Genomic DNA, 57,671 nt, shown 5'->3' on the forward strand with positions numbered 1-57,671 from the left:
GCGCAGCATGTCCTTCTCTTTTTTGCTTACGGCGCTGGCTGTAAAGACTTTCTGCATCATGTTCTGCAGGCGTGTTTCCAGTGTCCTGAGTGACTCTGTGGCAAAAGAGATGAAAGCCCCTTCCTTTTGCACCTGATTCATCAGGGTCATGGCGTGATCAGCCTGCAGGGCGCGTTTTTCAGCCCGGAAGGCTTTATCGGCAAGGGTGAGGAGTTCTTCCTGCTCTCTGATGATTTTGCCCTGTTCGGTCAGCATGGCAATGAGCTCCTCACGTGACAGGCTGGTTTCCATCGTCTTTGCCTTCTCAAAAAGTGCGCCGGTGCGAGCGTAAAGGGCTGCTGCCCGTTCACGGGCTACCAGCTTACTCTGAGTTTGCAGCGAGAGAGAAATTTCGGTTCGGCCCAGTCGGGCCTGAACGGCAACGGGCACAGCCCGGCGGAAGTGGTAGTGAGAGCCGATAAGGCGAAGCATGATGAGTTCCCGGTCCGGGAAGACAAACGGGAAAATCCCGCAGACCCGTCAGATTCTCATTTTACTGTTATATTTCAATTGGTTAGTGGTGCGAACTGCGGGACTTGAACCCGCACGCCCTTACGGACTGGAGATTTTAAGTCTCCTGCGTCTACCATTCCGCCAAGCTCACACATAGAGTTAAGAGCGAATCATTAACCGCTCTTAAGAGGTAGCATTAATCTGTGGTCAGGGTTTTAGCACGTTTGGCCCGCACAGCAAGAGAAAAATTACCCTGCAGCCATCAGAGCTGCACCATAGTGCTTTAGCCAGGCTTCAGCTTCTTTCCTGTGGGGGGTTAGTGTGTCCGTCAGGTGCCAGAATGCAGAGCTGTGATTCATGTGTTTCAGGTGTGAAAGCTCATGGGCCATCAGATAATGGCGTACTATGGCAGGTGTAAGCACCAGGCGCCATGAGAGCATGATACGTCCCTGGCTGTTACAGCTTCCCCAGCGGCTTTTTGTATCGCGAATATCCAGGCGACTGGGCTGCATGTTCTGGCTGTGGCTGAGCGCCTGAAGCTCGAGAGTCAGAGCTTTACGGGCATAATTTTTAAGAAAATCAGTAATACGTCTGCCAGTAAATTCAGGCTGACCGGTAACAACCAGAGTGGTGTCAGTAAGCCATGCCCCCCCCTGTGCCTCAGGGTCGTGAATGATAGTATAGGGCATATCACATAAGGTAATAACCTGCCCTGGTGTTAATAAGACCGGAAAATAACTTAGTTTTTCAAAGTGCTCAAGTATCCAGTCTTTTTGTTGTTTAAGAAATAAAAGAGCTTTTGTTCTGGGGTAAGAGGGGGGGTGAGTGACAAGCAGAGCACGCTGCCTTGGGTCGATACGGGCTGAAAGACGCCGTGTGCGTTGTGAGCTGCGCCATATTACAGGCACCTCTGTCTGATCGAAAACAACAGTATTGTCATCAGTGTGCAGCACAGCTTTATATTCTTTCTTTATGATTTATTTTTATCTAATCTATATATTATCTTACCATAAATAAATAATATGAGTATATAATAGTTAACAGGACTTCAGACGTCGAATAAGTACAGGCGGTATTTTTACTGGTTGTGATGGCCATTCAACCAGATAGTCTTCAAGATCACGGGCACGACGTTCACTGATGCAGCGCCCGGCAGCAGACGCACCAGATTCTATAACGGTATCCCGGTTACCACTGCGCAACGGATGCCACTCGGGCAGAGATCTGCCCTCAGAGAGACGGCGGTAAGCGCAGTCAGGAGGTAACCAGTCGAGGGTAGGTATCATCTCTGGTGTCAGAGTGATGCAGTCTGGTACCTTGCGGTGTCTCTTAGTATAATCTGTGCAGGCACAGGTTTTTACATCAAGAAGACGGCAGGCAACTGACGTATAATATACACTATTTGTCTCTTCGTCACGTAATTTATGCAGGCAGCATCGCCCGCAGCCATCACAAAGAGATTCCCATTCATCAGAGTTCATCTCTGCCAGGGTTTTGCTTTCCCAGAAAGGGGGAGGAGAATCAGTCATGTCAGAGTATCTGCAGAAATATATGTTTCATGATGAAGATATTTTTAAAAGAGCCATTGCACCAAGAAAACCAAGCAATGTTGCTGTAATAAGGCTTAGCAGTAAAGGCGGGCTGAGCAGGGGCAGCCACAGAAGTCTGAGCCGCCCGGATTTAGTTAATCCCAGTTCCTGTGCCGTTGTGTGCCATGAAGAGGGCACGCTTTTCAGGCGCAAAAGAGGCGCCAGGCAGATAAGAGGCCCCGTCAGGATACCCTGTAGTGCAGACAGAGCCAGTAGCCTGATGTGTAAATAAGGCAGGGCAAAAGGCAGCAGAAGAGAGGCCAGCGTCGAGGGGACCACGACCAGAAGCAGCAGAATGAAGAGTTTTTGCCCCTGCTCGGTGATCAGCGCCAGATAAACCACTGCTGTTGCCAGCACCATGCCGGTCAGAGCCGTGCTGAGCCCGTGTATCAGTAAAAACAGAGAAGCTGGCATTTTATCTTAGTTATCCCAGAGTTTCTGTCCGTTTACCCAGCGCTCAAAGCGTATGCTGATGTCCGCCAGATGCTCCGTCCAGAAGGTGTCATTGACATGCACCGGCGCTGGCGTGTGTAAATCGGGGAGCGAGCCGGCATCGGCTGTCCATGCAGCGGTAAATGCACTTTGCTGCTCAGGCAGTTCCAGCCAGGAAACAAGGTTGAGTGCCGTAGTGTCAGATTTAAGCGTAGCCGGTATGCCCCAGGCATAGGTGACAGACAGGCGCTGAGGCCAGAAAATACCAAAATGCTGACGTTCCTGCTGTGGCAGGCTGAGCATGCTTGCCACCGGGACGATGCCCATCAGAGCGCCATTGGTTTTCATAATATCTGTTGCTTCGGCCGGGGTGTTCCACCAGACGATATAAGGGCGGATCTGGTCGAGCTTGCGAAAAGCACGCTCCAGCCCTGCGCGGCTGCTCAGAACAGCATAGAGCCCGCCTGGGGGCACGCCATCGGCCAGCAGCGCGATCTCAAGCGTTGTGCGCGGGTCGCGGCGCAGGCTGCGTTGCCCGGGGTGACGGGCAACATCCCAGAAATCAGTCCAGTCAGGAGCAGAGTCAAAATAAGACATCTCCCACGCCATAGCAAAATCAATGCTGGTTATGGGTTCGCCACAGCTGTTGCTCGAGTTATCAGCCGGGTCACGCACCAGAAGGTTAAGAGAACAGCCGAGGCGCAGTGAGCTGGTTTCCATCATCACAGCCGACCAGCGATCAGGTGTTTTGTTTTCCTGTCCTGCCAGTTCCTCCAGGCTGCCATTCCATGCCGATGCCACAATATTCAGGTTTTCTTTTTTTGCATAAGGCTCAAAAAGAGCTTTTTCCTGAGCTGCTTTGATGGCGCCGTCAAAGGTCAGAACGCGCAGAACAGGCCTGGTCACTTTGCGAGTCTGCGTATGAGCTGGTGCAGTGCGGGCCTGAGCATCTGTTGTGCCGGGCAGCATAGCCCAGGCTGTCAGAAAGATTGCGCTTCTGCGGGGTAATGCCAGCAGGGCAGTGCCATTCTGGCAGAGTGCCATAGCTGTGCGAAGGCAGAAATGAAGGGGGGGGCAAGGCAAAAGAAAGGTGACCTGATATAAAAAGGGTTGTAGCCTGAAGGTGGTAGTTTAGCTGCTGAGAGGCCTCTGGTCCATCGGGAAGGCAGTGGCAGAGGAAGTTTGCCATGCGAGGAAGGCCTCGCGGCCAGCCTGTAACTCCCGCGGCTGATGCACCGGAGGGCGGCAGACTGTTATTTCTGTTCCGTCACGAAGGCGAAAGCGCATATGAATAGCGTTGCCTGTGTGGCGTGCCGACACCAGGGTGCTGACCAGCAGGTCAGGCTCCTCGGCCGGGGCACCGGCTGTACGCGGAAATATAACCGATAGTCGTTCTGGCAGAATGCAGATGGTTGCCAGGTCATCTGCCGCAAGGTCAGGTGCGCTCATGGCTTCAACGGTTTCTCCCGATGGCAGGCGCAGTATCGCATAATCATCTTCAATGCTCAGCACTTTCCCTGTGAGTGTATTGGCGTCGCCCAGTGCTGTGAGGACGTTCTCATGCGCCGGGCGCGACAGCAATGTTTCAGCCGTGCCGGTCTGTAGCAAGGTGCCATCTTTAATGATTCCAATAGTATCAGCTGCCATAACGGCTTCAGTACGGCTTTGCGTCAATAGCAGAATACTCAGCCCGATGGCACGCTGAAGTTTTTCAAGGAGGCTGAGCAGCCGCATAGCTGTGGCCTGATCCATGTGCATAAAAGGGTTGTTAAGCACAATGGCCCCGGGGTTCAGAACGAGCAGCCGTGCGAGGCAGACCCTGAAAGTCAGCTCAGCCATCAGAGCTGAGGGCGACTGATCCTGCACCGCGTCGAGGCCAAGCAGGGCGATTGCCTGCGTTGTCCGGTGCTGTATTTCTGACGGGCTGAGAGAGAGGTCGGCTTTAAGGGGAAGGGCTATATTTTCCCTCACTTTCAGGTGAGAGAACAGGGGAGTATTGTGGCTGAGTGTGCCAAGGCGCCGCTTGCCCGGGGGCGCCTGTGTTACGTCCTCAGCGCTGACAGTCAGTGTGCCCCCCAGTGAGGGAATATGCCCTGCAAGCGTTTGTGTTAACGTGTCGAAATAGCTGGTTTCCTGACCGATGCCCAAAAGCGCCATGCATGTACCCTGCGGCACGCTCAGCGTCAGACTCGCTGCTTTGTGTTGAGTTTGGAAGCCTGAGAGTGCTATCGAGAAAGCACCATGCGTGTTGCGCATGAGACGGTATCCTGGTTGGTATGTTTCAAAGAGAGGGTGTCGTCGTCTTATAAAAACAGAACGGGATTAAGTGAAATGTCTGCTGAAAAAATTAAAGAAGTAAAAGCTGCGGTTCAGGAAAATGCTGAGAATGCTGCAGATTCAGCCCGTGATGAATTTGACGCTGTGCGTTTGCATCTTGAGCGTCTTGTCAGTCACCACCTTATCCCTGCGCTGAGCAATGCAGGTGTGAAAGCGGAAGTTTTGAAAGATCAGGCGGTTGCCAAGGCCTCTGAAGTAGCCAATCATGTCCAGACCGATTTTTCTGTGCCGGCGCGCGGACGTTCGCCTTTGCTGACAATTGCCATCTCAGGCGTTGTGGGCTTTATTCTCGGGCGACTGTCGCGCTAAGGGACTATCGTGATCTGAACGAAGGATAGTGTTGGGGTCCATGCGTATTTTTGAATTTGGCAGATCAGCTCTGCAGGCTCAGGCTGATCTTATGCAGCATATGGCCATTCGTCTTGGCCGTCAGGCTGCCTTTCTCGTGCTTGCAGCATTGTTTGGTTTTTTTGCCCTCATCTCAGGGCATGGGCTCCTGTGGGCGTTTTTTCTTTGTGTGTTTCACTGGGGGCCGTTCGCATCGGCCGGAGCTGTTTTCGGGTGCGATTTGCTTGTCGCTCTGTTCTTCCTGTTACTTGGCCGGCGCTCTTACCTGACAACGGCTGAGGTCAATGCGCGCATTGCGCGTAACCGGGCAGTAACACAAATGCGCGATTCTGCGACGATGGCAGCCGTGGCTGCAACAGTTGCAGGCTCACTGGGCCGTCATGGCACACGCAAAGTGTGGGACGTCGTAAGGCGTAAATAGCACTTAATTTATCTTTATTTCCGCAGCATCGTCTTTGCCCATAGGTTCTATGCTAATTTTGCAATGGCGGTGCTGCTTTTTTTCTGAAATTTATAGTCCGGTTACCTGACAGTGCATGCATCAGTGTGCCTTCATTTGTCAGGGGAGGGCTTTTAGCGTGCAATTTTCTTTTGCTTGTCAGTACAGTGTAAGGCTTACTTGTTTTTCTTGCCGGTATAGAATTTATACTGGTGGAAAAAGGTGCTGACGGGCATATGAGATTCCTTCTGATAAAAGTTTACTCTTTCCTGACTGCTTTTCCCTGTTTCAGGCAGGTCATGCATGTGGATGTCAGGGCTGCCGCAGAGGCGATGCTGCGGACGATGTGTGTCATGAGTGAGGCAGATGGGGCATGCTGACAGAATTTAATTTATTTGGTGTTTTTATAGCGCCGCTGGCTGTTTATGCGCTCGCTGCCCTGCCACTGACGATGGTTGTGCGTTCTGCCCTGTGGTGGACGGGCCTTCAGAACTGGTTCTGGCATGTCGCTTTATTCGAAGTCTCTCTTTACGTTTGTATTCTGTGTTTACTGGTTCTTTACGTCTGACCTCTTTTTTAGGGTGCTGAGCTCCTGCAATGCCACTTTTGCGCACGTTGATTCGCGTTATCCTGACCCTGGCTGTTCTCGCAATGGCCATCGTGCTTGGTGTAACACTCTGGAAAGTTTACATGATTGCGCCCTGGACGCGAGATGGACGGGTGCGGGTCTATGTTGTTGATATCGCCCCTGAGATTCCCGGCACGGTTGTACAGGTGCCGGTGGTTGATAACCAGTTCGTGCATAAGGGTGACCCGCTGATCGTGCTTGATCCGGTGCGGTTTCGTCTTGCTATCCGTGAGGCGCAGGCCAGACTTGATGGCGCCCTTGAAGACTTAAAGCTGAAACGTAACGATGCGCGCCGGCGTATGGGCCTGGGCGGTATTGTTTCGCAGGAAGAGCAGGAAGTTTTTAACTCTAACGTTGCGACACAGATTGCGGCAGTTGATGCGGCCCGTGCTGCTCTCGACCTTGCCCGGCTGAATTTGCAACGCTCTGTGATTTACTCTCCGGTTAATGGTTATGTAACCAACCTTAACCTGCGTGTGGGTGATTACGTGGCAGCCGGTCAGCCTCGTATGGCCGTTATTGATGCGGATTCTTACTGGGTTTATGGCTATTTTGAAGAAACAAAGATGTGGGGCGTTCATGTTGGTGACCAGGCCCGCGTTAAGCTGATGGGTTATAAACCTATTCTGCAGGGGCATGTTGTCAGTATCGCCCGTGGTATTAACGATACAAATGGTGTGGCTGATAAGCTGGGCCTGCAGGATGTTAACCCGATATTCACCTGGGTGCGTCTGGCACAGCGTATTCCTGTGCGTATTCATATTGATCATGTTCCTGACAGCGTGATGCTGGCTGCGGGTATGACGGCAACAGTCAGTGTCGGGCCTGAACCCAGGGGGCCACGCGGCAGGCTGACCACCTGGTTGCAGGACCACCTCTGAGCACAGCGGGAAACAGGGCGATGAAGATGCGTAGTTTCTCCTGTGTGCTGATGGCCACGACACTGCTGTTTTCAGCATGCACTGTCGGGCCAAACTACCAGCGTGATGGTATGAAAGTGCCCGCCGCTTTTAAAGAGGTGGCGGAGGAGCACCCGGCGACCCCGGCTGAGATAGAGCGCACGAATAAAGAGATGACAGAGTGGTGGTCGTTGTTTAACGACCCCGTTCTGACGGATCTTGTAAAGCAGGCTATAGCCGGTAACTACGATCTGCAGATTGCGGGAACGCACATTATGGCAGAGCGCGCAGTGCGTGACCGCTCAGCCTCACAATGGTACCCACAGGTTGATGCGAATATGGGTGCAGGTGATGTGCGGTATTCTATCAACATTGATAACTGGCCAATTCGTCCGGGCAACCCGTCTAACCGTCCGGGTGCGTCTATCATGACCTACGGCGCATCAGCCTCGTGGGAGCTTGATGTTTTTGGTCGTATTCGCCGGGATGTTGAGGCCCATGAACGTGAGGTTGAGGCCACAATCGAAGGGCGCCGTGCCCTGCTTATGGCATTGCTGTCAGAGCTGGCCTCAGACTATATGCTGCTGCGTGTTACTCAGCTGCAGATAGGAATTGCGACCAAAAATATTCGTGTCGCCCAGGATGCATTGTCACTTGCCGAGAAGCTCTATCTCGAAGGTGTCGGTAATACGTTGCAGACAGCACAGGCACAGGCTGAGCTTGATGCGCAGATAGCCGCACGTGAACCGCTGAAAACCCGTGTCTCGCAGGTAACGCATGCGATTGCTGTGCTTTTGGGTAAAATGCCCGGTGAGCTTGAGGACCAGCTGAAAGTGCCCCGTGCGCTGCCGGTTGTTCCTGCGTTTCCTGCAACGATGCCCTCCATTGTTATGGCTAATCGTCCTGATATTCGTATGGCTGAGCGGAAATATGCTGTTGCGACAGCCCAGATCGGTGTTGCCGTGGCCAGTCTTTACCCGCATTTTGTCATACCACTGACATTTAACCCTAATGCATCAGCAATGTATCAGCTGTTTCAGGTGAATAGCATGAGCTGGAGCTTTCTGCTTATGGCCAGTATGCCGCTTATGCACGGAGGTAAACTGACGGCCGAGGTCAGAGCGGCTCAGGCTAATGCAGAGGCCGCCCGACTGACTTATCGCCAGTCAGTGCTCAATGCTTTTAAAGAGGTTGAGGATGCGATGGCTGCCTGGCATGATGATATTGAATATGCTGAGCAGCTGCATAAAGCTGCTGAAGACAGCTCTCTTGCCAGTGAGCGGGCACGTAAACTTTATGGTGCCGGGCTTGTTGGTTTTCTTGAGGTGCTGACTACAGAGCGGACCACCCTTAAGGCGCAGAACATGGAGGCACTTGCTAAACTTGAGCGCCTGCGTGATGCCGTTAACCTGTACACTGCACTTGGCGCAGGCTGGAAGGGTGTGGCATTGACGAACTCATCACTTCCTGTTTCTGTTGATAATCAGAACATATTAGCAAGGGCCTTCAGTCAATAATACTGAAGGATGGGTTCGTATGAGAGAGTACACCATTCGCCTGTACTGGATAGCCGCCTGCCTTGTAGGCGGTTTTACGATTTTATGTGTCAGCGGCTGGTTCCTGGTGATTGATGGCTCAGCCTATGATTCTATCCTGGTGACAACACTACGCTGGCTGCCTGTGCTTACAGGAGCTTTTCTGGTGTTCTTTGGGTTTTATCTTATAAGAAAACCAATACCTGAAAGCCCTGAAGAGTTTTTTTATGACCCGGACCCCGGAGACCAGTAAGCTGTTTGCCTGCTGGTTCCGGGTATGCTTCGGGCTGAAAAATTAATGTGTTTTTGCAGCTGTGCTTTTAGGTGTCGGGCGTACGGCAGTCGCTTCAATTTCGACCAGCTGACCAGGGTTTGCCAGCTGCTGCACGCCAAGAATTGACTGTACAGGCAGATTGGGCTGCTTTGCTGTGCCAAAAAATTGTGAGTAGGCAGTCATAACACTGTCAAAATCGTGCTGCTGAGTGGTCGGGCTGGCAACAACATAAATCTGCAGGCGTACAACATCGCCAAGAGACAGATGCAGCTTTTGCAGCATAGCTTCAAGCTGTTTGATTGCACCGGTTGTCTGAGTTTGTGTGTCACCATAGGCAGCGATGCTGCGGGGCGGGGCGGTTTTATCCTGTACCGGTGCGCCGGTGCTGCTCAGATATACAAGGCTTGAACCACCAGGGACTTCAACAGCTGTCGCAACCGGCTGGTCAGAAATAGCCGGATAGCGCACAGTCGCATCTGAAGAGGGCGCGGCATGTGCTGACAGGCCTGAGCAGGCCAGAAGAGTAAAGGAAAAAACGAGGGGCTTCAGCAGCCGCATGACAGATAATCTCCGGTCACAAAAAGGATGATATAAGAGGTATGACCGGAGTTATAAAGATTTTGGCCGGATTGTCAGCAGGTCTCTGGTTATTTCAGGCTGGTTTATTGTGCAAGCAGGCGGTGTCGTAGTGTGTTTTGCAGCCCGCGCCAGTTTGTATTTGCTGTTGTGGTAACGGTATCGAACGTCGCCATCGGGCCTGCACTGGTCAGGATCGCATCGAGCCAGAGCATGGCATCCTGCTCCCGGTCTGAAAGATTTTTCTGGCAGGCCATAGCATCAAGTGCTTGCCTGCACCGCTCTATATCTGAGTTTTTCCAGTTATAGATAACCCATGGTGGGGTCAGAGCAGGGTATAATAAAAGCAAAGGAATCGTTTGTTGCGTTACACCGGCTTTCTGGCTCAGTGGTGTCAGAACGTCCATAACCGTTCTGAGGCTGGATGAGATAATATCTTTCTCAAGCATGGCTCGCCAGAGCAAGGGAGCCTGAGCATGACCAACCAGATTAAGCGGGATATAGGCTGTCCAGGCTTTAGCCGGAATATTGTTAGCTTGGAAGACCTCAGCATGGTAATCTCTGATAGTAATCCATTTTAGAAAGCATAGCTCTCTTTTCGCACGGTACTGGGTTTTTCTGGCATCAAAAGCAGCAGCCATAAGCTCTTCGCTTATTTTTAACCATAATTTGTTATTGATGATAACACCTGTTTGTCGGGCGATACATTCGGCAAAGCGATGGGCAACACGGCCTGAAAAAAGAGACTGTTCAACAACGCCAAGGGCAAGTTTGCCATAAGGATCCCCTGCTTTGAGCAGGAATCGGTAATATTCGTTTCTGTTTTTACAGTTGTGATATGTTTCCAGAGAATTAAAAATATTTTTGTTTTGTATGCTCATATTTATCTCATGTATATATCGAATTTATTCTTTACAGTTTCTTATATTTTACGTCACTCTGCAACATAAAAGCGACTATAGCTGACCTTAAACCATAGATTTTTATAAAAAAATGTATCAGAACAAGAAGAAAACTCTGTTTTATTATTTTTTGCGGTGCATCTGATAATGCGTGATGGATATGGTGCTTTATCAATATAGACCTGACTGTTACTATGTTTCAGGTGCCAAATTAGTTTATTATTTACCTGCATAATATCTGAGGGGATGACCTGACCTAGGACAGGCTGTGGTTGTATCAGATTAAATGGAGTGTCAGGGATAGCAAGATCATCCTGTAGAAAGTTTTTCATAACCAGCTCTGCACTAAAATCTGGGTTTTTAGTCTGCACTAAAATTCTAACGTAATTTTTTGCCAGGTCAGCAACATGACCAGAGAAGTCAGGCCAGTGCACTTTTAGAAGAATACCGTCATCCACGCCGCCTTCTTGCGGCATAATGCCATCCATAAACAGAGCAGCAGGAATAGCCATCTGGCGGTCTGGTTCTTTAAAGTCTGTATTTCTGAGTATAAAATGAACGATATTATCAGGGTTAAGCTGGGTTTCTTCTAATGGCGTATTCTGCTCAGCCACAGCCGGAGAAATATCTGTGCTTAAAACATGTGCTGCGATGAAAAAAAGAAAGGCTAAAAGCGTTTTCATAATTTTATAGCTATCTCATGTATATATCGAAATTATTTTTTACAGTTTCTTCTATTTTCTTCCACTCTGCAACATAGGAGCGGTCGTAACTAACCTTAAACCATAGATTTTTATAAAAAAATGTCGGAACAATAAGAAAATTCTGTTTTATTATTTTTAGCAGTGCATCTGATAATACGTGATGGATGTGGTGCTTTATCAATAAAAACCTGATTGTTACTATATTTCAGGTGCCAAATTAGTTTATTATTTACCTGCATAATATCTGAGGGGATGCTCTGTTTTGGAATTGACTTCGGCTGAATGATCCGCTGGCGCAGGCTGGTGAAGGATTATGAGAAACAGATCGACGTGACAGCAGGTATAATCCGCATCACTAGCACTACAGTTGCATTTTGTGTTGAGTTCTGAATTTATGGGTAACCATGATGCAGGATATGATGAGTTGTGGTGCGTCTGTTGAAGAGACGCTGGAATTGTGGGCATCCGGACTTCGATCAGTAAAAGAGCGGATGGTGCCGCTGTTTACGCAGAAACCGCAGGAGATCCTGGTCCATGGCGGCAGCAGGCGCTTCTGGGGCGCGGGCACTGGGATGCCGATGCTCTGCGTGATGTCGTCAGGGATTATGTGATCGAGCATCTGGGCACTGAAGAGGGCGTGCTGGTCATTGATGAGACCGGTTTTCTGAAGAAAGGTGAGGCGTCCTGCGGTGTGGGGCGGCAGTATACGGGTTCTGCCGGCAAGATCACGAACTGCCAGATTGGTGTATTTGCCACCTATGTCTCGGCGCGAGGCCATGCCTTTGTCGACCGTGCCCTGTATCTTCCAAAAGACTGGACGTCGAGCCGTGAGCGCCTGAAGCAGGCCCACGTTCCCGATGACGTGGTGTTTGCAACCAAACCGGCGTTAGCCTCGATGATGATTGAGCGGAATATTGAGGCCGGCGTGCCCTTCCGCTGGGTTGCTGCAGACAGCGTGTATGGTATTGGCGATGTAGAACGCACGCTTCGCCAGGCAGGGATTGGATATGTCCTTGGCGTCAGAGGCAATCACTGGTTCGGGTCATGGGCGACAAACCCGCTGATTGCAGGAGAAGCCAAAGATATTGCTACGGATCTGCCAGAGCAGGACTGGCACCGTCTGTCTGCGGGACACGGCACAAAAGGTGAGCGGCTGTATGACTGGGCGTATCTTCCGCTTGCTGACCTGGATACTGAAGAATTTGACTGCTCTCTAGCCGGATTATGGACACGTGGCCTGCTGATCCGTCGAAACATCGTCGATGGAGACCTTGTCTATTTTACGACCTGGTGCCCAAAGGGGACAACCATTCAGAAACTCGTGAACGTTGAAGGCACGCGCTGGAGGGTCGAAGAATGTTTCGAGACGGCCAAAAACGCATTCGGTCTTGATCATAACGAAACCCGCTCCTGGCATGGCTGGCATCGGCACGTCTCTCTGGTCATGCTCGCCTATGCTGTCATGGCCAGTGTTCGTTACCAGGCAAACTCACTGAAACCGAAAAAAACACTGCACCGGACACGACAGTCCTGGTCCGCTGGTCTATTCAGGAAATCAGGCGTCTCGTCGTAAAACTCTCTCAGCGCAGACTGCCCGTCGCCCACATCCTCAGGTGGTCCGTCTTTCGACGAACACATCAGGCCAGCGCTATCCGCGCTCACTCACGACATAAAATGCAACTGTAGTGCTAGTTTTCTGGTTTTTATATCAGCGATATTTCCTGTAAGTATCATAGCTCTGCAGAGTGTGGCAGAAAATGATTTCTCGATTAACTATTATAACGCTTTATTAAAGGGTCTCTTATTTCAAGAATGTCAGCATAATGAACTAAATCAGCAAAAGATCGTGCTCCCATTTTTTTCATTGCATGTGCACGATGTGTTTTTATAGATATGAGGCTCAGGTTAAGACGATCAGCAATTTGTTTATTCATAAGCCCCGAAGTTGCTAAAATCATCACTTCTTTTTCTCTTTCTGAGAGTGATGAATATTTATTTTTTATTCGTTTTTGTAATTCAATATTTTTATTCTGAGACTTCCATAAATCAAGAGCCTCATGTACCGATTTAAGTAATGTGTTATGTGAAAAAGGCTTTGTAAAAAAATCAATGGCCCCGGCTTTTATCCCTCTTACTGATAAAGGTATGGTTCCGTGACCACTCATAATGATGACAGGGATATGCAGACCAGCCTCATTTATTGTGTCCTGCAAGTCTAATCCATTTTTCTGTCCTAATTTGATATCAAGAAGCAAGCATACTGGTTCATCTGGTAGTTTAAATAATAAAAATTCTTCCGGATCAGAAAATAAATGAACTATAAAATTTTTAGAACGAAAAAAACTATCTAATGAATCTCTGATCTCTTCATCATCATCTACAATAATAATATGTGGAGAATATTCCATCGTTATTAACTTGATATGTTCTGTGCAGCAGGAAAAGAAATGGTAATTTCTGCTCCTGAAGGAGAGAGATTTTCAGCTTTTATAGTCCCGTTATGAGCTTCGGCAATTGTCTGGCAAATTGAAAGCCCTATACCCATACCCGTATTTTTAGTTGTATAAAATGGTTCAAAGCATGATTGTATATCAGAGTTTTTGAATCCATTACCATTATCCTGTATTTTTATTTCAATATTATTTATTTTTTCAGGTGAATTTTTTAATATAATATGTATTAAACCTGAATTATCCTGTGATTTTTTTATGGATTCAATGGATTTTAATAATATATTTATTATAAGCTGCTGAATTTCAATTTTATTCCCATTAATAAAAACATTTTTTGAATTATAATTCCTTATAATTTCAATATTACTTAATGAATAATAAGGTTCAATAATAAAAATGGAATCGTTTATAATGTTTTTTAAATTAATAAGTTCTTCTCGTAAAATATAATTTTCTCGTGTTAACTCACGGATATTTTTAATAATTTTTGCAGCACGCTGTGTATTGGAATCAATTTTTTTTAAGCAATATAATAGTTCTTTTATGTCGGGAGACGGTCGATTTATCCAGGATATTCCTGATTGAGCAAAGGTTGAAATTGCAGACAGAGGCTGGTTAACTTCATGTGCTATGGTGATTCCTATTTGACCGATAGCTTTAATACGATCGGCATGAGCTAACATTCTGGATTGTTTATCAAGAGATTCTCTTGCTTTTTTATTATTTTCAGTAATCGTTGTTACTGTAATTATCGATATAATACCAAGTATTAATCTTGAATAATTATTATTGAATAAAGTTTCATTGTGAACGATAAAGAAACCACAAAACTCTAAAAATATACATAATGTTGCAATAACCCTTAATGTAAATATATTGCATTTATGCGATAAAATTATAATGACTATGACATAAAGAACGCCAAATGCATCATGTGATGGTATTGATGTGATTAAAAAAATAATTGCTGAAATTATAATTGCTGAAAACCATCGTAAAATATCTGAATTATTATAATGTTTATTTATATTGTCTGTTATCGAGTGGAAACTTTTTTTCATTATATTCAGCATAATATAAATATGGTGCCTAAACTTATATGTATATCACAGCAAAAATTTTGTTAAAAACCTATACCTAGGTATAGACCCGAAAACCATAATTTGCAATTGTGACACATTCTCATTTGTGTTTTTTATGCCCTACTTTGTTTGTCACGAAAGCATTGAAATGACGCACCGGCACCTCTATCACTCTGCACGTTCCACTCCACTTATGGCGGGGTTTGCCTTGTTTTGCTCAGCTTTACATACAGGCAATTCTGATGCTGCAATGACGACAGATCATGTGACAAAATCTAAGCATCGTCACACCAAAGCGTATAAATCAGTTCCACAATCATCTGTTGTTCCTGATACAGCTTCTTCTCAGGAACTTGTTCATGCACAGCCCATTAATGGACCTCTGGCGCAGGGAATGCATCCTGCACATTATGCTGATGAAGCCATTACAGTTCATGGTAGCAGCATGAATATCCTGCGTGAGGATATTGGCCTGAGCCGTATGCCTCAGGATGTCATGCATACTCCTCAGACAGTGAATGTTGTTCCACGTGTTTTGATGGAGCAGCAAAATGTAAAATCACTAGATGAAGCACTGCGTAACGTGCCCGGTATCACAGCTTCTGTAGGTGAAGGAGAGGGCGGGATGTCGGGAGATCAGTTTTTGATCCGTGGTTTTCAGGCTCAGAACGATATTTATGAGAATGGCCTGCGCGACTTTGGTGTTTATACACGTGATAGTTTTTATTATGATCATGTGTCTGTTATAAAAGGTCCATCTTCAGAAGTATTTGGTAATGGCACAACAGGTGGCGCTATTAATATAGTGACAAAAGCGCCTCATAAAAAAGATTCCTACCAGGCAAATTTTTCAGGCGGTTCAGGTTCTTATTATCGTGGCACCTTGGATATTAATAAACAAATCAGTGATAGTATTGCTGTCAGACTTTCGGCTATGGGCAACGAAAATAATATGGTTGGCCGAAATTATATTTATTCTCACCGCTGGGGTATCGCACCCTCAGTCACATTTGGCTTGAATAAAAAAATTTCTTACACTGTCGATTATTTTCATCAAAATGATAATCGTATACCAGATTATGGTGTATGGGTTGTGCAGAAGCCAGGAGCCAAAATTGCAAAACCCATTACAGAATATGGTATAAATAGAAAAAACTGGTATGGAACAACATTTGACCAGGATGATGTCAGCACTGATATGCTGAGCGGCAGACTTACAGCAAAAATCAAACCATGGCTTACCCTTTACAATGATACAAAGGGCGGCATTTACCATCGTTATTACTCAGCATCACAGCCAAACTGTAATGCGACCTGCGTTAGCAAATATTTTAGTGGTGACACTTCGGCTGCTATTGTCAGAAATGGCGGGTTGGGAGGGCCAAACCCTTACAGACAAAGTGACTGGTCAATACAAAATGTTTTTTCAGGCATTGCCCGCTTCAATACCGGAGGTATTCGCCACGAGGTGATAGGTGGTTTTGATATTGAGCACGTTGAAGATCACAGAAAAAACTACCCTTATAATGAAACGCGCCAGGGTACTAACCTTATAAATCCATCGATGAATGTTCCAGGTCTTGAACGAGTAAGTTGCGCAGAAAACCCCGGTGGGCTGGCTTCTATCCCCAATGGTGTAGGGCGTAAATGTTATAAAGATGGCAGTGCAACTGACATTGGCGTTTTTCTTTCTGATCAGATCTGGCTGGCAAAATGGTTTGCCATTAAGGGCGGATTTCGGCTGGATCAGTGGTATAGTTTGTATTCGGCTACAGGCGGTGTTAAAACAACACCTGATTCACATTTCAAGCAGACACAAACAACGGTTAATCCCACCGTTAGTATGATGTACACACCTGATGATAATCTGATGGTATATTTTAACTGGTCTGAATCAACAACACCTACAAGCCTTTATGTTACCAATAGCAATGCTCCCTTTATTACAGGGTCTGGTTATTCACCTGAGCGGAGCCGGCTTTATGAGGTAGGTGCAAAATATAATGCTTTTAAAGGGCGTATGGGGTTTACTGCAGCGTTATTTCGCCTTGAGAAAAATAATTCAACAATAACAGACCCTTCAACCGGAGATGTCTCTGCTTCATCTGACAGTCAGCGGAATCAGGGGCTGGAATTGAGTGCATCAGGAAACATCACGGCAAACTGGAGTATTATAGGCACCTACGCATTGTACGATAGTCGTGTTACGGGCTCTGAAACCGCGGCTGACGTTGGTAAGCGTATACAGTTTGTCCCAAAAAATTCAGCTACTTTATGGACGAGCTATAACATTGCTCCCAGAACGCCATATAATCTTAGCATTGGTGGCGGTGTAACATGGCGTCAGGCTGTATGGCTGGATGCAGCAAACACCGCGCGTGTACCAGCGACTTTAGATTTTGATGCTATGATTGCGCACAAATTTGGAGAGCACTGGCGTATTGCAATGAACGGTTACAATCTTGCTAATCGTCTTAATTATAGCAGCCTGTTTCAAAACCGTGTCACGCCGGCTATTGGTCGCTCTTTTTTGTTTAATCTTTCTGCCAGTTATTAATGATTTTTTTTACAGTCAGGCATGTGATCTGAAGAGCCCGGTTATTCAGATGATTATGGGGCATATGCCTGACTGAACAAACTGTTATCTTTTAGTAACAATTATAACTTACCTGATATGATAGCATCGTGTATCCAGATATCAGAGACGTGCCTGGAGAGTGGCGGAGTGCTTTTTTGTATATATTGTGAGTAGTTATAGAAATGTCCTCTATTGTATTTAATAATAATCAAAAAACAACAGTTTTGAGTGAGCAGATCGTAACACAGGGGACTTACCCGAGCGATGCGCAGTCTTCTTCCAGTATTTTTCCATTAGGCATGCTGCGTTTTTCGGCCTTTAATTATGCGACCAACAGTTCAGGGGAGCAAACTGACGGAGCGGCCGTTAACATCGCCGATAATCAGCGTCTTTTTGCAGTTCTGGGCAACAATTATGGTGGTGACGGCCGTTCAACATTTGATGTGCCAGATACATCAGGTCGCGTTCTTGTGGGAAAGACCAGTTCAACGTTCCTAGGGACGACTGAAGGCACAGAAACTGAAACACTTACTCAGTCTCAGTACCCGGCAGATCTGGGTGGATCACCCGCTGAAGTTAATAATATACAGCCATCCCTTTCGATTAATTATTTAATCCGGATATCTGCACCAACAGACGGGTCTCAGGGATTTATTGGGGAGGTTGATGCTTTTGCGGGCGATCACATTCCGGGTGGTTTTGCTCTGGCAAACGGACAACTTCTTTCTGTTGCTAACAATCAGGCGTTGTTCTCAGTCATCGGGAATACGTACGGCGGTGACGGTGTTCACACTTTTGCTTTGCCAGACCTGAGTGGCCGCAACATTATTGGTGCATCATCCACGACACCTCTGGGCTCTGAAATTGGAAATGATACTATTACAGTGTCAGATAGTAACATTAAATCTGATGCAAATAGTAATGCAGATACAATTGATAACAGAAGTGCGGGCCTGGCATTAAATTATATTATTTGTACATCCGGCGCGTATCCGGGAACATTAAGTGATGATTCCTACCTTGGTGAAGTCAGGGCGTTTGCCGGGCCGGTTTCTAAAATTCCATCAGGATGGCAACTGGCCAATGGGGCCCTGTTATCAATAGGACAGAATCAGGCTTTATTTTCTCTTTTAGGCACCACTTATGGCGGTGACGGTGTTAGCACTTTTGCTTTGCCAGATCTGTCTGACAGCACGGTAGCCGGCAGTTCATCAACATCAACGGTCGGAACTGTGTATGGTCTGAATCAGACCTTGCTGGAGGTTGTGTGTTTTCTCGCTGGTTCTATGATAAACACCCCCTCTGGTTGTAAAGCTGTTGAAGACCTGACTATTGGCGATCAGATTGTTACATTTGACTGGCGTAACAAGACAGAGGTTCTGCAGGCTGTGTCATGGGTTGGTACTGCCAGGTGCTATGTTCGCTCTGATTTACCAGATGACAGAGCAGGCTGGCCTGTAAGAATAGTAAAAGACGCATTCGCTAAAGGTGTACCCTTTAAAGATATGCTGATTACAGCTGAACATTGTCTGTTTTTTAAGGGGCATTTTTTGCCTGTGCGTATGCTTGTCAATAACAGATCGATTTTTTATGATAAATCAATCAACTCTTATGATTATTATCATATTGAAACCGAAAAACATGCTGTTATCACAGCTGATGGTGTACTGACCGAAAGTTATCTTGATACCGGTAACAGGCATATCTTCCGGCAAACAGGTAAAGTAGTTTCTATTGCTGGTCGCCAGTGCCTGAGCTGGGATCATGCCGCAGCTCCTCTTGATGTTTCAGCAGCATTTGCAGAGCCTTTGTTTCGTCAGACGGAGGCGCGTGCTATTTCAGCAGGCCACTCGTTACGCAACCCTGAATCTGAACACACAGAGCATCCTGATCTCTGTCTGAAACTGGGTAGTGGTGCAATGATTATGCCGGTGCGTGAGCATAATGGCTGCATCATATTTTTGCTTCCTGCTGGTGTTGAGAATATTCGTCTTATCTCTCGTGCGGCTCGTCCGAGTGATGTTATCGGTCCATTTATTGATGATCGTCGCTATTTCGGTGTGGAAATCGGAGAAATTACACTTTTTGAAAATAAAAAATCTTGTTCTGTGAGCAGCCATCTTACCGGTATTGAAATGCCAGGCTGGCATTCTCAGGAAAAAAATAACAGCCGCTGGACTTCAGGTGATGCTCTTTTGCCTTCAGGTGTGCGCTCTTCTGGTTGTGCTTGTTTATTATCTGTTCAGATTATCAATGCCGGGCCATATCTTGTTAATGAAGTTTATACCGGGGAATATGCTTTTCATCCTTTAAACTTTAATATGAGGCCTCAGGATGCCCTCAGATTAACCGGGTTGTGACAAGTTCTGAGTGCCTTTTCAGATATTCAGGGATGAGGCGTTTCTGCAAAGCATGAGGCTTTCCATAGCGGTGTGGATCATGCCCTCTGCCACAGCCGGTGAAATAGCTCTGGTTAAAACATATGCCGCGATGGAAAAAGAAGGATGTAATACTTCTTAAATATTAAATTATCAGAAATTTTTATTTAATTGCCAGATGCAAGGCGCATAAAAGCCTGCACTGTGCGCTGTCGGTCGAGAAATTGCTGCATAGCTTTGCGCGCGCGCGCGGCATCGCCCCCTAAGGCAATCAGTCCGGCAATCTGCGAGGGGTTACGTGCCAGAGAAGCAAGCAGGGCACCGATTTTTAATCCCCCTTTGGGGGAGAGCACACAGCCCGCTGCTGCGGGCAGAGAGCGTGTGGCGGGGTCACAGACAACACGCAGCACAGCAAAGGGAATACCTGCTTCTCTGGCCTGCCGGGCCATAAAGCCACTTTCCATATCCAGCGAGGCGCACTGCGTTTCGGCAAAAAGACGGGCTTTTTCAGTAGCCTCAAGCACAACATCATCACTATGCAATAATGTGCCGCCATAGCAGTCAGGGCGTGTTGCCCCCAGAATATGGCGCAGGTCAGGGTCACACTCAAAGGTTTCACCCCAGGCGTGTACAGCCTGAGGTACAATCATTGTGCCGGGGGGCAAAGCAGGGTCTAACCCGGCGGCAAGACCAAATGAAAGCAGGCAGTCAGGGCCGGTCGCAATCAGGCGTGCTGTTTCACGCTGTGCTCCGGCACTGGTTGCACCACTGGCTGCAATTGCAGCATGCGGAAAGGCAGGGCGCAGAAATTTTACCTCAGCCTTAAGGCCGGTCAGAATACCCGGTCTGGTCGGGGCAAGATGCTCTGATGTGTTACGCTCTGCCATAGTTATTAAAACCCAAAATCAACGCGGCGGGAGTTGCTTTTCTCAAGATTGCGATAACGAGAGAGTGCAAAAAGAGGGAAAAACTGTTTGTACCCATGGTAGCGCAGATAGAACACTTTGGGGAAACCAACAGCATTATAAGGGTCTTCCTGCCATTCGCCGTTTTCGTCCTGCTGGCTGGCCAGCCATGACATGGCTTTAGCAACGGCGGGGTCGTCTCTGCGGCCGGCAGCCATCAGGCCCAGGGCGCCCCATGCGGTCTGAGACGGCAGGCTCTTTTTATAAACACCGCGGGCAGCTCCCTCATAGCTGGCACAATCTTCACCCCATCCGCCATCTTCACGCTGCACAGAGCGCAGCCATTCGACAGCTTTAATAACAGCAGGGTCATCATGCGAAATGCCCGCGGCATTAAATGCGCACAATACAGACCACGTGCCATAAATATAGTTGGTGCCCCAGCGGCCAAACCACGAGCCGTCTTTTTCCTGGTCTTTGCGCAGATAGTCGAGACCACGTTCAATAACCTGGCGGTCTTCCGTGTGGCCAAGCTGTGCCAGGAATGAAATGCAGCGCGCAGTCACATCAGCTGTTGGCGGGTCGAGCAGAGCCCCATGGTCAGAGAAGGGGATGTGGTTGAGCATTTCTTTGTTATTATCAATGTCAAACGCACCCCAGCCGCCATTGGTGCTCTGCATGCCAATAATCCACTGGCGTGCTCTTTCTATGGCCTCAGTGCTTTTCGGGTCTCCCTCGCGGTGCAGCAGCATGCCAACTACGGCGGTGTCATCCACATCGGGGTAGTAGTCGTTGCCATACTGAAAGGCCCAGCCGCCCGGTGCCAGGTCAGGCTTGTTAATAGCCCAGTCACCTTTGACGCTGAGAATTTGTTTGTCACGCAGCCAGCTTACGGCTTTGCTCAGTTCCTCCCGCGTTTTTTCGGGAGCAATGCCCTGCGGGCCTGAGGCAGCCTCAATCATGGCGTGGCCAGAAAGACCCGTGTCCCAGATCGGAGAGACACAGGGCTGGCAATAGGCTTCGTGCTCTTTAATAACCAGAAGATTCTGCACAGATTTAAGCGCTGTCATGGCGCGGGGGTCGTTGTCAGGCACACCCATAGCGCGATACATCATGACGACGTTCGCCATTGCCGGGTAAATGGCTCCCAGGCCATCCTCACCATTCAGGCGCGGCTCAATAAAATCAACGGCGGCTTTAATGGCCTTTTTGTGTGTTTTTGCGGGGATAAACGGCGTCACAACACGTAAGGCAGAATCAATGCCTTTAAACACATGCCCCCAGGCTGAACGGTAAGGACCGCGGATCCAGTCGGTAACTGTTTCAGGTGGTGCAACAAACAGCTCACGCACTCTGATCTGGCGTGGGTTAACAGCAACGGGTTTTAAAGCAGCAAGAACGGTCAGCGGGGCAATAACCACGCGTGACCAGTAAGACATATTCCAGACCGAGAAAAAGGCCTTGCGGGGCAGCAGCATCAGCTCAACCGGCATTACGGGCAGCGCACGCCAGGGCACTTCGCCAAACAGCGCAAGCTGAAAGCGGGTAAAGACGTTAGCGCGTGCGGCACCACCATGGCTCAGAATAGCTTTGCGGGCCCGTGCCATATGCGGGGCGTTAATGTCATCCCCGATGGCTTTGAGGGCAAAATAGGCTTTAACAGAAGCCGAGAGGTCAAACTGACCGTCATGATACAGTGGCCAGCCATCATGCTCATCGCTTTGAATACGGCGGAGATAATTGCCGATTTTCTGCTGCAGCGGGTCATCAATCTTATCGAGAAAATGCTCCAGCAGCACATATTCGGCCGGAATAGTTGCATCTGCCTCAAGCTCATATACCCAGTGCCCGTCTGCATTCTGGCGGTTGCTCAGGGCAGCCTGAGCATTTTTTACAGCCTGCTCGAGCGCTTCAGAAGTCAGGAGCGAGCCGGAAAGAGCACTGCCATCAGCGGCCATGTCAGAAATTCCTTATTCAATACCGATGTGTCAGAGAGCAGGCACGGTGGTGTGCCTGATAGTTAAGATTTCAGGCGTAAAGCCCTAGCGTATGAACCGCTTTTACACCAGAACGCATTGCGCCCTCCAGTGTTGAGGGCAGGCCGGTTGCAGTCCAGTCTCCGGCAAGAGCAAGATTAACCAGAGACGTCGCAGGCCCCGGACGCAGGTGGTTTTGTGCCGGTGTGGCGGCAAAGGTGGCGCGTTTTTCCCACACAGGGCGTTGTCGCAGCGGGTTTGCCGGCAGCGGAGACTGTAATACAGGGTCACAGGCGCGGCGCAGGTCATGCCAGATAGTGCGAATAAGTTCTTCCTGGTCACGCTCAGCGAAGCGGCTGGCAGCACTGACTGTGACAGAGAGAATATTGTCACGCAGAAAAACCCATTCGGCCACACTGCCAACCAGTCCCATAAAGCCACAACGGGCAAAGCTGCCTGTGGGAATGGGGGCTTCCTGTAGCACGAAATGCAGGTTGAGAATGCTCTCAGCCTCATCAGGGGCAGTAAAGCCATCGACCCGGCCAGCCAGTAAGGAGGAGGCAACCTGAGGCGGCACAGCCAGAATCACCCTGTCTTCTTCCGTCAGGGTTATGGGGTCACCCCCGCCGGTGTGCAGTGCTGTAACCCGGCCACGGGCTATGTCGAGGCCTGTGATGCGGCTTTGTGTACGCACTTCGGCACGCATAATGCGTAAATGGGCCAGAGCGGGGTCAACAAATGTTTCTGACAGTCCGGTTTTAGGATACCAGGGAATACAGGCTTTGCCACCCTGTGCCAGAGAGTCGCGCACCACAGCCCCCAGCAGGGCGGCACTTGCCGTTTCGCACGGGGTGTTGAGCGCTGAAATAGCAAAGGGTTCAAGCAGGCGGCGTGTCAGCGCACCAGGGACCAGACATTCTGACACGGTCTGATCTTCACCGGCGCTGAGCAGTTTTTTTAGGCTGCTCAGTTCAGCCAGGCGCATGCCAGGCACGCGCCGGTGTGGCATGAACATCCACCATGGCACTTTGCCTGATGAGAGGGTAAGGGTCCAGCGGTTGTCTTCGGTCAGGTCAGCAAACGGGAAAACCGGCGCACCCGGCCCGGTCAGTGTGTCTGTTGCGCCGGTCAGTGCCAGGTAACGAAAAACCGTTGTGTTGGCCGAAAGCAGCAAATGGTTGCCATTGTCAATGCGGCAGTCAAGCTGGCGGTCGTGGTATGAGCGTGCCCGCCCGCCACAGGCCCGCCCGGCCTCGTGCACAATAACATGCATGCCGCAACCTGCTGCTTCGGTTGCGGCTGCCAGGCCGGCCATGCCGCCCCCTATAATATGCAGGGTTCGTGCCATAATCCCGGTTTCCTGTTTATGATAATCAGACGAAGAACGATGTGGCCAGGTGCCCCAGGCGCACTGCAATCGCCGGGTCAGGGCGCTTAAGCAGAACCCCTGATGACCAGCCCCTTTTGCACAGAGCATTTAAGGTGGCTTCATAGCTTGCACCCATAATACGGGCAGGCAGCATGGCTTTGCGCGGTGCGCGCTTCATCAGTGTAAAAGCCGCTCTGAAATGATCTTTTGCCCGTTCAGCCAGAATACGGGCAACACTTTCAAGGCCAGGGCTGTACATAGCTTTAACGGGGTCAGCCGGCACGTCAAAACGTGTCAGCAGCTCTGATGGCAGATAAAGGCGGCCACGGGCGGCATCTTCTGCAATGTCACGCAGAATGTTGGTGATCTGCAGGGCGCGTCCCAGATGATAGGCAACCTTAATGGCATTGTCTGAGCTGTCACCAAAGATATGGACAGACATACGCCCTACGGCAGAAGCCACACGGTCACAGTAAAGGTCGAAAGTTTTTTCATCAGGGGCAACAATACTGTTTTCTGCATCCATAATCATGCCGTCAATAACAGCATCAAAATCTTTCTGGTGCAGGGCAAAAAAGTGAATGGTGGCCAGCAGAACACGATCGAGCGGGGTTTCTGCTTTGTTGTCAGAATACATAGCCGCAATACGGCCGTGCCATGCTTCAAGCTCTGCGCGGCGTTGCTCCAGGGGGGCACTGCCGTCGGCAATATCATCAACGACACGGCAGAAGGCATACAGAGCATACATTCCATAACGGCGCATGGGGGGCAGAACACGCATGCCGGCAGCAAACGACGTGCCTGCCTGTTTCACGGTTGCCTCTACCCATGCCAGATCAGCCGGGTCGCACCCGAGTGGTGTTGGGGTCTCATGCGTCTGGATCATATGGGATGTCACGCGTCTTCTACCTGTTGTTGCGATGTATCTTGAAAGGAGTTCACTTTGTCTGAGCTGTCTTTTACAGAACTTTCCGTGCAGGAGAAGCTCCGGGCCAGACTTTCAGGGCCGCACCCAGTGCATGGAGCACGTCTGATTTTTTCAGACTGACCCGGCCAGCCAGCGGATCTTCACGGCGCAGGCGCAGTGTCAGGCGCTGTGCCAGAGCCACGATAGCGGCACATTCCATACGAAAGCGCCGGTCTGAAATATAGGCGGGCAGGGTGGCTGCCTGAGCATTCAGTTCATCTGTATTATCCAGCAGTGTATTAAACACTCTGCGCAACCGTGGTGTGGCACGGCCAGCCAGCAGGTCATCCTGTGTGGCGCCGGCCCGGGCCATCAGGTCTTCCGGCATATAGCAGCGCCCAAGCAGACGCAGATCTTTCTGGCAGTCCTGAAGGTGGTTGAGAATCTGGAGCGAGGTGCACAAAGCGTCAGATGCAGCATATGCCGCAGGGCTTTCGCGGTGCAGCGCTATGAGAAAACGCCCGACAGGATTGGCTGAGTAGCGACAGTAACTGACCAGGTCGCTCCATGTTTTGCAGGGGACATTGCGTGCATCGTCACGAAAGGCAATGGTCAGGTCAGTGGCTGTTTCAAACGGTACCTTTGTTTGCATCAGCGATGTGCGCAAAGCCGCAGCACTCTGCGCATCGTCGCGTGATATCGCTTCACGTTTGCCCAGAAGCACATCTTCCATTGCGTTCAGACGTGTGATTTTCTCTTCTGCGTCCAGTGTTTCGCAGTCGGCAATATCGTCAATAGCACGGGCATAATTATAATAGGCATGTACGTGTGGGCGCAGCTTCTTATCGAGCAGCAGCGAGCCGACAGGAAAATTTTCATCTCCTGAACCTTTTCCTGATGAAACATCTCTGGCTCCCCAGACGTCAGCCGGAGGGAGGGAGGATGAGGCCTGCTCTGCCGTAACAGGATGTGTCGGTCTGCGTTTTTTGTTCATAGCCGGCGTAGTGTATACTGTCTCGTCAGCTCTGCCTACTCCTTGTCTGCGAGATGTTCGCCTGGCCGATTCCAGACAGAGGGCAGGTTCTTTTTGCAGGATCATGCTTTCAGTGAAGGGAGTAGAGAGATTATTATCACATAATAAATTTTTTATCGTGATATAGTTTTTATAATAATGGTGATAAATTATTTAAAAACAATACTTATATTTATAATTATATTATTTTTACAGGGTAATTGATGTGAATTTTTATGTTTTTTAGTTTCCTATTTTATTTCGGGTCTGAATTTTTCATTGATTGTGACGGATGCTGGTTTTGAATTGTCATGTACCAGCTGAAAGCACAGTGTGTCTGGACCAGAATAAAAAGAGAACGTAAAAGTCCGGCATGTCTGAACGTAAACAGAACTGTTCTTATAATGTACCCCGTGCGCATGGCTTAAGGCGTGCTGGCCTGAGCGCTGGTCTGAAGCAGACTTTGCGTGGATTTCTGGCATGTGCGGGGCTGTCTGCTTTACTGGCCACCTCTGTCTGCGCGCACTCACTGACAAACATCAATGATACCGGGCAGAACATTTGTTCTTTTCAGGGGCAGAGCATCCACCCTGTCAGAGAAAGGGAGAGAGCCTCCGTCATCTGCCCTGATGGCCATGGTGTTGCACTGATGAGTGAGGGGCATGTCACTCAGCATAGCGGTACATTCTCCGCTTATGCGGCTGAGGTCCTGTCTGCCGTCGGGGCGGTGCTGGTCTGGCTCATGTCGCAGCTTGGTCATGTACTGCCTTCCACCGGCGTATATCAGGATGGCGGGAAGATATTGATTATTGTCTCTGAGCTGCTTGGTGCTTATGTGCTGCTGCGCCTGTTTTTGAAATACAGGCGCTGGCGTAAGTGCCACCGGGCTATGGCAGCAGGCAAAAAGCTTATCAGCTCTCTGGCAGAACGCCTGCAGATTCGCCGTAAGCAGCTTGTGTACCAGAACATTTATGGCACCACCATTTATGATAAATGGGAGCGTGAGAAAAAAGAATTCATGCAGCGCGAGATGCTCAACTGTCTCAGAGAGCGCGGCTATGAGGCTTATTTTGAGCGCGTTAGTGATGGTCTGTCGCAATATATTGATAAGGTTGCTTTTGATGAAAGCACGCCTGTTGTCGCAGAGGTTAAAAAGCCCACCAGCCCTGACGTTTACAGCCCCGATATGGACCCGTTTGATTATGAGCGTTATTGCGGGCTGATACTGCGCCAGGCAGGGTGGGAGGCTATTGTAACCTCTGAAAGTGGTGACCAGGGGGCTGATATTGTCGCAACCCGTGGCAGGCTGCGGCTGGTTGTGCAGTGCAAATTATATTCCCGTCCTGTCGGGAATGATGCCGTGCAGCAGGTTGTTGCCGCAAGGCAGCATTATGGCGCGCGCTTTGGGGCTGTGGTGTCTAATGCCTCTTACACAACGGCAGCGCAGCAACTGGCCAGAACTAACAAAGTCTCGCTGCTGCATCACGATGAGCTGTTGCAGTATGTGCGTCGTCTTGAACGGGCGAAAGTAACCCGGCTGAGGCAATAAACATGATGTGACACAGCCCGGAGGGGGCTTTCTCTGCCTTGCGGGTTGTCATCGGGCTGTTAATCCTGCCATGCTGATCTCTCCTTTCATCAGAATGCTGAGAGTTATGTCAGATCATCACGGTGCCTCAGAGGCTCAAACGGTTTCGCTGCCTGAACCTCCCTGTAGTCTGACAGTTTTGTCTCTTTTATCGCTGGTGGTCGGGGTGGTGGCCGGTGCCCTGTGTGGCGGGTTCAGGTGGTGCCTTGAACAGGCTGACAGCGTGAGAAACGCGTGGTCACTGCACGCACTGCATGGTTTTCCTGCCGGGCTGCTGCTGGTTGCCGGGGGCGCGGTCATGGCACTCATCTCGGCATGGATGGTGCGGCGGCTGGCCCCTCTGGCCTCAGGCAGCGGGATCCCACATGTTGAGGCTGTGCTTGCGGGTATGGCGCAGCCGGCTCCTTTCAGGCTGGTGCCTGTTAAATTTCTGGGGGGCGTGCTGGCCATAGGGGGCGGGCTGGCCCTCGGGCGCGAAGGCCCGAGTGTGCAGATGGGGGCAACAGCTGCAAATGCTATCGGGCGTTTTGTGCGCCTTGGTGCAGATGACTGCCGCTCACTTCTGGCTGCGGGTGCGGGTGCAGGGCTTGCAACAGCGTTTAATGCACCGGCTGCGGGTGCTATTTTTGTGCTTGAGGAGCTGGTGGGGCGTTTTAACCCACGCACCGCCTGCTCAGCCCTGGGGGCTTCGGTTGCTGCTATTCTGATGGCGCGGGCGATGCTGGGTGGCGCACCTGATTTTGTTGTGCCTGACTTTCCGGTTATTCCCCAGGTGTTGCCGCAGTTTCTGTTTTTGCTGACCGGGCTTGTGACAGGTCTGCTTTCGGTAGTGTATAACCGCACTCTCCTGGCAACGCTGCGCCTGAGCGAGCGCGCGGCTATGAGTGTTGAGGTGCGTGCGGCCCTGATTGGTGCTCTGGGCGGGCTGATTGTGTGGCTGGCGCCTCATGTTGCCGGAGGGGGCGACTGGCTGACGCAGAATGCCATTAACAACACGCTGACCTGGCAGATCCTGCCGCTTTTATTTGTCGTGCGTCTGCTTTTCGGTGCGTTATCTTATGCAGCGGCAACGCCAGGTGGCCTGTTTGCCCCGATGCTGGCATTGGGTGCTCTTGTCGGCCTTGGTTGTGGTGATATTGCACACGTGCTCGCCCCCGGGCTTGTGCATGGTACAATGCCGTTTGTTGTTGTGGGTATGTCGGCAATGTTTACCGGTGCTGTGCGTGCTCCGCTGACAGGCATTGTGCTGGTGGTGGAAATGACCAATGCATCTAACCTGCTCTTACCGTTGCTGGCTGGCAGCTTTGCCGCCATGTTTGTGGCTGACGGCCTGAAAGAAGAGCCTATTTATACGGCACTGCGCAACCGCGTGTCGTTAGATGAACGCTAAAGCGTCAGGTGATGACAACTATAAGCAGTATCACCATATCTTACCGGGGCGCGCGGTTATCCTCCGCTCGTCTCACCCGGGTTTGGGTTCGTGTCATAATGAGAAGGTCAGAAATCAATGACTACTGCATCAGAGACTGAACTGTCTGCTCTTTTAAAAAAGCTGAAAAACTTTAGTGCCTCCGGTGGTGGCTTTGCTGAGGCCGTTGGTGGCATTCAGGCTGCGGCTGAAGCCAGTAAGGCCCTTGATAAAAAAACGCATGAGCTGATTGCTCTTGCGGTGGCTGTGACAACACGCTGCTCAGGCTGCATTGCCATTCATGCCGCTGAGGCAAAAAAGAGCGGTGCAACTGATGAAGAGGTGATTGCCGCACTGGGTACAGCTATCGCGCTGAATGCCGGGGCAGCCTATGTTTACTCAGCTCAGGCGCTGGAAGCCTTTCAGAAAAGCTGAGAGACCACCCTCAGCCCACAAAAAAAGCCCCGCTGTAAACGGGGCTTTTTTCCTGCCGGGAACACTCAGAAGCTGAGTGTCGCGTCACAGTTGAACCAGAACATATTGTTTGTGCCGTTATTAACAACGGGGTCCTGCACCGTGCCACCCCGGTTGAAGGGGCGTGTGCCGTTAAGTGATTTATCAAGTCTCACCTCGGGGCGCAGGGTAAAGCTGCCTTTGCCCAGGTGCTTATTAATAAATTCAGGGCGATAGGCTGCCCCAACGGTCATTTCGCCATAGGTTGTGGGGGCTGCGTTAAAATAGGCGTAAGGGCGGTTGCTCAGAGAGTGAACATACGAGGTCGTACCGGTATACTGGGTGATAACAGCACCGGTGTTGTCACGAAAAATCTCGCCACGTGCGTTAAACGTCAGAGAGGGGTTGATGTCCCATGCCAGGTAGGAGGTAAAGCCATACACATCATCGCGAGAGGCATCGTCATGGAGGTAGATGATATCTTCCGTGACAGAGACCTTTTTATTGATGTGATAGGTTGCCAGAAATTCAGCATTATACTGCATCAGGTGGTTTGCAGGTTTGCCAATGCCGGCACTGGCCCAGCCATCGGCCGAATAACGGGTCAGGCCGTTATTGCCCTGCGGGCCAAAGCGACCAATCGCATGCATGCTCAGTTTGCCGTCAAGCAGGTTGTTCCAGGCAAAGCCAAAATATCCTTTGGGGCGGCTGTTATTGCCTGAGCTGCCAAATGTGACGGAGTTACCGGCATCAATACCCATGATCCAGTCCATATGGTCTGTCAGATGCATGGTTGCAACAATACCTACCGTTTCAAACGGTACGATATAGTCTGAAGCATAGTTGAAGGAGTAGAAAGGCCGGGCCAGAGCCGGTGTGCCCTCAGCTCCCAGAAGGCCGTACATCTGCCCTACCTGCACATCAATACCGTGTTTGAACAGCCATGGCAGATGAGCGTCAATATGAGCCTGGGTTGGTGCCCACTGATACATGCCTGTCAGGGCGTTTTCACCCATACCAATCGTCGGGTCAAAGCGTGCGTCAGAGCCATACATTGCCTCGAACACAAAACCAATGCCATAGCCCCCGCCCACAGGGCTGACAGGGTGTGAAAGTGAGCCCATAATCTGGTTCAGGGTCGTGGTGTTGGCACGGTCAACATAGAACTGTGCAAAGTTGTGCCCTGACTTTGTCCAGGGGTTACCTGACACGCCGGCTTCAACCGTCAGGTGCCCGACCAGTCCGTCCCAGTAGCTCAGAGGCTGCCCTTTTCTGGGGGTGAAAAGGTTGCCCACCTGCATGGCCGGAATATCCGGGTCCTGCTTTTGCACATAGTCCTGCTTAATTTCAGGTTTGACCACAGGCGCGTTCAGCGTGGCAGCAGGGGCCGTCGCACCGGCTGGTGTCAGTGCCGGCGTTGCGCGCTGCCCGGCATTGGGTGCCATAGGTGACAAAGTGGGGTGGTTAGGGTTGGCTGGTGCTTTACGGCTTCTGTGGGCCGTTGCTTTTTTTGCGGCGCCTGGCCCCATGGGGGACAAAGCGGGGTGGTTGGGGTTAGCTGGTACCTTACGCTTTGTATCCATCGCGGAGGATGACGCTGCACGAGCGTGAGCCAGTGCAGGCGCCATTGTTCCGAGGATAAGACACATCAGTGCAACACGGTTTTTACAGGTCATGGCTCACTCCGGAAAAAAAGCTTTTAAAAAAGAATGGTTTTAATTTTATTTTTCAGGATGATTTTTTGATTACTGAGGCTCCTGGCTTTTCATGTAAGCGCGCATGAAGAAGATGCTGAGCACCACCATAAGGCCAACATAAATCATGCAGACCTGAGGGTTGAAGAATACAACAGCCCCCAGCAGAACAGCCGCTCCACCCAGCGCCAGAGCAGGCAGAACAGGGTAGAAAGGTGCTTTGTAGCTACGCTCCAGATCAGGCTCGTTTTTGCGCAGACGAAACAGGCTGATCATGCTCATCACATACATGGTCAGTGACCCGAAAACTGACATGGTGACCAGTGTTGCCGTGAGCGACTGGCCATTGACGGAGATGATGTCGTCAGAGAAAATGGCGGCCATACCAATGACGCCACCCGCAATAGTTGCCGCTGCGGGGGTCTGAAAGCGCGGATGCAGTTTGCCAAGGAACGCAGGCAGAAAGCCGGCCCGTGCCATGGCGAAAATCTGGCGGGCATAGCCCATAATAATGCCGTGCAGTGAGGCAACCAGACCAAACAGACCCAGCCAGACCAGCATATGCAGCCAGCCACTATGGGGGCCAACAACGGTTTTCATCGCCTGGGGCAGCGGGTCGTTAAGGTTGGCAAGAGCATGCCAGTCACCTGCACCACCGGCAAAAATCATTACACCAAAAGCCAGGCTCACCAGGGTCAGCACACCGGCGATATAGGCAACAGGAATAGAGCGTTTCGGGTTGCTGGCTTCTTCTGCGGCCATTGCCACACCTTCAATAGCGAGGAAGAACCAGATCGCGAAAGGCATAGCCGCGAAAATGCCGCCAATGGCGCCCCAGCCAAAGTGAGAGCCGCTTACACCCCAGCCGTCATGCATAAAATTGTCCCATGAGAAGGCGGGGGAGACGACACCCATAAACACCAGCAGCTCAAGAATGGCTGCAATGGTAATGAACAGCTCAAAGGTTGCGGCAATACGCACACCCACGATGTTGAGTGTCATAAAGACAATATAGGCTCCACAGGCAGCCACTTTTGGGGGCAGGCCAGGAAACTGCACATTCAGATATGCACCAATAGCCAGTGCAATGGCGGGAGGAGCAAAAATGAACTCAACCAGTGTGGCAAGGCCGGCAATCAGCCCGCCCCACCGGCCCAGGGCGCGTGAGCTGTAGGAGAAAGGGCCGCCGGCATGGGGAATAGCGCAGGTCAGCTCGGTAAAACTGAAGATAAAGCTTGTATAAATGGCAGCGACAAAAACCGTAGCCAGCAAAAAGCCGAGGGTGCCTGCTGTGGCCCAGCCATAGCTCCAGCCAAAATATTCGCCTGAAATAACGAGGCCGACGGCAATGCCCCAGAGATGGAACGCGCTCAGTGACTTATGAAGATGCGCAGGCGCGTTGCTCATATATCATGATCCTTTTGCAGAAGAGGGGTGGAACTGTCTGAAAGAACACCTTCTTCAGGGGCGGCGTCTTTCAGGCCGACACCGGTGAGTTTGAGTGTGCGGGCTTCGTTTAAAAACCAGGTGAGCTTGGTGGCCGCGCCAGAGATGCTCAGCCCGTTGGGGTGAATGTTGGAGAGGCAGTTGCGCGCTGAGTCAGGGCAGCCGGTATAAGGGTTGTAGGTCAGATACACCCCAAGGCTGTCGGCAACGCTCAGGCCAGGGCGCTCGCCAATCATCATCACGACCATTTTTGCACCCAGGGCGACGGCAATGTCGTCCCCCAGGGCAACGCGCCCCTGTGTGGCAATGACCAGCGGGGCAATGCGCCAGCCGGTCAGGCGGTCTTTCATCGCTTTATAAAGGGGCACGGCATTTTGTTGTGTCGCGAAGGAGGAGAGGCCATCTGCCGCGACAAAAACCACATCCCAGTCGCCTTTTGTCAGCTGTGCTGCACAGCCTTCATCCAGGCGGCGGCCCAGGTCAGGCCGGCGCAGATAGGTGGGGCGGTCAGGTGCCTGGCTGTGCACCACAAGGCACTCTTCCGGGGCGACAGTGGCCTGAAGAGCAGCAACATCAAGCGGGGTATGCACAGCATCACGTGCCTGAGCATGAGCCGCCTGAAAATCAAGCACATCATGTGTTTTCAGGGCGGTGCCTGTGCGTGCCAAGCCAATGCGTGCACGGGTCAGGTGGCGCAGGCTGTGCCACAGGTCAGCATGTTGTGCGTGGGGGATAATCTCGTCTGACATGCTCTTACCCCACCATCAGGCGCAGCTGGCTCTGGGCGGCAGGCACATCGAGCATCCGCTCTGTTGCGGTGTCATACAGGCCCATCTGCTCAAGCCATGCGGCAAATTCAGGGGCAGGTTTGAGGTTCATCAGGTTACGCAGTGCCAGCAGGTCATGAAACGAGAGGCTCTGATAATTGAGCATGATATCATCAGCACCAGGCACACCGATCAGGAAGGTGATGCCCGCCGCAGCAAGCAGCACCATCAGATTATCCATGTCGTCCTGGTCGGCTTCGGCATGGTTGGTGTAGCAGGCATCGCAGCCCATGGGCACGCCCATCAGCTTGGCACAGAAATGATCTTCAAGACCGGCGCGGACAATCTGTTTGCCGTCATAAAGATATTCCGGCCCGATAAAGCCCACCACAGTGTTGACCAGCAGCGGGTTATAGGCACGGGCAACGGCATAGGCGCGGGTTTCAACCGTTTGCTGGTCAATGCCGTGATGTGCTCCGGCCGAGAGGGCAGCGCCCTGGCCGGTTTCGAAATACATGACATTCTGGCCTGTGGTGCCGCGCTTCAGGCTCAGGGCTGCGTCATAGGCTTCCTGCAACACGCTGAGGGTAACACCAAAGCCTTCGTTGGCTTTTTGTGTGCCGGCGATGGACTGGAACACCAGGTCAACCGCGCCACCTTTGTTCATGATCTCAATGGTGTTGGTGACATGGGTGAGCACGCAGGTCTGGGTCGGAATATTGTAGTGCTGACGTGCATGGTCGAGCATGTCGAGCAGGGCAAAGCCGTTGGCAACGCTGTCTGTGGCAGGGTTAATGCCAATCACGGCATCGCCCGAGCCGTAAAGCAGGCCGTCGAGGGTTGAGGCCGCAATGCCTTTGAGGTCATCGGTCGGGTGGTTTGGCTGCAGGCGTGTGCTCAGATGACCAGGCAGGCCGATCGTGTTGCGAAAACGGGTGATAACCGTAATCTTACGGGCAACACTCATCAGGTCCTGGTTGCGCATAATTTTACTGACAGCCGCAGCCATTTCTGGCGTAATACCGGGAGCGACCCGGGCAAGGGCTTCGGTCGTGGCAGCGTCTGACAGCAGCCAGTTGCGGAAGTCTCCGACTGTCATAGAAGACAGTGGCGCAAAGGCGGCTTTGTCGTGCGTGTCTATGATAAGACGCGTGACGTCGTCGTCTTCATAAGGGACGAGGGCCGTGTTGAGAAAAGTTTCGAGCGGCAGGCTGGCCAGGGCATGGCGTGCGGCAATGCGCTGCGCGTCAGATGAGGCAGCAAGGCCGGCAAGCTGGTCACCCGAGCGCAGGGGTGAGGCTTTGGCCAGGAGGGTTTTCAGGTCTGCAAAAACGTAGTGTTCGCCACCAATGGTGTAGCCATATCCCATTGATTAACTTTCATCTTTTTATTGTTGCGAGGCCGGAAAAGTGCAGAATCCGGATATGTTCGATACAGCAATTATATCTGTTTCGTATCGAAAATGACTTGACAGCGGAGTACAATGTTTTGACATATCGTAACAATAAAATCTAAAATAGTATTACTGGAGCGCAGAGCGAGGGGCGGGAGCATCATGTCATCTTCTTCAAGAGGATCAGGTCGGCAGACAGAGTTGCAGTCTCATGTTCTTGCCTCAGCAGCGACAGGGGCAGAGCTGTTTCTGAGCGAATCAGGGGGGGATGTTGAGCGCATTGCCGGGCGGGCGGGGCTGTCTCCCTCACAGTTTGCCCTGCCGACCGAACATCTCGACCTGGCGGGCTATTGCCGCCTTTTTACTGAAGCTGCGGTTGATACGCGTGACGGCAATATTGGCCTGCGTTTTGGTCAGCAGTTTATGCCGCGTCAGCTCGGGCTTGTGGGGTATGTCGCACTTTGCTCCGCCACGGTGGAGGAGGCCGTGCGTAATCTGGCTGCCTGTTTTGGCTATCATCAGAGCCGCACTTTTACCGGGCTGGCTGAAACGGATGATGACTTTACCCTTGAATATATGATTACCGACCCTGCTATTCAGGATCGCCGCCAGGATGCTGAACTGACACTGGGGATGTTTTGTAATATTTTGCGGGCTGGTCTCGGGCCTGAGTGGCAACCCCGGCTTGTGCGTTTTGCTCATGCGCAGCCTGAGCAGGCCACAGCACACCGGGATGCTTTTCAGGCTGATATTCGTTTTGGATGCGCAACTAATGCGCTGGTTTTTTCGAGCAAAGGTCTTTCGGCTCCCATGCCGGGAGCAGACCCGATATTGCTTGATGTGGTCCGTTCCTCCCTGCAGGCACTGGGGCGGGCAGAGGCTGCGGCGCAAATTGCACAACCCGCAGACAGTAAGCTCTCTCTTAAAGAGCAGGTGATGCAGCATTTGCAGGGGCTGCTGCCCCATGGTGCGTTTGAACTGAATGAGGTGGCACAGAGCATGTCTCTGCCTGCCTGGACCCTGCAGCGCAGGCTCTCCCAGTTTGATCTGTCTTATTCAGCCCTGCTGGAGGAAACCCGGCAGAGAGCGGCCCTGCATCTGCTGAGCCTGCCCCATGTTGACGTGAGTGAGATCGCTGCTCGTCTTGGTTATGCTGAAACAAGTGCTTTCAGCCGTGCATTCAGGCGGTGGTTTGGTGTTTCACCCCGCGCCTGGCGGCAAAGCAACGGGGGCTAAGGGTCAGACTGTCACAAGCGGGGCATCAAGGCGCGTTGAGTGCAGCAGGTCAGTAAAGCGCTGCACAGTGGGGGTGCGCCAGTCTTTGACAACTGTAAGGCCCAGCGCGCGTGGCATCGTGAGTGCCGCAATGGGCAGCTCTTTGAGTTGTGGCTCCTGCACCTGGCGGGCCAGCATATGACGCGAGATAAAACAGAGCATGTCACTATGAGCAATCATCGGCAGTAGCAGAGGGGTGGCATTGACCTCTATCTGAGCCTGCGGAGGGGGCAGTTTATGGTGCCTGAACTGTGCATCAAGCCATAAGCGGCTGGCAACCTCACGCACAGGCAACACCCAGTGCGCCTGTGCGACATCTTCAGGGCTTACATCAGGTTTTTTAAAAAGCGGGTGGCGGCTGCTGGCTGCAACAACGGCTGTATCCTCTAACAGCGGGTATGCTGTGAAAAGTGCATCATCTGGTGTGACCAGGCCCAGAATAGCGTCGATATCACCCTGCTGCAGTTTTTCGCGTAGTGTGTAGTTCATTCCGACCAGAATGGTCACTTTGACACCGGGCATATGCCGGGTGAGCAGGGCACAGACAGCAGGCAGAAATAACTCTGACATCACAGGGCCACAGCCAAGGCGAAGGGTGCCGGCATCGCCCGAGGCAAAGTCCTGTATGTCACGCAGGGCGTTAGCATTGATCACATTCAGGCGACGGGCCTGCTGCAACAGGGCTTCACCCACGGGGGTAAGGCGAATGCCGCGCCCTTCGCGTTCAAACAGCCTGGCGCCGATATTCTGCTCAAGCCGGGCAATACATTTGCTTACAGCTGGCTGGCTCAGGTTAAGCTGCCCGGCAGCTGCGCGCACATGGCCCAGCCCGGCAATGACTTCAAAATAGCGCAGATCGCGGGAATCAAGATGCATGTCTGATAACCAGAAGTTATTAATACCTGAAAATTATTGAATAGATATTTACGAAATGGGAAGCCTAATCTGCGATCAGTTTTTCGCCATATCGCAGATGCAGGAGAGCTGATCATGAGTTATATCGTTCCCGATGAGCAGTACAGCTGGCCGCCGGGCTGGCGTATTCTGCCTAATGGTGCGGCAATCGCGGCTGATGTGCTTGAGGCCTGGCGGGCTGTTCCCGTTGCAGTCGCGGGTGATTGTATGGGCCGCAGCATCGGGGCAACAGGGTTGCGGCCTTATCATCCTGATATTCATACGCCTGTTTGTGGCCGGGCTGTTACGGTGCGTACCCGCCCGGGTGATAACCTGATTATTCATAAAGCCCTGCTGATGGCAGAGCCGGGTGATGTGGTTGTGATTGATGCCGGGGGCTCAACCGAGCAGGCTATTGTGGGCGGGCTGATGCGCACAACAGCCCTGGCACGTAAACTGGGTGGCTTCGTGATTGATGGTGCCGTGCGCGACCTGGCTGAGTGGGATGAAGGGGGCATGGCCTGTTTTGCAAGAGGCCACACTCATCGCGGGCCAGCTAAAGATGGTCCGGGTGCTGTTAATATTCCCATCAGCTGTGGCGGGCTGGTTGTCATGCCGGGTGACCTGCTGCTGGCTGATGCTGATGGTATTATTGCCATTCCTGTCGCTGAGCTGCCCTCTCTGATGCCAAAAGTACAGGCGCACCTCGTGAAAGAGGAAAATATCCGCCAGACGAACGCACGCGAAAAGGGCGATTCAGAACGTATTGATACGTTGCTGCGCAGCAAAGGGGTAATGGTTTAGCCCCCTGATTTTTTTCTGTCTCCTTCAATGAAAAAGAATACAATGAATAAACATTCTTTGAGAGACACAGGTTTTTCATCTCCGCCTTTGTCATTATGGCAAAGGGTGGCGGCATTTCGGATCTCATTAATGCCGCTGCCTGTTTTTCTGATAGCTGCTGTCTGTGTCATCATTCTGGTGGTGCAGGGCAGGGTCAGTTCTGATTTATGTATTATGTCTGTTGTGCTGGCTGTGTGTTCATACCCGCTGGCCGAAATCGGGCACCGCATACCGGGTTTTCGTTCGGTGGGCGGGGCTGTTATCCTGAACACATTTCTGCCGTCAGCTCTCGTATTTTACGGGCTGCTGCCACACCCGCTTGAGAGCGCGATTACAGCCTTTTATAAACAGAGTAATTTTCTCTATCTTTTTGTAACAGCTGTAGTTGTTGGCAGCATTTTTTCGATGAACCGAAAAACTCTTCTTGCCAATATCATCAAGGTATTAAACCCTCTTGCTGTGGCCTCCCTTGTGGCTTTTGGTGTGGGCATGGCTGTTGGCCTGCTGTGCGGTCTTGATGCAAAATATATTCTGTTTTTTATTCTTGTGCCGGTTATGGCCGGTGGTGTGGGCGAGGGGGCAGTGCCTCTTGCTACCGGCTATGCGGCGATAACGCATCAGTCAGAGGCGTCTCTCATCGGCGGGCTGCTGCCTATTGTGGCTATGGCGAATATCTGCGCCATTGTCATTGCAGGCGGGCTGCACACTCTTGGGGTGCGTAAACCCGTGCTGACAGGCAACGGCAACCTGCTGATTATGGACGCAGAGAATGATGAGGCTGACCCGCAGGTTCATCTCCCTCTTATTTCTGACCCGGGGCGCGTGGCGACATCAGGCCTGGCTTTGATTACGCTTTATGGCGTGTCGTCTGTTATTGAGCATGTTATCTCATTTCCTGCACCGCTCATCATGCTCTTTCTCGCCATTATGCTGAAAACAGGCCATCTGATCCCGGTGAGTATGGAAGAGGGCGCCCGCTGGATTTACCGGTTTTTTGCCACGTCGTGCACCTATCCGCTCATGTTTTGTATTGGTGTTGTGCTAACTCCCTGGCAGCCGCTGGTTGCGGCTTTTTCACCGGCTATTTGCATAACAGTGGCATGCACCGTGGCGGCGCTGGCCGGCACCGGTTTTATAATGGCCCGGTTTTTACGCATGTATCCGGTTGAGGCCGCGATGATCATGGTCTGCCATGCCAGCTCAGGCGGTGCGGGCGATGTGGCGATACTCAGCGCGGGGGAGCGCCTTTCGCTCATGGCGAGTGCTCAGGTTGCCACTAAGATTGGTGGTTTTGTGACCGTAACACTTGCTTTGCTGGTTTATGCCTGGCTGCACCACTGAAAGATTGCGTAACACCCTGAATTTTTCATGAGTTTTCACTCTGTGTTGAAAGCCATGACATGACCCGGAGGAAGAGAGGCACACAATCCAGTCTGTTACAGCGGTTCATCCGGCTCTTCGCATATTAGTCGCGCCAGCGGCTGACCTGTCTGAGCGCCAGGGTGAGCAGGGCACGGGCACGCTCAGCATTGTCAGCCTCAACATACACCCGCAGCTCAGGTGCATTGCCTGATGGGCGCAGATGCACAATTTCGCCAGAGGCAAAAGTGAGCCTTACGCCATCCGTCAGGTTGATATCCTCCGGCATACCACAGGCCTTGCTGAGTGCACTGACGGTTTCATCCCGCTCTGGTGCGCTCAGCAGTGCTTGCAGGCGTGCTTTACTGGTGTCAGTTGGCATCTCTTTCAGGCGGTCACTGTCAGTGATGCGCGCGGGCAGGCTGGCAACAAGTGCTGACAGGCAGCGGCCAGGTATGCGCTGGCTGGCTACCAGAGCGCACAGCATGGGCAAAACAGAGTCACGCGTAGGCAGGGCTGTAATAGTGCGCCCGTTAAGGGTTACAGGGCTTGCCAGCAAAAAACCGCCATTGGCTTCGTAACCTACAGCCGGAGTGTGCCCGGCAGAGGCAGCCGCGTTCATCGCGTCAATGACATAGGGTGAACCAATGCGGGTACGTATGGCGTGGCTGGTGAGCTGACTGCGCTCAAGGGCTGTATTGCTGCTGACCGGGGTGGTGACGCTGCCTGCTTTTAAAAACTGAGCGGTTAACAGGCCAAGCGTATCGCCCCGCAGCCAGGTGCCGGTTTCGTCAGCCAGAAGCGGGCGGTCTGAGTCGCCGTCGGTCGTGAGGATAGCATCAAACGTACCGGCGCTGCTCCATTCGCGCGCCAGAATGACATCTTCGGGGCGGACAGCCTCAGTATCAACCGGAATAAAGGTTTCTGAACGCCCGAGGGGTGTAACCTCAGCCCCCAGTGTCTGCATAATCTGCATCAGCACATCACGCCCTACGGCAGAGTGATGATAAATGCCAAGTTTAAGGCCTTTCAGCGCGTCTGTGCCAAAAAAATCTGTATAGCGGGCGATAAATGGCGGGAGAATATCAGTGACGGGCGGGAAAGCGGGCGGGCTGATCAGTGCGCCATGTGTGTCAGTCAGCCCGTCAGGTAGTGTAACATCCTGAGAGAGCATGCCCTGCTCGTCAGTTTTAAGGAACTCCCCGCAGGCCCGGTTGAATTTAATACCGTTACGGTCATCGGGAATGTGGCTGCCGGTGATCATGAGTGAGGGCATGTTTCGGGCATAGGCAAAAGAACATAAAGCAGGTGATGGTACAGCCCCGCAAAAAACGACCTTGCCTCCCATATCCTCAATAGCGGCAATGCAGGCTTTCATAATATGAGGGGTGCTTGGGCGCAGGTCCCCTGCAACAGCAACGGGGCTGCCGGGTTTAAACTCCCCCTGCGTTGCCAGATAGAGAAGGTAGCCTTTTGTGCATATATAGCACAGCTCATCTGTCAGAGCACTGACCAGCCCGCGTACACCACTGGTACCAAAAGCAACGGCTGACTGTTTCATCCATGCAGCAATGTTCATTGTGTCGTGGGCCTTTTGTGCTTTGTTCATCTGTTGTTTTTAAACAACAGAGAGGAGATACCCTTCTTTTAAAATGATGTCACACGTAAAGCGCATGGTTTACTCTTGACTTCATGCAATATAAGAGTGAATTATAAGATTAAAATTCATTAATAATTTTACGGGAAATATATTTAAAAGTATGATTTAACAGATTATTTTTAATGTATTTTTCGTAATAATATATACTGTATGCCGGTTTTGCTCCGAACCGCCGGCCGGGGCACGCAGCGCACTGAACGATAGTATCAGGTTTTTAAAAAGAGAATTTATTGCAATGAGTAAAAAGATTATTATCCTTGGTGCGCTTTCTGCCATGGCTGAGGCAACAGCCCTCCGTTATGCCCGTCAGGGGGCTGAGTTTGTGCTTGTGGCCCGCAACGGCCTGCGGGCTGAGCAGCTGGCCCAGCAGCTCGAAGCCGCCGGTGCAGTGCGGTGCACGACACGTGTCACTGACGATGCCTGTGAGCAGGGGGCTGATTTTTCTTTCGGCAGGATGGTGGCTGACCTTGGCGGGCATGTTGACCTTGTTTTCGTGTTTTATGGTTTTCTGAGCCATCAAAGCAACGTAAAACAGCGTATGGCCGGGCCTGCTATTGTTCGTTCAAATTTTTCAGGGGCTGTTCAGTGGTGTCAGGCTGCGGCTGCGCAGCTTGAAAAACAGCGCAATGGTGTGCTGGTTGCTGTGTGTTCTGTTGTTTCAGATCAGGTGCGTCATTCAAATGATGCCGGTGAGGCGGCTCATACCGGCCTCTCTCGTCTGATAGAAACATTATCACAGCGGTTACGCCCTTTTGGGGCGTCTGCGGTTGTGGCAAAACTTGACCTGCTTGATGGGCCGGTGATGTCCTCACATACTGACAATTATATGCTGTGGGCGACACCTGCCCGTGTGGCTGAGCAGCTGGTAATGATCGCTCAGGACCCGGTTGAGCCGATCGTCTATATTCCCTGCCTGTGGCGTAAAGTCACAGCAGTTGTACGCGACCTGCCTGCGCGTATTTTACATAAAGTCAGAGCGTAATATCCAGTCCGGTTAGCGGGGGGACTGCCAGGAGCGGTCGGCTCAGAAAGACAGCTCTTTGATCAGGGCAATCAGCACGGTTATGCCAAGGCCGGCGAGCGCTATTGTTGTAATCAGCTCCATGACCGGTCTTTCGGGGGTGTGCAGCGTTTCATCTCTGATTTCTTTACGTGTGCGACAAAAACGCCGGTAAGAGAGAAGGAATAACGCAATACCCAGTGTAACGAAGGTAATGCCCAGCACAGCAGTAGCCTGATGCGTATTGCCGCTTTCAGACAGGTTCTGTGCCACTGTCAGGCGCAGAAAAAGATTAAATTTGGCGAGCACTGCTCCAAAAGCAACCATGGCCAGAGCCGTGCGGACCCAGGCCAGAAATGTGCGCTCATTGGCAGCGTGGTCACTGTAACGGGGAATCATAGGATATCGTTATCCTTTATATATCTGGTGATAGACTAACATACTGTTTCATATAAATTATCTTTTTATTTAAGAACAGAATGGTAAGTTGACGAGAAAAAATAACCGTCAGTATATAGCAAACATTTTGTTATAAAGCAGAATGCGACGGGGATGTCAGATAAAAAATCAGGTGTTATTGAGAAAGCGCTTGAGTGGGGCTACGAAAAAGCTGTGTCAGGTGGTGGCGTTTTAGGCACAGCTCAGGAGCTGGCTGATGAGTATCTTCATTCTAATGGTCATAATCTGAAAGAAGCAGCCAATAGTTTAATACGGTGGCAGAATACTAAAGCAGCAACCGGTGGTTTTGTTACAAATCTTGGTGGGCTGGTCACACTTCCTGCAGCTATTCCTGCCAATATGGCATCGAGTATGTACATACAATTACGTATGATCGCCGGTATTGCCCACATGGGCGGGCACAATGTACTTGATGACAGAGTGAAAACATTATGTTTTGTCTGTATGACAGGCAATAGTGCGTCGTCCGAAGTGATGAAAACTGCCGGTGTGCAGATAGGTACTAAATTTACGGCATCAGCGATCCAAAAATATATAACCGGAGAGATGATTAAAACGATTAATAAAGCTGTTGGCTTCAGACTGATGACAAAAGCCGGCACAACAGGCGTTCTGAACTTAACTAAAATGGTGCCTTTAGTGGGTGGTGTTGTCGGTGGTGCATTTGATGGCGTAACGACAAATATTATAGGTAATACTGCCAGAAAGACATTTATTCCTGAAGGTTAATGTCAGATTTTTGAGGTAAAAAAATGGTTATGAGGCCCCGAAAGCCGTATTTGCTTGTGCAGTGTCAAAAGTGCACATGGCATGCGTTTTTTTATCAGAAAAGTGATTGTTTGGTTTATCCTCATGTGTGTCCTGTATGTGGTGACCAGGACCCGCAGCTGAGATTTATGAGCTTCTGGGAAAAGGTGCGTTTTTTATCCGGATGGCCCGGATGGCGCTGATAGCCAGTTAGTTATTCTCTGAGTGAGGGGTTGTCCCCCCACTCAGAGCGGTTCGCCTATGACAAGATGGTATGACAGCTTGTGTCTTATCCGGGGTATGACGGAGGGCATGAGAGCGCAAAATATCCGAAAAGACGGGTGGGGCAGAGCGTGAGGTATACCGCATCTTCTGTCAGTCAGTTTTATCAGCGTCTGGCTGGTTTTACCCGGCAGCTTATGGCTCAGGATGGCAGGCCGCGTCGTCTTGATCATTTTCGCTGGCTTTATGCCCCCGATTTTTTATCGTTTGGTTATGCAGTGCGCACAACGATTTCCTCGCTTATTGCGCTGGGTATCGCATTGTGGTGGGAGCTTGGCAGCCCGCAGTGGGCAGCACTTACTGTGTGGATGATAGCTCAGGGTACGCGTGGTAAATCGATCGCCAAAGCGCGCTGGCATATGTTCGGCATGGTTGTGGGCACGATCTGCGCTGTGACACTGGTGGCCTGCATGCCGCAGGCGCCGCTTTTATATGTATTGTTCCTGGCCGCAGGTATTGGCGGGTTTTGTTTTATCGGCACGCTGCTGCCTGGCCCTCCGACCATGACCAACTACCGTATACATGGCATGCGTGCCTCGGGTTTTACTTACGCGATTATCGCACTTGATGGTGCCGCGGCACCGCATCATATTTTTGATATCGCTATGGCACGTGCGACCTATATTACACTGGGTATCGTGGTTGAAACGGTTATATCATCGCTGTTTCAGTATCGTCTGGAAAACCGTGCGAAAAACAGGCTGGCAGCAAATTTTGTGCAGGCTTTTGGCGGCGCCACCCGCACGCTGATCAGCACCATAAAGGGTGACCGTCAGGCTGTTGTCTCTTCATCCGATGTCTTCGGGACTATCCTGACCCTGAGTGACCAGATCGAGTTTGCTGAAATTGAAATGGGTAAACACCATCATGAGGGTGATCATGCCAGGGCAGCACTCGCGGCCATGACGGTGCTGCTCTCACGGGGGATGGAACTGTTAGCCCTGCAAGGCACGGTGGCGGAGAAGGGGAGCGATTTTCAGCAGATTATTGAACAGACAGAGCGCTTTTTGCAGGTTTTACCTGACAGGTTACAGGCTGATATGTCTGCTGTTCCGGTGCTGGCTGAACTGGTGCAGCTTCAGGGGCTTTGCCGCTCAATGGCCGCACTCTGCCTTGAGGCTGAAATGACGGCCGCAGTTCGCCCCCCTGTTGATATGCAGCGTGAAGGGATTATCGCCGGGCAGGGGCAGCTTTTACACAAGCTTAATGAGGTGCTGAACGAACTGCGGCTTACGCTTGAGCAGTTTGAGATGAGCCGTAACCCTCAGCCGCACGACACGTTTCATTATGGTATGCATAGCTACCGTGACTGGCCGGTGGCGATTACGAACAGTTTGCGGGCTTCGGTTACTATCTTTTTCGCCGGGCTGATATGGATCACAACCGCCTGGCCTGATGGTCTTACATTTCTGATGTTTGTTTCCATTGTCTGTTCGTTATTCTCCACACTTGAGCAGCCTGCTCTGGCGACACGGGCCTTTCTCCATGGCACATTATGTTCAGTGCTTGCCTGTGGCGTGCTCGATTTGTGGGTGATGTCACACCCCACGACATACGAGATGCTGGCTATGTGTCTGGCTGTACCTATGCTGCTGGGGGGGCTGGCTTTTGCGTCTCCTGCTCTGGTGCTGGGGGCGGTGGCCTATAATCTGTTTCTGCCTATTCTGGTCGGCCCGATGAACCAGGGGCGGATGGATGAGCTGCTTTATTTTAACACGGCGTTGCCGCTCGTTTTATCAATGACATATGTCATGTGGATGTATCGCGTTTTCCTGCCGGTTGATCCTGATGGTTTGCGCTGGGATATGCGTGCGGGCATTTTACGTCTGATGCGGCGCCTGGCGACCTGGAGCAATCCTCCGTCACCAGCCGAGGTGATTGGCCGGGGGATTGAGAATTTTGTTTCTCTTTCTTCTATATCAGGGGATAAGAAATCTCTTGTTTTGCAAAGCTATATCAGTGGCGTGTTATCAGCCATTACGATCGGGCTTAATATTCTGAGCCTGCGGGCCATTATGTCACGGCATGTCCTGTCATCAGAGGCCGAGCGGGCGGTACAGCTCCTGCTGCGTCGTATGCAGCATTTCTCAGGGCGATATGGACGCCAGTACGGGCGCACAGCCCGGGCGGCGCACCTGGCTGCCCTGCGTCTTCAGCGCTGTGAACGTATGGAGATGAATTTGTCGGTGCGTGAGGAGATGCTGCGTGCGCTGGCAAGCCTGCAGGTGATAGAAGCTGAACTTACGCATAATAAGGAATTTTTTGATGCCTCATCCCCCTATATGGCCCAGCGACTGCTATAATAAACCACAGGAGGATCAGAGGGTGTGTTCAGACTGGCAGGGCGCGCCCGCGCCTGAGCGTAAAAGGCTGGAGGGCACGTTTACGGCACTCGTGCCCCTGGATGCCGCACAGCATACACAGACATTATTCGAGGCGGCGACAGCCCCTGGAGCAGAGGCACGCTTCAGGTATCTTTTTGACGAGGTGCCTGCAAACCCTGCGGCACAACACGCCTGGACAGAGAAGGCCGCTGCCGGTCAGGACCCGTTATTTTTTGCGGTTATTGATAAAGTGACCGGGCGGGCCGAGGGGCGACAGGCTCTGATGCGCACCAGCACAGCCCATGGTGTAACAGAAATTGGCAGTATTTTATGGGGGCCGGCCATAGCCCGTACGCGTGTTGCAACAGAAGCACTCTTCCTTATGGCGGATTATGTTTTTGCTCTGGGCTACAGGCGGCTTGAGTGGAAGTGTGATAACGCAAATGAACCCTCAAAGCGTGCAGCAGAGCGTTTTGGTTTCAGGTTTGAGGGGCTTTTTCGCCAGCACATGGTTGTAAAAGGCCATAACCGTGACACCGCCTGGTTTGCGATAACTGACCAGGAATGGCCCCGCCTGCGTGCAGGTTATAAGCGCTGGCTTGCCGCTGATAATTTCGGGGCTGACGGGCAGCAGCATAGCAGACTGAGCTTTGTTTAATATTCTGCCTGATTATTGAAAAAGATAGCCGTGCAGAAGTCGGACTGCTAGTATCCGCCTGGCTCAGGGCAGCATTAATGGCCCGTTTCTTCTGTAATAAAGGGTCTTTTTTAATGGTTGGTACTTTATCGTCTGAGCCTGTGCCAGATGTTGAAAATAAAAAGCGCGTCACGCAGCGTATTGCTGAGCGTGTAATTTTTTCGATGAGTGCCTGGGCTGCGCTGGGCGTCGGTGTGTTGCTGGCGCTTCCGGCTCTGTTTTGTATCACGCATTCTGATCCCGATCTCCCTGGTGCCGGCGCGGTGGCAGGGCCTGCTGTGGGTGCGACCCTGCTGATATTTGCTTTACTCGTCCTTAAGGGGCTGGTTGTGCTGCAACCGAATCAGGCCGTTGTGTGTCTGTTTCTGGGGGCTTATCGTGGCACTCTGGCGCGCCCGGGTTTCTGGTGGATAAACCCGTTTTATTCTCGTGAGAAAGTCTCTTTACGACTGAAAACGGAAGAAAGCGGCCCCCTGAAGGTCAATGATGCTGTGGGCAACCCGGTCGAGATCGGGGCTGTTATTATCTGGCGCGTGTCAGAGGCTGCCTGTGCATTGCTCGAGGTTGATGATTATCAGGACTATGTTGCCGCACAAAGTGAAACAACGCTGCGGGTGCTGGCAAGCCAGTATCCTTACGATCCGACCGAACAGCCTGATGCCACAGGCCACCCGCCTGAGCACCCCATTCACTCTGGCCTGACACTGCGTGATGGCAGCGATGCCCTGGCCGGCCTGTTGCTTAACGAGTTACAGCAGCGCATGGTTTCTGTGGGGATAGAGATTGTTGAAGCGCGCATTTCTCACCTTGCCTATGCTCCTGAAATTGCCGGGGCAATGTTGCGTAAGCAGGCTGCCAGTGCGGTTATTTCTGCCCGGCGTATCATTACCGAAGGGGCAGTTGCTATTATTGATGATGCGCTGAACAGCCTTGAAAAGCGTATGGGCGCGCCGCTTCCACCTGAGCAGCGTGCTGCAATGATTTCAAATCTGCTGGTCGTGCTGATTGGAGACCGTGAGGCCACGCCGACGGTTAATGCCGGTATGTAACAGGGGCCGCTGCACAATACGCCTTAACTGCAGGCTAAGGCGTATCAGGTGCAGGTGTTAAAAAATATAGACGAGCAGTGAGGTCGCTGCACCGCACAGCAGCGCAAGGATAATGCTGCATTTTAGTGTAAAACCGAGCAGCTTTCCTTCCTGGCCGGTCAGGCCCACAGCGGCAGAGGCCACAGCAATGGACTGTGGTGAGATCATTTTGCCGACTGCACCGCCAACCGTATTCGCTGCGATGAGAATATCTGCTGTTACCCCGATCTGTCGCCCGGTTGCAGCCTGAAGCCCGCCAAACAGGGCGTTTGATGAGGTGTCAGACCCGGTGAGGAAAACACCAAGCCAGCCCAGCACAGGTGAGAAGAAGGTAAAGGCACGGCCTGAGCGGGCCATAACCAGAGCCAGCGTAGTTGAAAGGCCTGAATAATTGGCCAGAAACGCAAAGGTCAGCACCATGCCAATGGCATAAATAGAGATTTTGAGGCTGCTGATTGTTTCAAAAAATGTCTCGGCGGCAACGGCTGGCTTCATTCTCAGCACAAACACTGAAATGATGGCGGAAAGAATAATGGCCGTACCAACACATGAGATAAAATCGAGGTGAAAAACGGCGTGATATGGTGTTGGCATATCTGTCAGCGGCGGGCTTTTGAGCACCTTGTCGTGCAAACCGGGGAAGTTAAAAGTCAGTGTTGTCCAGTTCAGCGGGCCACCGGCAGCAAACAGACGTTTAACAGGTTTAAGGCTCCACAGGGCGACACAGAAAGTCAGAATAACAAAAGGAGACCATGCTCGGGCAATTTCAGCCATGCTGCAGGCACGTGCCGTGACAGCCGGAGTGACGGCCTGTGTGTCGTTTTTAAATTTGAAGATATGCTTTGGCTGCCAGAAGCGCAGAAAAAACGGCAGAATAATCAGTGTGCCCAGGGGGGCGATAATATCGGGCAGCTCAGGGCCGATGAACACGGCTGTCCCACCCAGAAGGAGGGCGAAGGAGGCGCCGGCAACAAAAATAGCCGGCCAGATTTCACGCAGACCGCGCAGGCCGTCAGACATAGCCACCAGCCAGATCGGGATGATAAAAGCAATGACCATTTGCAGGTAGCCAACATGAGCGCTGACAGCGTCAGGTGCCGCGCCAATAACCTGTGCCCCTACAATGACCGGAATGCCCATAGCCCCAAAGGCACCGGCCGCAGCATTAGCAATCAGACACAGCCCGCCGGCAGTGATGGCAGGCACGCCTAAGCCCACCAGAAGGGCGGTGGTAATGGCCACAGGTGCGCCAAAGCCAGCGGCTCCCTCCAGAAAGCCACCAAAACTATAGGCAACAAGAAGAACCTGAATACGGTGATCTTCTGATACAGAGGAGATCGAATGGCGGATAATGTCGAAATGCCCGGTTTTGACCGAGATTTTATATAAAAATACAGCGCCTATGATGATCCATGAAATAGGCCACAGCCCGTAGGAAAAACCATAAAGCCCGGCACTGACAGCAGTCAGGGCAGGCATTTTATAAAACAGAATGGCAATGGCCAGGGTGATACCTACTGTAATGGTGCAGGCAATGTGCCCTTTGAGTTTGAGAACCAGAAGAGCAAAAAAGAAAAAGAGAATGGGCGTGAGTGCGACCAGGCCCGAAAGCCAGATATTGCCGACGGGATCGTAGATCTGTTGCCAGGCCATGAGTAAATTTTCCCCAGTGCTCCCGTTTGTACAACGGTGTTTTTGTTAGTTTTATTTTTCTTCGGGGTGTGCCTGATGTGCAGGTTGAAGAAATGCTTATTATGACTGTAGGCTGACTTTATACCAGCGAAAAATGACAGTTGTGTGAGGCAGAACTCTTCAGTTTATATAAGGTAATCAGATACTAAGGGCAGGTTTTATCTGGCGGGGAATTTTCGAAAACTCAGTAATTATTTTCTATTCGAAATAAAAAACCAGATGCAGGCAGGTGTTTCTGTTGAAAAACAGGTATCTTATTGAAAAACATATTAAAGTTAATAATTATGCAGAAAAATACATAAAATGTATGGTTGATACATTTATATAGATAATACCAGAAGTTGAAAAAATATTCATTTTTCGGGTTGTGGGGATTTTGCTTGTTATGCTAGAGCCCCTGAACACTTAAGAGCTTTAAATTTTTATGCAGATAAAATAAGATAAAATTCCAGGTTTTATTTATTAAATAGTGAACTGTATTTAAATAAAAATATAAATAACTTTTTAAGGATAAAAACAGTCTGTTATGAAAAACATATTAAAATTATGTGGAGTCAGTTTTTTATTTTTATTCTTATGTTTTGGTTATTTCAATAAATCTGACACGATCAGAGCAGACAGCACTGCGGCTCTGACCCACTCTTATGTGTCTGTTGTTCAGGGTGAAGTTTTTTTTGCTGTGGGTCATTTCTATGAAAATGGCGCAGATGATATGCCAGGAAATTATACATCTGCCTTTTACTATTATGAAAAAGGTGCCAGCGCCGGCAATGTCAGGGCCATGGTGCATCTGGCGACTCTTTGCCGGCAGGGGCATGGTGTTGTGCGCAGCTATGAGAACGCGTTTAAGTGGTATCACAAGGCAGCTGTTGCCGGTAATTCTGAGGCGATGCTGTATACTGGCATATCTTATGCTGAAGGCAAAGGTGTTCAGCAGGATGAGAGAAAAGCCTTTCAGTGGTACGAAAAAGGCGCCCTTGCCGGTAATGTCCAGGCGATGAATAATCTTGGGGTTTTATATAAAACCGGTAAAGGCGTCGCGCAGAATTATGCCATGGCGTTTGAGTGGTATCACAAGGCATTCCGGGCGGGTGATCATAAAGCGCCGGCCAGAAATATCGGTGTTTTATATGAGGGTGGTCTTGGTGTGCCTCAAAGCTACACAAAGGCGCTCGATTATTATCAGCAGGCCGGTCAGGCCGGTGATACAGACGGTATAGTGAACGCTGCCAGGCTGTATCAGTATGGTCATGGCGCGGCAAAAAGCTGTGAAAAAGCCCTTCAGCTCTATCATCAGGCAGCAGATGAGGGGAATGACAGCGCGATGAATAGCCTGGGCGTGCTGTATGAAACCGGTAACTGTGGTGTGCAGCAGGACTATGGCGAAGCGCACGAGCTGTACGAGCAGGCTGCTGAAAAGGGTAATGTCAGTGCGATAACCAATCTGGCCAGGCTGTATGATAGTGGCCAGGGCGTCACGCAGGATTATGTCAGGGCGCGCGAGCTTTATCAGCAGGGCGCACAGGCAGGCAGCAGCTCAGCCATGACTTCTCTTGGTGTTTTATACGAAAAAGGTCACGGCGTTGTTCAGAATTACGGTATGGCCCGCGAATGGTATGAAAAAGCAGCTTCTGCAGGCAATAGCGATGCCATGTGTCGTATAGCCGCGCTTTATGAACATGGTTATGGTGTTGCCGAGGATAAGCAGAAAGCACAGTTCTGGTATGAAAAAACCAGCGTTACGTGTCATGCTGACTGAAATATGATAGTTGCCAAAAAATAAACACAAAGACATTCTTTTTTTGTTTGCTTTTGATTTTCACAGCAGTAACGCAGTTAACTGCACTGCATTTCTGATGGGTGTAAAGATTATTATGACAGCACTGCGTTCTTTATCCGGCTCTTTTGCTTTTCTTTCACTGTCGCTGATAGTGCCTCTTACTCCGGTGCGGGCGCTGGCTGCGCCTGCCAGGGCTCATCCGCCGGTGGTGGCAGCCAAAAAAGCGCCCGGACCATCAACATTCAGTGCTGACAGCGCTGAGAAAATGACCGACCTCGGTGCGCTGTATCAAACAGGGCGAGGCGTGCCACTTGATTATAACCGGGCATTTGAGTGGTATGAAAAAGCGGCTGCTGCAGGCGGGGCAACCGCTATGCTTGACCTGGGTGCGCTTTATGAGCAGGGGCATGGTATGCCGCAGGATTATGAAAAAGCGCATGAATGGTATGAAAAAGCAGCTGATGCAGGCAATGCGGTCGCGATGTCACGCCTGGCAACGCTGTATGAAAATGGAAGGGGTGTCTCTGTTAACCGCAAAAAAGCAGCAAAATGGCAGAAACGCTCTGAGCAGGCAGTGAAAACTCAGGGGCTTGTTGATATTGCTACAGCTTACTGCAACGGTCAGGGCGGTACGCATGATTATAAAAAAGGCCTGCACCTGTATGAAATGGCCGCCGAAAACGGCAATATCCGCGCCATGTTCAGCACAGCCGAGATGTATGAGCTGGGGCTGGGCACACCAGTCAATAAAGAGAAAGCGCTGACCTGGTATAAAAAGGCCGCTGAGGCAGGCAGCCCGGATGGTATGTTTAACGCTGGCCGCCTGTATAATGATGCCTCAGGTGACGACCAGGACTATACCAGAGCGTTAGGGCTGTACGAGCAGGCAGCGCGGGCAGGTAACTCTGATGCGATGTGCCGCATAGGCCAGTTATATGCTTACGGGCAGGGTGTGCCTGAAAATAAAGGTCAGGCGCAGGAGTGGTATAAAAAAGCAGGTGATACCTGCCATCCTTCATAACAGCCGGGTAATGGCTGTTATTTTACATCAGCTTTAAGTGCAGGCATGGCTGCGTCATACTGAAACAGGCATGACGTGGCCTGTGACAGGCTGAGTATGGCTGAGCGGGCGTCCTGCACGGGTATGACCAGGCTGCTCAGTGCAAAAACAACACCAGCAGTAATAACGCCAGAAAATAGTGTTTTATTCAGCATGGAACCATTCTCCTTGCTACAATGGTGCGAAATCTGCGAAATATATTACACTCTAAATAGTGTGGATTATAATTTTTACAACACGAAAAAAATACATTTTGCATATTTTTATATGAATATGTGTTTATTTCATTTTGAATAACGATATTAAATAGTTATTTGTTGCACTGTTTATGCAGGGGCAGAGCGGGTTTTCCGGGTATTAAATCAGCTGGTTATAGTATATTACTAATTTTTAATCTTACGCCATCTAAACGAGAAAATATGAAATACCTGTTCTGTGGCTTCCTTACTCTGTTATGCGCCAGTGCGATGCAGATGATGTTTTTAATCTATTATATACAGTTCGGGGATTTTTTATCTCATTCTGCCTGGCTTGTTGCGTTACCGGTTCTTTATTCAGTCAGCTTTGGTTTTTCTTCTTATGTTTCAGGCGTATTAAGTGATAAATATGGCGCAGCCCGTGTTCTGGTTGCAGGTTCATTTTTGTCTGCCACAGCACTGTTTGCGCTGCCTTCCTGTACAGATTCCTTGTGGTTTCTTCTCGTCGCGGGGGTGTGGCTTGCAGCCGCACAGGCGAGTGCCACTTACGTTCCTCTTTTTGTTCTGACGGGTCAGTCTGTGCCGCGGCAGAGAGCAGGTCTGAGTTATGCTCTGATGGTGAGCGCTATGGGGGGCGGGTATATTGCTTTTGTTCAGCTATGGGAGAAGCTTGAGAAAACACTCTCCTGGCAGAGTGCAGCGTATTTTTGTGGTCTGCTGTTTTGTATCCTGGGTTGTTTTCTCTGTTATATGTTGCGGGCGCAGCTGGCCAGAGTAGCTGATACAGCAATGCGCTCCAGGCCATTAAAGCAGGCTTTTTTTAATACTCAGATTGTAACTTTTATCAGAACGCGTGCCTTTCTGGTACTGGCGTCAGCTATGCTGTGTACTGGTTTGATTTTATCATTCCATGATTCTTTATTAATACATTTTATACGAGAGATGATGAATGAGAATAATCCTTGTTTATTTGTTATCTGTCTTGGTGTTGTAGAAATGGTCTCTGTTTGTCTTTTCGGTGTTCTGAGTAAATATATATCACCATTTTTTTTGCTTGGTGTGTTTTTTATCTTAAAATTAATAACGATGACTTCAGGATTTTATGTGCCTGCAGAATTAAATTTTACAATCATGATAATTTTTTATGCTGCATTTCTGAGCTGCATTGTTTTGAGTGCCTGTATTTGTTTCCGTTTTCCTGCTGATTTTTCATGTATGGGTGCGGTTTTTGGTCTGCTCTTTTGTATTCATGAGCTTGGCAGAAGTGCTATGCCGGTTTTCAATTATATTTTTGATTTTCAGAACAGTATTGGGCTCCTGGTCTATATGGTAGTGGTCTGTTCTGCACCATTACTGATCGCATTACTCTGTTTTATAACCCGGCTCCCGCGTGAAACGAAGCCGGGCTGATCAGATGTACGTTTTAATAATTCACACTTAAACGCACACCCCATGTGGCGGGCATACCGGCAAGGGCAATATTAGCACCCTGAACAAAATAATTCCTTTCTACGTCATATTTTTTGTCAAAAATATTTTTACCAAAGGCTGCTATTGTCCATTTGCCATCTTTGGGGCCGAACGACATATCAGCCCCCCATAAGGTATAGCCTGCCACGTTATAGAGCGAGCCAAACAGAGAGTGGTAAGTGCTGCGCAGGCTGTAATCTATGCCGGTTGTCAGGTTATAACGCCCAAGATCCCAGGTGTAGCTGACTGACCCGTTTACCGTAAATTTTGGAAAAGGTAATTCTTCTCCCTTACGGTTTCGGTAATCACCGACATAAAGGCCATTCACAATATGTGCGCTGTAAAGAGATGAGAATTTGTCAAATGCCCCGACTGCAAAACCCGCTGACTGTGAAAGGGTAAGCCCGCGCAGAGGGTGCCATTCTGCTTCAATCTCTCCGCCATACATATGCGAGCGTGGCGCATTAACAATTGAGCCGACCAGGCCGGTTTTAGGGTTGAGTGAGGCAGACTGAATTTGCTGGTTACTATATTCATAATAAAAACCGGCAACATTAAAGCGCAGATGCTGCGAGGGGAGGGAGAACTTATTGCCGACCTCATACGCCAGGAGCGATTCAGGCTTAAAGGGTGCTGAGGCTACCCCGACAGAGCCGGAGTTATAGGTGGTAAAACCACCCGATTTTATACCCCGTGTAAACGACGCATAGAGCATGTCATTTTTTATGGGGTTATACTGTATTTCAAACTTGCCTGAGGGCAGGGTGTAGTCGGTTCCTTCATGGCGTACGACGTTACCAGGGTTGGTAATGACACCATTCATAATTTCGTATGAGCTCATGTTAGAGAGCGTGCGCTGTTCATGCTCAATACGCAGCCCGCCTGTAATGCGCAGTTTAGGCGTGATGTGATAAGTGGCCTGACCAAAACCGCTGATGGTGTTAACCATCTGGGTGTAGCGCAGGTCCTCATCAAAGCCATACAGGTCAGAAAAGCCCGACTGATAATGGTCGTTCATATACTGGTGGGCGTAGTAAATACCCCCTACCCAGGTGAGTCTCCGCTTGCCTGGCGAGGTAAAGCGCAGCTCATTAGCCAGCACACTTGCGCGGGTGTTAAAGGCGACATCGGCCAGAGCTGACGACCAGCCATCAAAATTCATATAAGTCTGGCGCTGCATGTTATCATAGCTGATCAGATCAGTGATGGTAACAAAAGGCAGTTTCTTTTCTGCACGAAAGCTCATGCCGCCCACATCAATATGCGAAAATGGTTTGGTGTTGGGTCTGATGCCAAGCTGCTTTGCAAACTCTGATGATGTACCCCAGTTGGTTTCATACCGGTCAGAGCTGACCGGATAAATCGGCGCAGAAGGGTTGAGCGCGTTAAAGGCCGACATCGGGCTGTAAAGGTGCAGGCCGTTTGCGTCAGAGCGGTCGCGGCTGCCATGCAGGTTAAACTCAAACTTCAGCGTGTCAGTGGCCTGATAATCGAGCAGCAGGCGTGCTGCTCCACGGTTTACCCGGCCAAGTTTTATGCCGTCACTGTTATGCTGCCAGGCTCCGCCCTGTTCTGTCTCACCTGACAGACGATAGCGCAGTTTTTGAGACAGCGGTCCAGAGATATAGCCGTCAATTTTTGTGCTGCCAAAACGGCCATACTGCACGTCACCACCAGCGTGGAAAGTCGATGTTGGTTTGTTCAGAATGTAGTTAATGGCACCGCCCGTTGTGTTACGGCCATAAAGTGTGCCCTGCGGGCCGCGCAGCACCTCAACGCGCTGAATGTCAAACATCATACCGTTGGTGGCAAAAGGTACGGGGTTTGCGACTTCATCAACATAGACGCCAACAGTGGGGGAGTTATTGCTGGCATAATCGTTAAAGCCCACCCCACGAATAGCAAAAGCATATTGCCCGCTGCCAAACTGTGGTGTGACCTGAAGGGAGGGGGTAAGATACTGCAGGTCAAACACGTTATTGACGTTACGTGTGGTCAGTGTTTTGCCGCTGATGACGCTGAGGGATGTGCCAATATTCTGCGGGCTTTCAGCGCGTCGTTCAGAGGTTACCAGCACTTCTTCTGTGCCGCCTTCAACTGCGTTTCCTGTGGCTTTGGCAGGCTTTGCAGCCTGTGCGGGGCTGTGGCGGTTTTTGCTTTTGTTTTTGTCTGCTGTGTGCGCTGTTTTTGCGGGGGCGGTCTGCGTCTGTGCAAGGGCCTGCCCGCTTAAGGTAAACAGTAAAACGCCTGATGCGAGCAGTACATATCTGTGAGAAAAAGGCTGAAGCCTGAGGGAGAACAAAGCCTTCTGGGCGAACATAATTATAAGGTCCCTGATGGAGGGTGAGTGCACAAACTGGTGAAAAAGGTTGCGGGTGTTAACATCGGGCTGGCATTGTGTGGCGCATGGTGGCGCGTATCCTTACATCATATCAGGCTTTGTGTTTGTGCTGGTTTCATTTTTGCAACAATATTGTCGTGAAATAAAAATACCACAAAAAAGTAGTGATATTTTGATTAAAATTTATCAATAATTTCGAATTCGCATCATTTATAAAATGATAATTCTCAAAGAAACAACATAAAAACAATAAGATAATTTATTTTTTCAGAGGGTTTAATTACTATTATTTTTAGTAAAAATAAAACCCGCATCGTCTTGTGTTTTGAATTTTTAGCTTATATCGTGCACTCTCTGTTGTGGTCAGAAAGTGCATAAAGTGCCGTATATGGTGCCTGCTCTGTCTGCCATGTCGCCTGTATCACGAAAAGGTATCGTTATATGTCCCGTGCCATGAGCCTTGCTGCTTTTCTTCTGCCCACGGGGCATCATGCGGCCGCATGGCGTCACCCTGGTTCTGTGAAAGATGCAGGTGTAAACTTTCAGCATCATGTTGAGCTGGCGCAAACTGCCGAGCGTGGCCTGTTTGACGCCGTGTTTATTGCTGATTTTACCAGCGGTATTGATGAGGATGGTATCGAAGGTTTTAAACGCATGACCTATGCGTCCTCTTTCGAGCCACTTACGCTTATTTCGGCTCTGTCTGCCGTTACAAAGCGCATCGGTGTTATCGGCACTGTCAGCACAACCTATTCTGTGCCTTATCAGCTGGCCCGGCAGTTCCTCTCCCTCGATCAGATCAATGGCGGTCGCTCAGGGTGGAACCTCGTTACAACAGCCAATGTGCGTGAGTCAGTGCATTATGGTGTGCCTGACCATGTGCGCCATGCTGACCGTTATCAGCGTGCACGCGAATTTGCTGACCTGGTCACAAAATTCTGGGATGGCTGGGACGATGGCGCTTTTATCCGTGATGTTGAAAATGGCCTGTTTTTTGACCCCGCTTTGCGCCGCGGCGTAGAGCATGAGGGCACATTGTTCGGGGCATCAGGCCAGCTCGATATTCCGCGCTCACCCCAGGGGCGGCCGGTGCTGGTGCAGGCTGGTTCTTCCGAGCCAGGGCGGCAGCTTGCCGCTGAAACGGCTGAGATGGTGTTTACTGCCCAGCAGGAAATTGAGGTGGCCCGTGCTTTTCGCACCGACCTGCATAATCGCATGCGTGCTATTGGCCGGCCGGTGAATGCCCTTAAAGTTATGCCCGGCGTTTACCCTCTGGTCGGGCGCACGCAGTCTGAGGCTGAAGACCTGAAAGACCAGCTTGATAACCTGACCCATCCTGAGGTGGGTTTGCTGCTGCTTTCACGTATGACCGGTACCGACCTGCGCGGCCTGCCGCTTGATGGCCCGCTGCCCGAACCCCCGGCAGTGATTAACGGAAATCAGAGCCGTCAGACACTGCTTTTACAAATGGCCCGCCGGCGTAACATGACTATTCGCGAGCTTTATCTCGAAGTCAGCGGTGCGCGTGGCCACTGGACGATATGGGGAGATGCCAGTCAGATTGCAGACCAGCTTGAGGAGTGGTTTACCACTGGTGCAGCTGATGGCTTTAACGTAATGCCCCCCGTGCTGCCAAAAAGCCTGAATGACTTTGTTGACCTCGTGGTGCCTGAGCTGCAGCGGCGCGGGCTGTTTCGTAAAGAATATACCGGCAGCACTCTGCGCGAGCATCTGGGGCTTGCCCGTCCCAAACCCGGTGAAATGACCTGATGTTTTATAAAAAATCTTTTTATAAAAAAAGAAGTTTTCAGGCCGGTGTGGTGCTGAGCCTGGCGGCTGTTCTGCCTGTTTCTGCGGCACTGGCCAGCGCGCAGAACAACAGCATTGCCGTGGGGGTTAATGTCTCCCCGCCGACACTCGACCCGACAGCAAACCCTGC

Annotated in this window: 50 protein-coding genes, 1 tRNA gene and 1 pseudogene (1 of these 52 running past the window's edge); 25 read left to right on the top strand and 27 right to left on the bottom strand. The window is 50.7% G+C overall.

The features are described 5' to 3' along the window. The 7 genes from GOB58_RS13110 to GOB58_RS08815 form a co-directional block, all read right to left on the bottom strand. The coding region (locus GOB58_RS13110) for a DUF6538 domain-containing protein (protein WP_338421275.1) at positions 1-471 on the bottom strand (471 nt) is incomplete at its 3' end. Between the two features lie 86 nt (positions 472-557). Continuing rightward, positions 558-643: transfer RNA gene (locus tag GOB58_RS08790), tRNA-Leu, on the bottom strand. A gap of 97 nt (positions 644-740) precedes the next feature. Then, the gene (locus GOB58_RS08795; RefSeq protein WP_265792496.1) at positions 741-1,445 is read right to left on the bottom strand and encodes a M48 family metallopeptidase; all 705 of its coding nucleotides are present in this window, start codon (positions 1,443-1,445) and stop codon (positions 741-743) included. Between the two features lie 84 nt (positions 1,446-1,529). After that, a complete protein-coding gene (locus tag GOB58_RS08800) occupies positions 1,530-2,021 on the bottom strand; it encodes a YcgN family cysteine cluster protein (protein WP_173559945.1) in 492 nt (163 codons plus the stop codon). Between the two features lie 27 nt (positions 2,022-2,048). After that, positions 2,049-2,495 carry a hypothetical protein gene (locus tag GOB58_RS08805; protein WP_086555413.1) on the bottom strand — a complete coding sequence of 149 codons (447 nt, stop codon included), beginning with the start codon at positions 2,493-2,495 and terminating at the stop codon, positions 2,049-2,051. A gap of 6 nt (positions 2,496-2,501) precedes the next feature. After that, on the bottom strand, positions 2,502-3,596 hold the full coding sequence (locus GOB58_RS08810; protein WP_143216398.1) for an extracellular solute-binding protein: 1,095 nt from the start codon (positions 3,594-3,596) through the stop codon (positions 2,502-2,504). A gap of 48 nt (positions 3,597-3,644) precedes the next feature. Further along, on the bottom strand, positions 3,645-4,769 hold the full coding sequence (locus tag GOB58_RS08815) for an ATP-binding cassette domain-containing protein (RefSeq protein WP_173559946.1): 1,125 nt from the start codon (positions 4,767-4,769) through the stop codon (positions 3,645-3,647). A gap of 75 nt (positions 4,770-4,844) precedes the next feature. On the opposite strand from GOB58_RS08815, the gene GOB58_RS08820 reads away from it, so the two are divergent. The 6 genes from GOB58_RS08820 (at position 4,845) to GOB58_RS08845 (ending at position 8,952) form a co-directional block, all read left to right on the top strand. Further along, positions 4,845-5,159, top strand: a complete 315-nt coding sequence (locus GOB58_RS08820; protein WP_086555411.1) for a hypothetical protein — start codon at positions 4,845-4,847, stop codon at positions 5,157-5,159. 40 nt (positions 5,160-5,199) lie between these two features. Then, entirely contained in the window at positions 5,200-5,619 is a 420-nt protein-coding gene (locus tag GOB58_RS08825; RefSeq protein ID WP_086555410.1) for a hypothetical protein, read from the top strand. A gap of 391 nt (positions 5,620-6,010) precedes the next feature. Beyond that, a complete protein-coding gene (locus GOB58_RS08830) occupies positions 6,011-6,205 on the top strand; it encodes a DUF1656 domain-containing protein (protein WP_086555409.1) in 195 nt (64 codons plus the stop codon). A gap of 29 nt (positions 6,206-6,234) precedes the next feature. Beyond that, positions 6,235-7,146, top strand: a complete 912-nt coding sequence (locus GOB58_RS08835) for a biotin/lipoyl-binding protein (protein ID WP_086555408.1) — start codon at positions 6,235-6,237, stop codon at positions 7,144-7,146. A 20-nt stretch (positions 7,147-7,166) separates the two neighbouring features. Then, positions 7,167-8,681, top strand: coding sequence for an efflux transporter outer membrane subunit (locus GOB58_RS08840; protein ID WP_086555407.1), 1,515 nt, complete (start codon positions 7,167-7,169; stop codon positions 8,679-8,681). Between the two features lie 19 nt (positions 8,682-8,700). Continuing rightward, positions 8,701-8,952: a hypothetical protein gene (locus GOB58_RS08845; protein ID WP_173559947.1), complete on the top strand. Its 252-nt coding sequence runs from the start codon at positions 8,701-8,703 to the stop codon at positions 8,950-8,952. A gap of 42 nt (positions 8,953-8,994) precedes the next feature. On the opposite strand, the gene GOB58_RS08850 is transcribed toward GOB58_RS08845, so the two are convergent. The 3 genes from GOB58_RS08850 to GOB58_RS08860 all read right to left on the bottom strand — a co-directional run bounded on the left by GOB58_RS08850 (position 8,995) and on the right by GOB58_RS08860 (position 10,963). Then, positions 8,995-9,531 carry a Rid family hydrolase gene (locus GOB58_RS08850; RefSeq protein ID WP_086555405.1) on the bottom strand — a complete coding sequence of 179 codons (537 nt, stop codon included), beginning with the start codon at positions 9,529-9,531 and terminating at the stop codon, positions 8,995-8,997. Positions 9,532-9,635: 104 nt separating this feature from the next. Further along, positions 9,636-10,430: a hypothetical protein gene (locus GOB58_RS08855; RefSeq protein WP_173559948.1), complete on the bottom strand. Its 795-nt coding sequence runs from the start codon at positions 10,428-10,430 to the stop codon at positions 9,636-9,638. Between the two features lie 53 nt (positions 10,431-10,483). Continuing rightward, positions 10,484-10,963 (bottom strand): hypothetical protein, encoded by a 480-nt coding sequence (locus GOB58_RS08860; protein ID WP_173559949.1) that lies wholly within the window; start codon positions 10,961-10,963, stop codon positions 10,484-10,486. Positions 10,964-11,559: 596 nt separating this feature from the next. Between GOB58_RS08860 and GOB58_RS08865 the strand changes: the two are divergent. Then, a pseudogene (locus GOB58_RS08865) lies at positions 11,560-12,728 on the top strand (IS701 family transposase). A 196-nt stretch (positions 12,729-12,924) separates the two neighbouring features. On the opposite strand, the gene GOB58_RS08870 reads toward GOB58_RS08865, so the two are convergent. Continuing rightward, on the bottom strand, positions 12,925-13,563 hold the full coding sequence (locus GOB58_RS08870; protein WP_173559950.1) for a response regulator transcription factor: 639 nt from the start codon (positions 13,561-13,563) through the stop codon (positions 12,925-12,927). Between the two features lie 5 nt (positions 13,564-13,568). Then, positions 13,569-14,669: a sensor histidine kinase gene (locus GOB58_RS08875; RefSeq protein WP_173559951.1), complete on the bottom strand. Its 1,101-nt coding sequence runs from the start codon at positions 14,667-14,669 to the stop codon at positions 13,569-13,571. A gap of 169 nt (positions 14,670-14,838) precedes the next feature. On the opposite strand from GOB58_RS08875, the gene GOB58_RS08880 reads away from it, so the two are divergent. Further along, positions 14,839-17,247 carry a TonB-dependent receptor gene (locus GOB58_RS08880; RefSeq protein ID WP_173559952.1) on the top strand — a complete coding sequence of 803 codons (2,409 nt, stop codon included), beginning with the start codon at positions 14,839-14,841 and terminating at the stop codon, positions 17,245-17,247. Between the two features lie 203 nt (positions 17,248-17,450). Then, complete coding sequence (locus GOB58_RS08885) at positions 17,451-19,628, top strand: tail fiber protein (protein WP_173559953.1); 2,178 nt, start codon at positions 17,451-17,453, stop codon at positions 19,626-19,628. A 185-nt stretch (positions 19,629-19,813) separates the two neighbouring features. On the opposite strand, the gene GOB58_RS08890 is transcribed toward GOB58_RS08885, so the two are convergent. The 5 genes from GOB58_RS08890 to hpnC all read right to left on the bottom strand — a co-directional run bounded on the left by GOB58_RS08890 (position 19,814) and on the right by hpnC (position 25,797). Continuing rightward, positions 19,814-20,533 carry a phosphorylase family protein gene (locus tag GOB58_RS08890; RefSeq protein WP_173559954.1) on the bottom strand — a complete coding sequence of 240 codons (720 nt, stop codon included), beginning with the start codon at positions 20,531-20,533 and terminating at the stop codon, positions 19,814-19,816. A gap of 5 nt (positions 20,534-20,538) precedes the next feature. Next, entirely contained in the window at positions 20,539-22,509 is a 1,971-nt protein-coding gene (gene shc / locus GOB58_RS08895) for a squalene--hopene cyclase (protein ID WP_173559955.1), read from the bottom strand. Between the two features lie 70 nt (positions 22,510-22,579). After that, positions 22,580-23,875 (bottom strand): hydroxysqualene dehydroxylase HpnE, encoded by a 1,296-nt coding sequence (gene hpnE, locus GOB58_RS08900; RefSeq protein ID WP_173559956.1) that lies wholly within the window; start codon positions 23,873-23,875, stop codon positions 22,580-22,582. A gap of 25 nt (positions 23,876-23,900) precedes the next feature. Then, a complete protein-coding gene (hpnD, locus tag GOB58_RS08905) occupies positions 23,901-24,782 on the bottom strand; it encodes a presqualene diphosphate synthase HpnD (RefSeq protein ID WP_086553605.1) in 882 nt (293 codons plus the stop codon). A 73-nt stretch (positions 24,783-24,855) separates the two neighbouring features. Next, positions 24,856-25,797: a squalene synthase HpnC gene (gene hpnC, locus GOB58_RS08910; RefSeq protein WP_086553616.1), complete on the bottom strand. Its 942-nt coding sequence runs from the start codon at positions 25,795-25,797 to the stop codon at positions 24,856-24,858. A 391-nt stretch (positions 25,798-26,188) separates the two neighbouring features. Between hpnC and GOB58_RS08915 the strand changes: the two genes are divergently transcribed. The 3 genes from GOB58_RS08915 (at position 26,189) to GOB58_RS08925 (ending at position 29,246) form a co-directional block, all read left to right on the top strand. Then, entirely contained in the window at positions 26,189-27,364 is a 1,176-nt protein-coding gene (locus GOB58_RS08915) for a restriction endonuclease (protein ID WP_173559957.1), read from the top strand. A 7-nt stretch (positions 27,365-27,371) separates the two neighbouring features. Then, on the top strand, positions 27,372-28,793 hold the full coding sequence (gene clcA, locus GOB58_RS08920) for a H(+)/Cl(-) exchange transporter ClcA (protein ID WP_322973216.1): 1,422 nt from the start codon (positions 27,372-27,374) through the stop codon (positions 28,791-28,793). A 117-nt stretch (positions 28,794-28,910) separates the two neighbouring features. Next, positions 28,911-29,246, top strand: a complete 336-nt coding sequence (locus GOB58_RS08925) for a carboxymuconolactone decarboxylase family protein (protein ID WP_086553603.1) — start codon at positions 28,911-28,913, stop codon at positions 29,244-29,246. A 65-nt stretch (positions 29,247-29,311) separates the two neighbouring features. On the opposite strand, the gene GOB58_RS08930 is transcribed toward GOB58_RS08925, so the two are convergent. The 4 genes from GOB58_RS08930 to GOB58_RS08945 all read right to left on the bottom strand — a co-directional run bounded on the left by GOB58_RS08930 (position 29,312) and on the right by GOB58_RS08945 (position 34,540). After that, positions 29,312-30,709 carry an outer membrane beta-barrel protein gene (locus GOB58_RS08930; RefSeq protein ID WP_086553614.1) on the bottom strand — a complete coding sequence of 466 codons (1,398 nt, stop codon included), beginning with the start codon at positions 30,707-30,709 and terminating at the stop codon, positions 29,312-29,314. Positions 30,710-31,009: 300 nt separating this feature from the next. Beyond that, complete coding sequence (gene eat / locus GOB58_RS08935) at positions 31,010-32,365, bottom strand: ethanolamine permease (protein ID WP_086553602.1); 1,356 nt, start codon at positions 32,363-32,365, stop codon at positions 31,010-31,012. Further along, positions 32,362-33,153, bottom strand: a complete 792-nt coding sequence (eutC, locus tag GOB58_RS08940) for an ethanolamine ammonia-lyase subunit EutC (protein WP_086553601.1) — start codon at positions 33,151-33,153, stop codon at positions 32,362-32,364. The genes eat and eutC overlap by 4 nt, the downstream gene beginning before the upstream one ends. Positions 33,154-33,157: 4 nt before the next feature. After that, the gene (locus GOB58_RS08945; protein WP_173559958.1) at positions 33,158-34,540 is read right to left on the bottom strand and encodes an ethanolamine ammonia-lyase subunit EutB; all 1,383 of its coding nucleotides are present in this window, start codon (positions 34,538-34,540) and stop codon (positions 33,158-33,160) included. 186 nt (positions 34,541-34,726) lie between these two features. Here GOB58_RS08945 and qhpR point away from each other — a divergent pair, with 186 nt between their 5' ends. Continuing rightward, entirely contained in the window at positions 34,727-35,800 is a 1,074-nt protein-coding gene (gene qhpR / locus GOB58_RS08950) for an AraC-like transcriptional regulator QhpR (protein ID WP_086553599.1), read from the top strand. 3 nt (positions 35,801-35,803) lie between these two features. Here the strand turns inward: qhpR and GOB58_RS08955 are convergent, their stop codons facing one another. Continuing rightward, complete coding sequence (locus GOB58_RS08955; protein WP_173559959.1) at positions 35,804-36,715, bottom strand: LysR family transcriptional regulator; 912 nt, start codon at positions 36,713-36,715, stop codon at positions 35,804-35,806. A 114-nt stretch (positions 36,716-36,829) separates the two neighbouring features. Between GOB58_RS08955 and GOB58_RS08960 the strand changes: the two genes are divergently transcribed. Further along, on the top strand, positions 36,830-37,537 hold the full coding sequence (locus tag GOB58_RS08960) for an RraA family protein (protein ID WP_086635779.1): 708 nt from the start codon (positions 36,830-36,832) through the stop codon (positions 37,535-37,537). 129 nt (positions 37,538-37,666) lie between these two features. Next, positions 37,667-38,917: a 2-hydroxycarboxylate transporter family protein gene (locus tag GOB58_RS08965; RefSeq protein WP_158092930.1), complete on the top strand. Its 1,251-nt coding sequence runs from the start codon at positions 37,667-37,669 to the stop codon at positions 38,915-38,917. A gap of 124 nt (positions 38,918-39,041) precedes the next feature. On the opposite strand, the gene GOB58_RS08970 is transcribed toward GOB58_RS08965, so the two are convergent. After that, positions 39,042-40,496: a phosphomannomutase gene (locus tag GOB58_RS08970; protein ID WP_173560030.1), complete on the bottom strand. Its 1,455-nt coding sequence runs from the start codon at positions 40,494-40,496 to the stop codon at positions 39,042-39,044. A gap of 334 nt (positions 40,497-40,830) precedes the next feature. Between GOB58_RS08970 and GOB58_RS08975 the strand changes: the two genes are divergently transcribed. Then, positions 40,831-41,577 carry an SDR family NAD(P)-dependent oxidoreductase gene (locus GOB58_RS08975; RefSeq protein WP_173559960.1) on the top strand — a complete coding sequence of 249 codons (747 nt, stop codon included), beginning with the start codon at positions 40,831-40,833 and terminating at the stop codon, positions 41,575-41,577. A 42-nt stretch (positions 41,578-41,619) separates the two neighbouring features. Here the strand turns inward: GOB58_RS08975 and GOB58_RS08980 are convergent, their stop codons facing one another. Further along, complete coding sequence (locus GOB58_RS08980; RefSeq protein ID WP_086553592.1) at positions 41,620-41,994, bottom strand: YidH family protein; 375 nt, start codon at positions 41,992-41,994, stop codon at positions 41,620-41,622. Positions 41,995-42,147: 153 nt separating this feature from the next. Here GOB58_RS08980 and GOB58_RS08985 point away from each other — a divergent pair, with 153 nt between their 5' ends. The 4 genes from GOB58_RS08985 (at position 42,148) to GOB58_RS09000 (ending at position 47,153) form a co-directional block, all read left to right on the top strand. Continuing rightward, positions 42,148-42,783, top strand: a complete 636-nt coding sequence (locus GOB58_RS08985; RefSeq protein ID WP_173559961.1) for an EcsC family protein — start codon at positions 42,148-42,150, stop codon at positions 42,781-42,783. A gap of 437 nt (positions 42,784-43,220) precedes the next feature. After that, positions 43,221-45,386 (top strand): FUSC family protein, encoded by a 2,166-nt coding sequence (locus tag GOB58_RS08990; RefSeq protein WP_086553613.1) that lies wholly within the window; start codon positions 43,221-43,223, stop codon positions 45,384-45,386. 22 nt (positions 45,387-45,408) lie between these two features. Then, entirely contained in the window at positions 45,409-46,065 is a 657-nt protein-coding gene (locus GOB58_RS08995; protein WP_233127738.1) for a GNAT family N-acetyltransferase, read from the top strand. 113 nt (positions 46,066-46,178) lie between these two features. Continuing rightward, positions 46,179-47,153, top strand: a complete 975-nt coding sequence (locus tag GOB58_RS09000; protein ID WP_173559962.1) for an SPFH domain-containing protein — start codon at positions 46,179-46,181, stop codon at positions 47,151-47,153. Between the two features lie 57 nt (positions 47,154-47,210). Here GOB58_RS09000 and GOB58_RS09005 read toward each other — a convergent pair whose 3' ends face one another. After that, entirely contained in the window at positions 47,211-48,845 is a 1,635-nt protein-coding gene (locus tag GOB58_RS09005; protein ID WP_173559963.1) for a lactate permease LctP family transporter, read from the bottom strand. A 565-nt stretch (positions 48,846-49,410) separates the two neighbouring features. On the opposite strand from GOB58_RS09005, the gene GOB58_RS09010 reads away from it, so the two are divergent. Further along, the gene (locus GOB58_RS09010) at positions 49,411-50,643 is read left to right on the top strand and encodes a tetratricopeptide repeat protein (protein WP_173559964.1); all 1,233 of its coding nucleotides are present in this window, start codon (positions 49,411-49,413) and stop codon (positions 50,641-50,643) included. 115 nt (positions 50,644-50,758) lie between these two features. After that, positions 50,759-51,685, top strand: coding sequence for a tetratricopeptide repeat protein (locus tag GOB58_RS09020; protein WP_173559965.1), 927 nt, complete (start codon positions 50,759-50,761; stop codon positions 51,683-51,685). A gap of 17 nt (positions 51,686-51,702) precedes the next feature. Here GOB58_RS09020 and GOB58_RS09025 read toward each other — a convergent pair whose 3' ends face one another. Continuing rightward, complete coding sequence (locus GOB58_RS09025) at positions 51,703-51,879, bottom strand: hypothetical protein (protein WP_158092813.1); 177 nt, start codon at positions 51,877-51,879, stop codon at positions 51,703-51,705. Between the two features lie 264 nt (positions 51,880-52,143). Between GOB58_RS09025 and GOB58_RS09030 the strand changes: the two genes are divergently transcribed. Next, the gene (locus GOB58_RS09030; RefSeq protein ID WP_173559966.1) at positions 52,144-53,331 is read left to right on the top strand and encodes an MFS transporter; all 1,188 of its coding nucleotides are present in this window, start codon (positions 52,144-52,146) and stop codon (positions 53,329-53,331) included. Positions 53,332-53,344: 13 nt separating this feature from the next. Here the strand turns inward: GOB58_RS09030 and GOB58_RS09035 are convergent, their stop codons facing one another. Beyond that, complete coding sequence (locus GOB58_RS09035) at positions 53,345-55,711, bottom strand: TonB-dependent receptor (RefSeq protein ID WP_173559967.1); 2,367 nt, start codon at positions 55,709-55,711, stop codon at positions 53,345-53,347. A gap of 462 nt (positions 55,712-56,173) precedes the next feature. Here GOB58_RS09035 and GOB58_RS09040 point away from each other — a divergent pair, with 462 nt between their 5' ends. Further along, the gene (locus GOB58_RS09040; protein ID WP_086555119.1) at positions 56,174-57,502 is read left to right on the top strand and encodes an LLM class flavin-dependent oxidoreductase; all 1,329 of its coding nucleotides are present in this window, start codon (positions 56,174-56,176) and stop codon (positions 57,500-57,502) included. Then, positions 57,502-57,671, top strand: the 5' end (the start) of a protein-coding gene (locus tag GOB58_RS09045; protein WP_173559968.1) for an ABC transporter substrate-binding protein. It continues 1,345 nt past the right edge of the window; 170 of the gene's 1,515 nt are visible here — the first part of the coding sequence; the start codon lies at positions 57,502-57,504; its stop codon lies off the right edge, out of view. Before GOB58_RS09040 ends, GOB58_RS09045 begins: the two co-directional genes overlap by 1 nt.

It is taken from the genome of Acetobacter thailandicus, assembly GCF_011516655.1.
In the GTDB taxonomy this organism is placed as follows: Bacteria; Pseudomonadota; Alphaproteobacteria; order Acetobacterales; family Acetobacteraceae; genus Acetobacter; species Acetobacter thailandicus.

Coding starts and splice junctions, on each gene's coding strand:
- GOB58_RS08800 (WP_173559945.1), bottom strand. CDS start 2,021: ATGACTGATTCTCCTCCCCCTTTCTGGGAAAGCAAAACCCTGGCAGAG.
- GOB58_RS08805 (WP_086555413.1), bottom strand. CDS start 2,495: ATGCCAGCTTCTCTGTTTTTACTGATACACGGGCTCAGCACGGCTCTG.
- GOB58_RS08815 (WP_173559946.1), bottom strand. CDS start 4,769: ATGCGCAACACGCATGGTGCTTTCTCGATAGCACTCTCAGGCTTCCAA.
- GOB58_RS08820 (WP_086555411.1), top strand. CDS start 4,845: ATGTCTGCTGAAAAAATTAAAGAAGTAAAAGCTGCGGTTCAGGAAAAT.
- GOB58_RS08825 (WP_086555410.1), top strand. CDS start 5,200: ATGCGTATTTTTGAATTTGGCAGATCAGCTCTGCAGGCTCAGGCTGAT.
- GOB58_RS08830 (WP_086555409.1), top strand. CDS start 6,011: ATGCTGACAGAATTTAATTTATTTGGTGTTTTTATAGCGCCGCTGGCT.
- GOB58_RS08835 (WP_086555408.1), top strand. CDS start 6,235: ATGCCACTTTTGCGCACGTTGATTCGCGTTATCCTGACCCTGGCTGTT.
- GOB58_RS08840 (WP_086555407.1), top strand. CDS start 7,167: ATGAAGATGCGTAGTTTCTCCTGTGTGCTGATGGCCACGACACTGCTG.
- GOB58_RS08845 (WP_173559947.1), top strand. CDS start 8,701: ATGAGAGAGTACACCATTCGCCTGTACTGGATAGCCGCCTGCCTTGTA.
- GOB58_RS08850 (WP_086555405.1), bottom strand. CDS start 9,531: ATGCGGCTGCTGAAGCCCCTCGTTTTTTCCTTTACTCTTCTGGCCTGC.
- GOB58_RS08855 (WP_173559948.1), bottom strand. CDS start 10,430: ATGAGCATACAAAACAAAAATATTTTTAATTCTCTGGAAACATATCAC.
- GOB58_RS08860 (WP_173559949.1), bottom strand. CDS start 10,963: ATGGCTATTCCTGCTGCTCTGTTTATGGATGGCATTATGCCGCAAGAA.
- GOB58_RS08870 (WP_173559950.1), bottom strand. CDS start 13,563: ATGGAATATTCTCCACATATTATTATTGTAGATGATGATGAAGAGATC.
- GOB58_RS08875 (WP_173559951.1), bottom strand. CDS start 14,669: ATGAAAAAAAGTTTCCACTCGATAACAGACAATATAAATAAACATTAT.
- GOB58_RS08880 (WP_173559952.1), top strand. CDS start 14,839: ATGACGCACCGGCACCTCTATCACTCTGCACGTTCCACTCCACTTATG.
- GOB58_RS08885 (WP_173559953.1), top strand. CDS start 17,451: ATGTCCTCTATTGTATTTAATAATAATCAAAAAACAACAGTTTTGAGT.
- GOB58_RS08890 (WP_173559954.1), bottom strand. CDS start 20,533: ATGGCAGAGCGTAACACATCAGAGCATCTTGCCCCGACCAGACCGGGT.
- shc (WP_173559955.1), bottom strand. CDS start 22,509: ATGGCCGCTGATGGCAGTGCTCTTTCCGGCTCGCTCCTGACTTCTGAA.
- hpnE (WP_173559956.1), bottom strand. CDS start 23,875: ATGGCACGAACCCTGCATATTATAGGGGGCGGCATGGCCGGCCTGGCA.
- hpnD (WP_086553605.1), bottom strand. CDS start 24,782: ATGATCCAGACGCATGAGACCCCAACACCACTCGGGTGCGACCCGGCT.
- hpnC (WP_086553616.1), bottom strand. CDS start 25,797: ATGAACAAAAAACGCAGACCGACACATCCTGTTACGGCAGAGCAGGCC.
- GOB58_RS08915 (WP_173559957.1), top strand. CDS start 26,189: ATGTCTGAACGTAAACAGAACTGTTCTTATAATGTACCCCGTGCGCAT.
- GOB58_RS08925 (WP_086553603.1), top strand. CDS start 28,911: ATGACTACTGCATCAGAGACTGAACTGTCTGCTCTTTTAAAAAAGCTG.
- GOB58_RS08930 (WP_086553614.1), bottom strand. CDS start 30,709: ATGGCACCCAATGCCGGGCAGCGCGCAACGCCGGCACTGACACCAGCC.
- eat (WP_086553602.1), bottom strand. CDS start 32,365: ATGAGCAACGCGCCTGCGCATCTTCATAAGTCACTGAGCGCGTTCCAT.
- eutC (WP_086553601.1), bottom strand. CDS start 33,153: ATGTCAGACGAGATTATCCCCCACGCACAACATGCTGACCTGTGGCAC.
- GOB58_RS08945 (WP_173559958.1), bottom strand. CDS start 34,540: ATGGGATATGGCTACACCATTGGTGGCGAACACTACGTTTTTGCAGAC.
- qhpR (WP_086553599.1), top strand. CDS start 34,727: ATGTCATCTTCTTCAAGAGGATCAGGTCGGCAGACAGAGTTGCAGTCT.
- GOB58_RS08955 (WP_173559959.1), bottom strand. CDS start 36,715: ATGCATCTTGATTCCCGCGATCTGCGCTATTTTGAAGTCATTGCCGGG.
- GOB58_RS08960 (WP_086635779.1), top strand. CDS start 36,830: ATGAGTTATATCGTTCCCGATGAGCAGTACAGCTGGCCGCCGGGCTGG.
- GOB58_RS08965 (WP_158092930.1), top strand. CDS start 37,667: ATGCCGCTGCCTGTTTTTCTGATAGCTGCTGTCTGTGTCATCATTCTG.
- GOB58_RS08970 (WP_173560030.1), bottom strand. CDS start 40,496: ATGAAACAGTCAGCCGTTGCTTTTGGTACCAGTGGTGTACGCGGGCTG.
- GOB58_RS08975 (WP_173559960.1), top strand. CDS start 40,831: ATGAGTAAAAAGATTATTATCCTTGGTGCGCTTTCTGCCATGGCTGAG.
- GOB58_RS08980 (WP_086553592.1), bottom strand. CDS start 41,994: ATGATTCCCCGTTACAGTGACCACGCTGCCAATGAGCGCACATTTCTG.
- GOB58_RS08985 (WP_173559961.1), top strand. CDS start 42,148: ATGTCAGATAAAAAATCAGGTGTTATTGAGAAAGCGCTTGAGTGGGGC.
- GOB58_RS08990 (WP_086553613.1), top strand. CDS start 43,221: ATGGCTCAGGATGGCAGGCCGCGTCGTCTTGATCATTTTCGCTGGCTT.
- GOB58_RS09000 (WP_173559962.1), top strand. CDS start 46,179: ATGGTTGGTACTTTATCGTCTGAGCCTGTGCCAGATGTTGAAAATAAA.
- GOB58_RS09005 (WP_173559963.1), bottom strand. CDS start 48,845: ATGGCCTGGCAACAGATCTACGATCCCGTCGGCAATATCTGGCTTTCG.
- GOB58_RS09010 (WP_173559964.1), top strand. CDS start 49,411: ATGAAAAACATATTAAAATTATGTGGAGTCAGTTTTTTATTTTTATTC.
- GOB58_RS09020 (WP_173559965.1), top strand. CDS start 50,759: ATGACAGCACTGCGTTCTTTATCCGGCTCTTTTGCTTTTCTTTCACTG.
- GOB58_RS09025 (WP_158092813.1), bottom strand. CDS start 51,879: ATGCTGAATAAAACACTATTTTCTGGCGTTATTACTGCTGGTGTTGTT.
- GOB58_RS09030 (WP_173559966.1), top strand. CDS start 52,144: ATGAAATACCTGTTCTGTGGCTTCCTTACTCTGTTATGCGCCAGTGCG.
- GOB58_RS09035 (WP_173559967.1), bottom strand. CDS start 55,711: ATGTTCGCCCAGAAGGCTTTGTTCTCCCTCAGGCTTCAGCCTTTTTCT.
- GOB58_RS09040 (WP_086555119.1), top strand. CDS start 56,174: ATGTCCCGTGCCATGAGCCTTGCTGCTTTTCTTCTGCCCACGGGGCAT.